The organism is Prochlorococcus sp. G4PB17 (genome assembly GCF_059772445.1).
Window position 1 is genome coordinate 1 of record NZ_CM186288.1, and the last position, 57,671, is coordinate 57,671.

Sequence of the window (57,671 nt, forward strand, 5' to 3'; positions counted from 1 at the left end):
ATGCCGGTGCCAACTCGGAATGAGCTATGGATGAAGGTTCAGCAAATACTGCAAAAGAACTTAAGTAAGCCTTCATATGAAACTTGGATACGACCAGCTGAATTCTTTGATTTCAAAGATGGCTGCTTGACCTTGTTAGCTCCAAATAGTTTTTCAAGTGATTGGTTAAGAAAAAATTATTCTCAAACTATTGAAGAGATTGCAACAGAGATATTTGGCCATAAAGTTAAAGTTCAAATAAAAGTTAAAGAGGAATTTTCATTTAATAAAAGCAATAAGAAAAAAAATTTTTCAAATGTGGATAAAAATAATTTAATTATTAATAGAGATAATTCAGAAGGCAAATCTAAACAAGCTCCAATAAAAAAATTTCTACCAAGTTTGAATCTTAGATATAATTTTAATAGATTTGTTGTTGGTCCAAATAGTCGAATGGCTCATGCTGCTGCAATGGCAGTAGCCGAGGCACCTGGTAGAGAGTTTAACCCATTATTTATTTGTGGTGGAGTTGGTCTAGGTAAAACTCATCTTATGCAATCTATTGGTCATTACAGATTGGAAATTGATCCAGAAGCAAAGGTCGCATATGTTTCTACAGAGACTTTTACCAATGATTTGATAGTTGCGATTAGAAAAGATGGAATGCAAGCTTTTAGAAATAGGTATAGAGAAGCTGATTTGATATTGGTTGACGATATTCAATTCATAGAGGGAAAAGAATATACACAGGAGGAATTCTTTCATACTTTCAATGCTTTGCATGAGGCTGGTAGGCAAATTGTTCTTACAAGTGATAGGCCTCCAAGTCAAATACCTCGTTTACAAGAACGATTGATTTCAAGATTTTCAATGGGACTAATCGCAGATATACAAGCGCCTGATTTAGAGACGAGAATGGCAATATTACAAAAAAAAGCTGAGCATGAAAGGATGCGTTTACCAAGAGATTTGATTCAATTCATAGCTGGAAGATTCACTTCTAATATAAGAGAGTTAGAGGGAGCGTTTACTCGGGCTGTTGCATTTGCCTCTATAACTGGTCTCCCCATGACTGTTGAATCAGTTGCACCTATGCTGGATCCGACTGGACAAGGAGTTGAAGTTAAACCGAAACAGGTGATGGAAAAAGTTGCAGAGGTTTTCGGTGTCACTGAGGAAGAAATGCGTAGTGCAAGTAGACGTAGGCCTGTAAGTCAGGCAAGACAAGTTGGGATGTATCTAATGCGACATGGTACAGATTTAAGCCTTCCTCGTATTGGTGAATCTTTTGGGGGGAAAGATCATACAACAGTTATGTATGCTATTGAACAAGTAGAAAAAAAATTATCAAGTGAGCCACAATTGGCAAGTCAAGTTCAAAAAGTAAAAGATCTTCTTCAGATCGATTCACGAAAACGTCGTTGAATTTAAGATTTGATGGTGAGAGGGATTTACATTTTTTAATTAAACTTTATAGGATTTTGATCTAGCCTATTTCTTGTAGGTATTTCAGGCCCTAGATCACTACCATCAATATTTGCAGTTCGCTCAAGAGCTTGCCTAAGCAATCTTCCAGATAATAAAGGCATATCTCTTGGTACTGAAATTCTATCTCGGAGGTAACGCAAAGCAGAGGCACTATCCTTTTCTGGACGGCAATCTTTTTTTGAAATCATAGAAGTTAAGGCTGCTCTCAATGGTTGATCAAATAATTTATTTTTCATTGGGCTTACAGCAATGATTCTTTCTTTATGTTTGATAACTCTTTCTAAAGCTAATGCCTCAAATTGTTGTTCTGATTTTTGATCAACTTTTAAATTTATTAGCTCTAATTCTCCTAATCCAGAGCCGATATCAATTTCTTGAGCAAATAATTGTTGGTTTGCATTTGAATAAGTAAAGCAACCTCCCATTTGAGGAGGTAAATCATGTGCATGAGTATGAAAATCTCCTTGAGTTCCTCTATATTCCTCAAGTTTTTCAAGATTTTTAAGCCATTTGTTTATAAAAGGGTGCTCTTCTCTTAGTGAATATCCTTTATAGTAAGCCAATGAGGCATTCATTCTCTCAACATATGGAATAAAAATAACATCTGCTGATCCAGGCTTTTCTCCATCTTCTGTTGAGATTGGTGTGAGCCATCCCGAAGCATTTTTTTGTAGTTCTTTTTCAAATTTTTTTGCAATATTTTTGAAATTCTCTTTCTTTTGTACTTCTTGGGCTTGGAAAAGAGAGTTGCGACACAACCAATTACACCAAGATGAGAATAATTCTCTTTCAAGTCTTCTATGTTCTAAGACTTTCTTCTCGTTAAGCGATTGACCTAGGGGCCCATAAATTTCTTCTAACACAAATAGGATCTCATCACTTTCTGTGATTACATGGTTTTCAATTTCTATTGCAGGGAGCATTCCTGAGGGCACTTTTTTTAAATACCATCTTTCCTTTTCTCCGTAGCAACGCATGGTTACTTTTTTAATCCGGTAAGGAATTTTTTTAAGCTCTAACCAAATCCAAACTTTTTGGCAATAAGGACACCAAGCATGATTGTCTCTGTAAAGAGTAACAATTGCCTCGGACTCATCTTTATTAAAAAGACGAAGTGAGGAATATGGGTTATTTAACCCATTGATTTGATCAATGGGATCAGCTGCATATATTGCTAATTCTTCCCAACTCATTGCATTTCTGGTTGGATTCATTTATTTCAACGAGAATAGAGAAATAATACTAGGTTGCAAAATTGAAAAGGTCTTTTGATTTAATTGTCATTGGGGCAGGATCCGGTGGATTAGCTGCTGCAAAGAAAGCAGCCAGTTATGGAGCATCTGTAGCGATCGTCGAGGGCGATCTTGTCGGAGGGACTTGTGTAATAAGAGGTTGTGTTCCTAAAAAATTATTAGTGTGTGGGTCTTCTCTCAGAGAGAGTTTTTTGTCTGCACCATCTTATGGTTTTGATTTTGATAATTTAAAGATCGAGTCAGAAACTTTATTAGCTAATGTTCGAAAGGAAGTAAAAAGGCTGAATGAATTACACGAGAATTTTCTAAATAAGGCTAATGTTGAACTTTTTAAAGGTTGGGGTGAGTTTGCAAATTCAAATTGTATCGCAATTAAAAATCGAATAAATGGAGAGACTTTAAATGAACTTGAGGGAGAAAGAATTTTGATTGCAGTGGGAGGCAGACCTCAAAGACCAAATATCGAGGGTGCTTCTTTAGGTTGGACAAGTGATGATATGTTTTTGCTTAAAAGCTTTCCAAAAAAAATTACAATTGTTGGTGCAGGCTATATTGCTTGCGAATTTGCATGCATATTGCATGGTTTAGGTGTTGAGGTTAATCAATTAGTTCGAGGTGATCGGATTTTAAGAGGGTTTGACTTTGAACTTTCTTCAGCATTAACCGAGGCAATGAAAAATAAAGGAATGAACATTAACTTTGGTGAGAATGTTTCATCAATAAAAGGAACTCCTGGATCTTTAATTATAAAAACAAATACAGGTAAAGAGTTTGACTCGAATGGATTGCTTTTCGCTACTGGTAGAAAGCCATTTTTAGAGGGGTTGAAGTTAGAACAAGTGGGTATAGAAACTCTTGAAAATAAAATTAAAGTTGATAGTGAAAGTAAAACAAATATTTCAAATATCTTTGCTATTGGAGATGTAACTGACAGGATCAACTTGACACCTGTGGCTATTGATGAGGGTAGAAAGTTTGCTGATAGAAATTATGGCGAATCAGCTCAAAAGGTTAACTATGATTTTGTTCCTTATGCTGTATTTAGTCAGCCTGAAATAGCTTCTGTGGGCATAACTGAAGAGAAGGCTATCCAGTCGTTTGGAAAAGATAAAATTGAAGTATATAGATCAATATTTAGACCCTTATCTAAATCATTGCCAAAGACTGGCCCTAAATGTATTTTAAAGCTAATAGTTGATAGAAATAGTAATAAAGTCTTGGGATGTCATATGATTGGCGACAATGCATCTGAGATTATTCAGATGGCATCAATCTCATTAGTTCTAGGAGCTAAAAAATCTGATTTTGATAATACAATGGCATTGCATCCTACAATAGCCGAGGAATTCGTGACAATGAGATAATTTATATGAAGGCATTATTTATTAGAACTTTTTCTTAGCCTTAACCAGTAAGCAATTGTCTTATAAATAATTATTATTATTGATAATGATATGGTTATAAAAACTAATTCTTTGAATGCTGAATGTAAAGATGGTCGAGTTAGAGGTATTATTTTGTCTGCAAGGTAAAGCATATATAAGCCTAATAAAACACCACCTTCTCCTCTACTTATTATTCCCTTTGTCCAAAAAATTGGTATGCACGCAAATGTAGTAATTACCATGATAGGAATATCCTTATTTATAAGTAAATTCTCAACCACTAAACCACTGCCTCCAGATAATACAGAACAGCTACCTAAAACTAGTAATTGATTTAATAAACAACTTCCAATCACGTTGCCTATTGCTAGATCAGTTTGACCACGAATAGCGGCCACTAATGACGTAATCAACTCAGGTAAAGAGGTGCCCAGCGAAACTATCGTTAACCCAATTATGGCTTCACTTACACCTAATAATCCTGCAATAGTAGATGCACCTTCTATTAACAGCCGTGATCCAAGAGTCAGCAAGAAAATACCACCTAATAATTTCACGCCTGCATTTAATAAACTTGTTGAGTCTTTTTCTATATTGATTACTGGCTCTGCTTCTTGGGTTTTTTGAGGCTCCTCTCTTGCTGTGCGAATTTCCCAAGTGGTATTTATTATCAGCGCAACTATCAAAGCTACTCCAAATTGCCAAGTTATCAGCTTTGAAGCGGCCATCCCCCAAACGGCAGTTGAGACTGCTAAAAGAAGAGGAATGTCTCTCCTTACAAGACGACTTTCAACTCTTAAAGGTCGTAAAAGTGCACTTCCTCCTAGAACTACCATCACATTGAAAATATTGCTGCCAACAATGTTGCTCAAAGCAAGACTATCTGATCCAGAGAGGGAGGAGTTAACACTCACAAATAGTTCAGGTGCACTTGTCCCGAGAGATACTATTGTTAAACCAATAACTAGTTGAGGGATCCCAAGGAGTAAGGCTAAAGCGACAGATCCTTGAATAAAGAACTCTCCACCGCTAAAAAGTAAAAGTATCCCAGTAATAAGCTCTAAAAATGACAAAAATATTGATGGCATAATTGAGTAATTTATGGAGAAACTAAATTAGTGAATTAATTTATATTATTTTCATTTGGTATTATCGTAATATCTTAGCCCTTTATTGATACTTGAAGACTTATAGATCAAGGTTGCATAAGATATACATTGAAAAAGCTTTAATCCTGTGATTGCTTCTGTTAATCAAATCTCATTATTAAAGCCAGATGATTGGCATCTGCATTTGAGAGATGGAAAGATTCTAAAAGGTGTTTTAAGTCATACAGCAGATGTGTTTTGTCGTGCAATCATCATGCCTAATCTTGATCCACCAATAACTACTATAAACCAAGCACAAGAGTATAAAAAAAGAATTATCCAGTCTATCCCTGAAGGTGTTTCTTTTACCCCATTAATGACAGCGTATCTTACAGATGATATGCCTGCGGATCTCTTAGAGAGAGGCTTTAGAGAAGGTGTCTTCCATGGAGCAAAGCTCTATCCAGCTAATGTGACAACTAATTCCTCGTATGGGGTTACAGATATAAGTAAAGTCGACAATTTATTTGAGACGATGGAAAAAATTGGTATGCCATTATTGATTCATGGAGAAGTGACCGATTTCAATGTTGATGTATTTGATAGAGAAGCTGTTTTTATTGAGCGTCACCTTGAACCCTTATTACGAAGATTTTCATCACTTAAAGTGGTTTTAGAACACATCACGACCATTGATGCAATTGACTTTGTAGAAAACAGTGAGTTTGATATAGCCGCTACAATCACACCTCATCATTTACATATCAATCGAAACGCAATGTTCAATGGTGGGTTAAGGAGTGATTTTTATTGCTTACCCACAGCTAAACGTGAAATTCATCGTATTGCTCTAAGACAAGCCGCTACCAGTGGTAAACCTTGCTTTTTCCTTGGAACTGATTCAGCACCTCATACCCGTAGCTTTAAGGAAAGCTCATGTGGATGTGCGGGAATCTTTAATGCCCCTTTCGCTTTGGAAAGCTATTTAAAAGTTTTCGAAGAAGAAAATGCCCTGGATAGGTTTGAAGCTTTTTCAAGTATCAATGGAGCAACTTTTTATGGATTACCTTTAAACACAGAGAGAATAACATTAGTTAAAAAAAATATTTCCGTACCTCAAATGATTGACGTTGGACTAGATGGTGATCCCAATGATTTTGTAAAACCATTTCATTCAGGAGAAACTCTTCGCTGGGCAATTGGGCATTTTTAGTGAGATTGGTGAATGAGTCTTCCCATAATTATTTAACTTAGATATTTTTAAGAGTACTGATTTAAGCACATACGTTTACGCTAATATGTTAATGGCTTAGAGTTAAGTCTCTAGCATTATGATAACCCTTGCTATCACTGGGGAGTGTGGCGGAATTGGTAGACGCACCAGACTTAAAATCTGTTGGCCGCTTTTTGGCCGTGGGGGTTCAAGTCCCCCCACTCCCATGATCTTTTCTATCTTGATTGTGTGTTTAGTCCCTTTTGGCTTAATGGGAGCTGTTAATCCGATATTTACATTATCTGCTTATGCGGTATTGGGAGTAGCGTATTTATTGGTAGTTCCTTTATTTCTCTTTTATTGGATGAATAATCGTTGGAATGTTATGGGGAAGTTAGAACGCCTTTTTATATATGGACTTGTGTTTCTTTTCTTTCCTGGAATGGTTTTGTTCGCACCGTTTCTTAATTTAAGAATGAATGGAAAAGAGGAGTCTTGAACTTTGACAAGAGCACAGGTTTTTCAAATAGGGATGCTTGTTTTTGTTTTAGGCGGCTTGGGATATGAAGTGTTTCAGTTACTTGGATTTGAATCAATAACAGCTGGTATTGCAGCACAGTCAATATTAATTTTAATTATTTTTGCATGGACCGCTTCTTACCTATCCAGGGTTTTTACTGGGAATATGACTTTTATGGAGCAACGTAAAAGATACAGAGAGGCTTATGAAAAATTGACTGATGAAAAAATTAGAGAAAAGTTTGAGGCCATGACAGAAGAAGAAAAAATTGAATTACTAAAAACCGTTGAGGAAGAAAGTCTTGAACAAACTTAAGTTTTAATTACTAAATCTCAATAATTTTTTACTCTTAGGGATACAAAAATGATAAAAAAGATAGATACCCAAGGCTTAGAACATTGAAAAGTACAAATATTAGTAGGTCTTTTTCCAAAATAAAAAAGGAGAAAAGAATTGCATTAATGCCTTTCCTTATGGCAGGTGACCCTGATTTGGAAACCACAGCAAAGATTTTGTTAGAACTTCAGGCAAATGGTGCTGACATGATTGAGCTAGGCATTCCATATAGTGATCCTTTAGCAGATGGACCGATTATTCAATTAGCAGCTTCTCGAGCTCTCTCTGCGGGAACTTCTCCTGACAGGGTTTTTAAAATGTTGTCTGAATTGAGAGATCAATTGACAATACCAATAATTTTATTCACTTACTCAAATCCACTTATTAATAAAGGTCTGGAAGAATTTTGCTTACAAGCTTCAAAAGTAGGTGTTTCAGGACTTGTCGTTCCTGATCTTCCTTTAGAGGAAGCAGAAAAGCTCTCTAAAATAGCTGAATCCAAAGAAATTGATTTGGTTTTACTTGTTGCTCCTACAACACCCAAGGAACGTATGAAAAAAATTGCAACGACTTCTAATGGATTTACTTATCTTGTTAGTGTTACTGGGGTAACCGGAGAAAGGTCGTCACTAGAAGATAATGTGGAGACTCTTGTTAAACAACTAAAACACTCTTCATCTAGTCCAATTGCTGTGGGTTTTGGAATCTCGGAGGTAAAACATATCCAACAAGTTAGAGAATGGGGAGCTGATGGCGCAATTGTTGGTAGTGCTTTAGTTAAAAGAATTGCTAATGCCTCTATCGGAATGAAAGTCGAAGAAGCCGGTTCTTTTTGTAAGGAACTAAGAGCAGCAACTAACTAATATTTTTTTAAATAGCAACAGATAAAGCTTAACATTGAATTATTTTCTATGTTTTTAACTTGAGTAATATTATATTTATTTAACTTGAAAATCATGGATCAATTTGTGCTTTGGGGGTCTTACTGTGAAGATGCTCTATTAAAGAGAACACCTTTTAGAGAAGAGCATCTACATAGACTCTCATTACTGAAGGAAGAAGGTGTCTTAATAACATTAGGACCGACAAAATGTAATAGATATGTTTTTGGAATATTTAAATCTGAAGATATTGAGCATATAAGAAGTCTTATAAAAGATGATGTCTACTGGAGAGAGGGAATATGGACTGATTTCGAAATTTACTCCTGGGTCCAAGCTTTCTGAGCTTGTTCCCATACCCAATTAGCGACAATTTGATCACCATTATCTCCTAATTTATCTTCATAACCACTCATTATCCCTATCCCTTGTCTAGCTATCTTCGCTATAGCTTCTGGATTGTTAATTCCATTACGCGTTAATGATGAAATCTTCAAATTCTTTGATCTTCTAATTATGTTCCCGCCATTAATGTGACATCCAGCACAGTTGTGTTTGAAAAGATTTTCCCCTAAATTTGCCTCAATAGCATTGAGATCTTCAGGCAAACTTAAGTAAAAAAATATGCAACAAAAACTGATTATTAAAAAATCTCTTAAATTCATGAAAAAAAATTTGAATTTTTTTCTTAGCTGTGTAAATCTTATTTATTGAAATTAATTTTTGAAAGATCTTCACAAATTTCGTCAAGAAGATCAAGTTGTCCAGAAGAATTTAATTCAAAGCTCTTTTCTGTTTTCCCTCCTTCATCGTTTGTCCATAACTCTTCAACTTCACAAAGTCGATTAGCAATTTTGGGAATGCCACCAGAGTTAAAATCTTTTTTTAAAGATTCAAGTAAAGTAGGCATTCTTGCCGAAGGGAGATTAAGAGTTTGACAAAGTTCTGATTGTGTTCTACCAGTCTGCTTCAACCAATCTTTGATAAGCAGAATAAGATCTTCTTCCATATCTTTTGACCAGCGCTCTTTGCTCATAGAGGAAACCATTTATTTAACTTAGACTTTGCTCTGAACTTTATCTCTGGAGTGAGGTGATGCTGCCAAAGGCTTATTACAGCGGTTAGAGCTACAAGATCATCGGTAAAACCTGAGGCAGGAATAAAGTCCGGAATTAAATCAACAGGAACAATTAAATAAGTTAGTGCTCCCATTATAGATATTCTCACTTGGGGGGGGGTTGAGTTATCAATGATGAGTTCAAATGCTTCTAAAGCAGGCTGTGCAATCACTCTGCCTGCCCTTAATAAGATCTTTTTAAGTACACCCTCATCGATAACAGAACTTTCAAGTACTTCTGCTTCAAATACCTCTTCATTTGAGTTTCTTGAGCTAACCACAATTAAATACTTGTCTCTAAAAGGCCACTTTGAATCCCTGTCTTTCTCAATTTCCTTAACGCGCGTTGTACAACTTGTCTGCAATATTCTCTGCTGCAATTCATTTGTCTTGCTACTTCAGCTAACGTCCTCCACTCATTAGATCCATCTAGACCAAATCGAAGGCTTAATATTGTTCGTTCTTTGGGTGTGAGATTTGATTTATCTAATAACGACCAAGCTGAGGCACTTCTTTCTGCTAGCTCAGCTCGTTCCATAGGAGGAACTTCCTCACTTGGGAGAATATCTACAAGCTCTGAAGGATCTGCTTTTGATTTAACAGCACCTTGCAAGCTAACTGTGATACTTCTCAACTCGCATGCAAGCAATTCTTCTACTTCTTCCAATGGAATTTTCATTTTTATTGCTATTTGGCTGGTTGAGGGATGAACCCCAAGTTCTTGCATTAACCGAGACTTGGTCGCTCGAAGCTTCGTTAGCTTTTCATTTATGTTTACAGGGATTCTTATAGTTCTACTTTGCGTAGATAGCGCTCTATTTAATCCTTGTCTAATCCACCAGTAAGCGTAAGTTGAAAAACGATGCCCTCTTCTGGGATCGTATTTTTCAACTGCTCTTGTTAACCCTAAGGTACCTTCTTGAATTAAATCGAGAAGGTCAAGACCTTTACCTTGGTAACGCTTGGCTAAATTCACAACAAGCCTTAAATTTGCTGTGATCATTTGATTCTTGGCCCGCTCGCCTGATTTAAGTGTTTTCTTCTCAGCGCTTGAATATTCGCACTCTGGCCCATTACCTCCAGCTTGCTGGCAGCGTTCATTAAGTGCAACCATGGCTTGCACTTCTCTACCCATTGTGAGTTCTTGCTCTGGTGTGAGCAATTCGTGTCTTCCTATTTCTCCAAGAAAGTCGCTTAAAGAACTCACGATTTATTCCTCCTTATCTTATTAACCTAGAGAAAAAATGTTTACTTTCAATAGGCGTAATAAAGTGTTCGGAATTTATTATTTATCTTTTATCTATTGTTAACGCCTCTTTAAGCTCAATTTAGCTTCAAAAAGTTTCATATGTTTTTTACCTGGCTTCTTTGAAAGGAGATTATTTAAATTATTTTTTACTAAAAATATCTTGAAACCCTTGATATAAAAAGAGATTTTTTTAAGTATTGTTTTGATCTATGAAACTTTTGAAAGATTTTTTAGTTTCTAATAATTACTATCAGGCGTTGTTACAAATTTTAGGGAATCGAGGAATCCTAAAGATTTAAGAAAATCGATTGTTTTGTTTTTTTTCTCTTTCAAGACTTTTGTGAATCTGATCCTTTTCCTCTCTACTAGAGATCCTCATTCATTTGTATCAAACAATAATATAAGATTTTATTGATTTCTTCTTGGAGCGCCTCTTCTTTTAACTAAAACTTTCAGAACGTCTTCCCAGGAAACGTTTTGATGGGCTAAAGAAACTTGCATATGGAAAAGTAGATCTGCAGCCTCATTAGCAACTGAAATAGGATCTTTATCTTTACAAGCCATAATAAATTCGGCTGTTTCTTCTCCTATCTTTTTTAGGATTTTATTATCGCCTTCATTCAGAAGACTATTTGTATAGCTTCCCTCTTCAGGATTACTCTTACGTCTATCTATGACTTTGAATAATTCACTACATGCATCAGATGGAGGGTAAAGAACGTCTTCATTTGTCTCTAAATCCTTAAAGAAACAACTTCTTTTTCCTGTATGGCACGCGATTGAACCAATTTGCTCAATTGATAAAAGTATTGTATCTGAATCGCAATCAGTCCTAATCCCTTTCAATTTTTGAAAATGACCGCTCGTTTTTCCTTTGTGCCAAAGTTCTTTCCTTGAACGACTCCAATAGTGAACTTCACCAGATTCTAATGTTTTTCTAATGGATTCTTTGTTCATCCATGCCATCATTAAAATTGAGCCATCGATCCAATCTTGCGCTATGGCTGGAATTAAGCCGTTTTGATCAAAATGTAGATTATCTATAAAAAGCATTTTTCATCTAAGCTAATTAGGCTTTTTAACTCTAATTATTCAAATTTAAACATCTATTGGTTTTTTATTCATCTTTTTATGACGATTAAAGATATTCCATTTAATTGCTCAAAGCATTTTAAAGACTATCCATGCTCTCACCGTCAATGGAAACATGAAGGACATTGTCGTTTTGTTCATGGATACAGTCGAAGCTTTACCTTTTGTTTCGCTTCAAAGAAACTTGATGAAAATGGCTTTGTTGTTGATTTTTCAAGTCTGAGGCCTTTGGAAGAGAAGTTGAGAGAACATTTTGATCATACTTTTCTAGTCAATTTTGATGATCCTCTTCTTGAAACATGGAAAAAACTTCACTCTGAAGAAGTCCTGGATCTTAGAGTCATGAATAATGTTGGAATGGAAGCAACTGCTGAATTAGTTTGGGGATGGGCTAATGATTTATTATTTTCAAGAGAGAAAGGTAGATCTTGTTGTTGGAAAGCAATAGCGCATGAAAATGATTTTAATTCTGCTAGTTATAGCTTTTTCCCTGAGTGGTTTAAACCTTTATAGTCTATAGTTTTTTTATATTGATTACTCAGTTTTTATATTTTCTAGTTGAAAATTAATTTTGAATCTTTTTCCTCTATTCTTATGATGCTTCCTTCTTTATATTTGCCTTTTAGAATATATTTTGCTATTTCACTTTCTAATTCTTTTTGAATGACTCTTTTTAAGGGCCTCGCACCATAGCTCGGATTATATCCAATTTCAGTAATTAAAGATAGAGCATTATTATTTATCTCAAGCTCGATTCCTTTAGCTTCTAATCTTTCTCGTAAACGGTTTAATTGTAAATCAACTACTTTAAGTAGAGATTCTTTGTTTAGTGGTTCGAAACTGATTATTTCATCAAGTCTATTTAAAAACTCAGGTCTGAAAAATGATTTTAGTTCTTGATTAATAAGTGCATCTAAATTCGTCGACAGATTATTCGATAGATCCATATCAGCGATTAATTCGCTTCCTAAATTACTGGTGAGAATAATAATAGTATTTTTGAAGTTTGTTGTTCTTCCTTGCCCATCAGTTACTCGGCCCTCATCAAGTATCTGTAGCAATACATTAAAAACATCTTTATGTGCTTTTTCAATTTCATCGAATAGCAAAACGCAATAAGGTTTTCTTCTGATTGCTTCTGTTAATTGTCCACCTGCTTCGTAGCCAACGTAACCAGGAGGAGCGCCAATCAAGCGACTTATAGAGTGCTTTTCCATATATTCAGACATGTCTATTTTGATTAGGGCATTTTCAGTATCAAAAAGTTGAGAAGCCAATGCCTTAGACAATTCTGTTTTGCCCACGCCTGTCGGTCCTAAAAATAAAAAACTTGCGATTGGTCTGCCTGGATCACTAAGTCCTGTCCTGGATCTTTGTATCGCAGAAGATATAGATTGAACGGCTTTATTTTGACCAATAACTTTTTTTTGAAGGTCAGACTCAAGATTGAGTAATTTTTCAATTTCAGTTTGAGCAAGTCTTTTAACTGGAATAGATGTCCACTTTGCAATTATTTCAGCTACATCATCGGCTATAACTTCTTCTCTCAAAAGTGATTTTTCTGAATTTTGAGAGGAATTTTTTAGATTAAGTTCTTTAGATTTTAAATTTTGTTGATAATTTACAAGGGTACCGTATTCAAGTTCAGCAGCCCTGTTGAGGTCATAATTCCTTTTTGCTTTTTCTATTTCTAGTTGGACTTTCTCAATTTCTTCTTTAAGTGTTGAAATTTCTTCGATTGACTCTTTTTCTTGTTTCCATTTCTTATTTACTTCAATTTGACTTTTTTTTAATGATGCCAGTTCTTTAGTAATTAATTCGAGTCTCTCTTTACTTGAAGTCTCTGACTCACCTTCCAAAGATAATTTCTCCATCTCAAGTTGGATGATTTTTCTATCAATCTCATCAATTTCTTCTGGTTTTGATGTTATTTCCATCTTTAAACGGGAGGCTGATTCATCTATTAGATCAATAGCTTTATCAGGTAAATACCTCTCAGGTATATACCTATCACTCAATATTGCTGCAGCCATGAGAGCATTATCAGAGATACGAACACCATGATGGACTTCATATCTTTCTTTTAGTCCACGTAAGATTGAAATCGTATCTTGGACTGTGGGTTGTTTTACAAGTATTTGCTGAAATCTTCTCTCGAGCGCAGGGTCTTTCTCAAAATTTTCTCTATGTTCATTGATTGTTGTTGCTCCAATACATCTAAGTTCACCTCTGGCAAGCATTGGTTTTAGGAGATTACTAGCGTCCATCGCACCTCCACTCGCTCCTGCGCCCACGACAGTATGTATTTCATCGATGAACAAAATTATTTTTCCTTCTGAATCTGTGACATTTTTAAGAACTGACTTAAGTCTCTCTTCAAATTCACCACGTAATTTTGCACCTGCGATAAGTGCCCCCATGTCTAAGGAAATTAGTTGACGGTTCTCAAGGGCTGTAGGAACATCTCCGTTGATAATTCTTTGTGCTAAACCTTCAATAATTGCTGTTTTTCCCACGCCAGCTTCCCCAATTAATACGGGATTATTTTTAGTTCTACGGCTAAGTATTTGAATCGTTCTTCGTATTTCCTCGTCTCTTCCGATTACAGGATCTAATTTTCCATCTCTGGCGGCAGAAGTGAGGTCTAGGCCATACTTCTGGAGGGCTTCGTAGCTATTTTCGGCATTTTTTTGGGTCACTTTTTTGTCCCCTCTAATAGCATTTATAGCCTCAAGTAGGCTGTTTTTGTTGATTTGATTTTGTTTAAATAACCTATGACAAACCCTCTCGTCATCAAATAGGGAAATCACTAAATGTTCGCTTGAAATAAAATCATCTTTTAATGATTGTTTAATATTTTTTGCTCTTGAAATTGATAAAGATATATTTTTGCCAAAGAAAATGGATTCTTGTGCCTTTAGCATTTTTGGTTGATTCTTTATAAACTCTTCTATATCTTTGAGTATTTTTTTTATTGTACCGCCCGATCTTTCTATTGATTTTATTGCGATTTCATTTTTCTTTAAAAGAGACCATAAAAGGTGTTCAGTTTCTAAAGTCTGATGTTTTTCAGTTAATGCTAAATCTTTTGCATCAATGATCCCTTGCCAAGCACTGTTAGTAAAATCATCAGGATTTACCTTCATCCTTAAAATTAATTATCATTTTTATTTTATTCAATTCTATTGATTGTAAAAATATAAGAAAACCGACCTTTTTTTCTAAACAAAATAAAATTTTGAGATCACTTTAAGCTTTTGGAACTAATTGGTTGAATTTTTTAATATCTTAATTTTATCTACTCTAGACCTATTATTCATATTTACTAGAAGTTTTATTGAAATTAAAATGCTCCTATCTAAATGATACTAAAGCTTTCTCTTAACTAAAGATTAATCCTTTGATCTTTTAACTTGGAATATTTGCTCTTCTAAAAAAATCATGCTCCGTGCTTTTGATTCAATTTCTAAATATATTTTTTCAAAAAAAAAGATGGGGTTTCCCCCATCCTCAATAAATTCTTTTGGATATTTAGTTAACTACGATTTTTCCAACCATGCCTGCACCTCTGTGAGGCTCGCAGTAAAAATCGTATGTTCCAGCTGTGCTAAAAGTTCTCTCCCAAGACTCTCCTGGAGCAAAAGCTAAATCTGGATGACTTAGATCATCATTTCCGTCAAAAACTGCGTTATGAGGAGCAAGTTTGTTGTTTACAAACTTTACGGTGTCACCAGCGCTAATGTTTAGTGTACTTGGTTCGAAAGCAAGCATTCCTGCATCGGTGCCAAGCTTAACTTCAACAGTTGAAGCATTCACATTGGATACGCCAATTACTAGGAATGCAAAGAAAGCAAATAAGGCTGTTGAAATAGAACGAATCATGAAATTAATTCTTCTCTTTTTTGAATTTTACTACTTTAGCCTCTGTTTGACATTTTGGTGTTTAGTTAAACCAGAATTATGTAAAACTTGACTTAGAGTTTTGGCATAGCTGATACCTCCAAAGGTTTCAGGAGAGGTTACCGGTTCATGTATAAAGTGTTTTTGTCTAAGACTAAATTTATCCCAGTTTGTAATTTGTATAGGGAGTAAAACCGTTAAAAGTTCAATAAGCCAGGTCCAAAGAGGGATTTGAGGGACTTTACTCATCCCTTTCCATCTTAAAAGCGTCTGAATTACTACATCAATACTTATATAGGGTTGCCCTAAAACTAATTTTTTTATATTAGTGCCAGTAACAGGTTGTGCCGGTTTGAAATCAGAGGTGGCTAGATGCCCACAAATGAAAGCAATATCTGCTGCGTGAATAAAATGAAACCTTGAGAATAATTTTATCCATCTTGCTAGCCAGATCCATTTCAATGCATCTCTAAGGCCTTCCGTCAGATAACTAGTTGGAAATTTACTTTTTCCGTCTAAACGACCACCAAAAACTAGTGTTGGGAATACAGCTATTATCTTATTTGCAAGCTTATGAGATTCGAGGTCTCTGAGACATTGTGCTTTCGTTTGTATGTACTCTGTTCCATAGGTAAAAGCCTCTGGTAATAATTTTAAGTTTCTATCAAGAACACTTGCAGTTGAGAAATAAATAATTTGTTTGATATTGGAAGGGTTTAGTAAATTGAGCAAATTTTTTACTGCATCAATATTTACTTCTTTAGCTCTTTTAGGATCTCCCCAAGCAGTTGCAGTATGAATAACCCTGTTGACTTCTGAAATTTCTTTCTTGAACTTATTTGATTGTCTCAAATCTCCAACTAAAATTTTTATCCTTGGATTTTCTAAATTTATTGAAGTTATTTTTTTTGGATCTCTAACCCATAAAAATAATTCTGAACTTGAGTTTTCGATTAGCCAATTTGCTATGTATTGTCCAACACATCCACTTGCACCAGTGATCAGAATTATTTCGTTTTTCAAGATGAGACTTTTATAAGTTCATTGACGTTTTTACCAGCCTCGAAAAACACTCTTGCATTTTCTTCTGGTGTCCCAGGAAGTATTCCATGACCAAGATTAAGAATATGTTTTCTGTCTTTGGCTTTTTTGACGACATCAACAATTCTTGCTCTAATCGCATCAGGAGTACCAAACAAAAGGCCTGGATCAACATTCCCTTGGACTCCTACTGTTTGAGGTAGCCTTTTTAGTCCATCCGCCATGTCAACAGTCCAATCTAAAGAGACAATATCTACTCCGGTTTGTCCCATCCTTTCAAGAACTCCAGCACTGCCAGAGATATATAAAATCATAGGTGTATCTGGATGTTTCTCTTTTACTAAATTGACTACTTTTTGTTGATAAGGTGCAGCGAACTCGTCATAATCTTGTGGGCTTAGTTGCCCTGCCCATGAATCAAACATTTGAACTACTTGAGCCCCTGATTCAATTTGATAGGACAAATAGTTCGCAATTGATTCTGCAAAGTGATTTAAAAGTTGATGCAGTAGTTCTGGCTCTTGGAATGCCATCGCTTTTATAACTGCATAATTTTTGCTGCTTTTCCCTTCTACAACATATGCAGCAAGAGTCCATGGAGCACCTACAAAACCAAGAACTGCAGCCTTGTTCCCAACGCTTTCCCTTAGCCTTCCAAGGACGTCACCAACAAAAGACATGCTTTCTTCCGGTTGAAGGGGCTTTAGGTCTTTAACCTGTTTGAGGCTTCTTATTGGGTCATTTATTAAGGGCCCTTTACTTTCAACAATGTCAAAGTTGATGCCCATTCCAGGAAGAGGCGTCAATATATCTGAAAAAAGTATTACTCCATCTGGTTGAAAAGCTTTAAAAGGCTGCATTGAAATTTCATAAGAAAGATCGGGGTTCTCGGATCTTTCCCTAAAACTTGGATGGTTATCACGCAGGTCGCGATATACCTTCATGTATCTCCCCGCTTGGCGCATCATCCAAACCGGGGGTCTCTCAACATTTTCTCCGCGAGCAGCACGAAGTAGTAAAGGAGTAGTTTCGTTCATTATTTTGTCCTTTTAATCGAAAAACTTACATGAAGCAGTAACTTTAAAAATCATGAAATAGGTTCTCTGCAAAAGTTCGTCATACCTTTTGAATTTTTACATCCAGACGACAGTAGAAATTAGGTTAAGAGGCAAGGTTGAAACATTTCTATTCGAGGAGGCTTAATTCTTCTTGGATTTATGCTTAAGAACCAAAACGCTAAGAGGAGGAAGGCAAAGATCTATAGAATTTTCATAGCCATGTATGTTGTATGAATCTGTTGATTTCCCTCCCATATTACCTAGATTTGAACCTCCATATTGAGTCGCATCTGTGTTGAAAATTTCTTCATAGAACCCGTCAACAGGAACACCTATTCTGTAACTAGAGTGGTTTTGGGGTGTAAAGTTTGCCACTATTACCAACCATTCTCCATCAGTTTTTTCTCTTCTCATAAAACTGATTACTGAATTTTTATTATCATCGCAATCAATCCACTGGAATCCGTATTCGTCAAAATCATTTCTCCATAAAGCAGGCTCTTTTTTGTATAAGGTATTTAAATCATCTACTAATTTCTGTATTCCTTTGTGAGGTTCATAATTTAGAAGATCCCATTGCAAATCATCCCAAACATTCCATTCTTGGCGCTGGCCAAATTCCATTCCCATAAATATTGTTTTTTTACCTGGATGTGTCCACATATATGCAAGCAATGCTCGTGTATTAGCATACTTCTGCCAGTCATCACCTGGCATTTTGTGTAAGAGATGACTTTTTCCGTGAACAACTTCATCGTGGCTTAAAGCGAGCATAAAGTTTTCGGTAAAGTTATAACAAATGGAGAATGTAATGTTATTTTGATTGAATTGTCTAAACCATGGGTCAATTTCAAAATAATCGAGCATATCGTGCATCCAACCCATGTTCCATTTTAGATTGAAACCGAGTCCATCCATATCAGTTGGTTTGGTTACACCAGTCCATGTGGTTGATTCTTCGGCAATAGAAAGTGCACCTGGATAATGTTGAAAAAGAACGTGATTAGCCTGTTGTAGAAATCTGACTGCTTCAAAATTTTCATTCCCTCCATCTTCATTAGGTATCCATTCACCCTCTGGACGAAGATAGTCTTTGTAAAGCATTGAGGCAACTGCATCAACACGTATTCCATCTATATGAAATTGATCAAACCAGAAAATTAGATTTGCAACTAGAAAATTTCGAACTTCATTTCGACTGTAATTGAAAATTAGTGTTCCCCATTCTTTGTGTTCTCCAATTCTGGGATCTGAATGCTCATATAGATGGCTGCCATCAAAATAAGCAAGTCCATGCTGATCTTTAGGGAAGTGGCCTGGAACCCAATCGAGAATGATTCCTATTCCCTCTTTATGGCATGAATCAACGAACGCACGAAACTCATCTGGTGATCCATATCTACTCGTAGGTGCATACCAACCAGTAACTTGATACCCCCATGAGCCATCAAAAGGGTGCTCGGAAATGGGCATAAGCTCGATATGAGTGAAGCCTCTTTCTTTGACATAGGGAATAAGTTTATTTGCCAGCTCTTTGTATGTAAGCAATCTTGAGCCAGGTTTCATATCTGCTGCTGGAACAGGGTCTCTTTGCTCTCCGTTTTGGTTGATAAATGGATCGTCTGAAGATGCATGCATCCAGCTCCCTAAATGCATTTCATAAACCGATATCGGTTGGTTTAAAGGGTCTCTATTGTCACGGTTGGATATCCAAGACTGATCATTCCATTTAAATGAATCGATTTTTGATATGACTGAGCTTTTCGCAGGTCTTACTTCATGTTGAAAACCATAAGGGTCGGCTTTCTCGTAGCAATGTCCTTTTTCAGTCCTGACTTCATATTTGTATAAATCTCCCTCATTTAGACCAGGTATGAATAGTTCCCAAATTCCTCCCAGACGTTTTTGCATAGGGTGATGCCGGCCATCCCATGAATTGAGATCACCAATAACGGAAACGCTTTTTGCATGAGGTGCCCATAAGCAAAACATAACTCCTTGCTTTTTATCTATTTCAGTGAGGTGAGCCCCCATTTTTCGCCATATGTGATGGTGATTTCCTTCCGCGAAAAGATGTCTATCAATTTCACCCATCCACTCTTTTCTGAAACTCCAAGGATCATGTTGAACATGTTCAATGCCTCCTCTATTTACTTTTATTTGATAGTTAGTACCAGGATCTTTTTCTAAAACCCCCTCAAATATCCATTCATGGTTGGGATTTTCTAGCTGAATTGTCGTTTCTTCTGTTATTAGTTCAACTGCACTTGCCTCAGGCATCCATATTCGTATTATCCATTTATCTTTAAACGGTTGAGGACCAAGAATAGAAAAAGGACTTTCATGTCTGCATTCAGAAAGTCTTTGTCCATCATCTCTCAAAGAATCTAGAATAATAGATACGGACATGACTTATTTCTGAAATAGCTAGTTAGCTTAATCCTATGCAAGTAAATATTGAACCCCTAAGAGGAAATCAGTGACTCAAATTTAAGTTTTGAATTTGAAAGTAAGAGTGAAATTGTAGTCACTAAGCAGTGAGGGCTGGGCCCCTCGCATAAATATTGACTCTTTCCAGGATTTATTCCAATTGCTGGCCATCCAGATCCTGAGATTGAAACTCTTAAACGATCTCCTTCTTTAAATGTTGCGAGAACTGGTTGAAGTTTGATTTGTCTGGTGCTTTTTGTATCTTGATCACAATCGGCAATTCTGAGTACACCAGTCGAAAGTTGAGTGACAGTATTCTCAACTCCACTGGGAATTATTGATATTGCAACGAACAAATCAAAACTTTCCCTGTCGCACTTTGTCTCTAAAAAAAGAGTGGGAATACCCTCAAGCCTGAGATTCTTCAAAATAGGGTCTGATGTAAATACTGCGATATCAGGTCTAAGATCAAGCTTAAATCTGTTCGCTTCACCAGCTGTATCACTGAGATGTCCTCCGATTGCTGGTATTGGTCTCCATGGGTCGTGAACCAAATTCACTTCACTTTTTGCCTCTAAATTAGAATTAGGGACTAGGCATCCTTCAAGATGACTTATTGAGGCTAAACCTTCGCTACGAAGACTCCAAGTAGGAGTTTTATTTTGAACGGAAAGCTCCCAACTCTTAGTGGTTAGATTCCAAAGATTGATTTGAGGGAAATGAATCTCTTTGTTTTTTTCTTTTAAATGAGAATCAAAAAAATCCAACTGGGTACGTTGTGCACCCTCCCACCATTGAAGATGAGTAGCAGGACCAATTAGTAATTTAGGATTGCCTCCTGCCTTTTTGGATTTCTCAAAAATATCCAAAATCCCTTTCAAATGAGGATCCCACCAGCCCCCGATTAGAAGCAAAGGCTTTTTTAACCAGCTATCTAATGGCTCATGGGCTTTCCATTGCGAAGTTTTGCTAGACGAAAGATTTAGCCATTTATAAGCCATCCCCTCTGGGTCATACTTTTGAAGTAAATCATGACCGTTATATAAATATTTTTTCGATTCAAGATTTTCACGTATTTCATGCCAAGCTCGCCAATTTTTCTCTCTTTGTGCTTTTTGGGCGGCTAATTGCAAACCCCATCCAATCCCCAAGTGCCACCAAAACGCTCCCCCTTCACAACTCCAATGTTCATACTCTGCAAGACCTGTCATTGCAGGAATAATGCAATCAGGAGGAGTTGTACCTTCCTCCGCAATGAGTTGTGTTAATCCTTGATATGAAAAACCGTATGTGCCTAGTAGTCCATTGCATTCAGGCAAGGACCTTACCCAATTATGAGTTTGACTAGTGTCTGAAGCTTCTTGACTGAAACCCAAAAATTCCCCTTCAGACCCACCTTGGCCTCGTACATCTTGTATGACAACTAGATAGCCTTTGCTAGCCCACCAAGATGGATGGACATATGTAATTGTCGAAGCGATTTCTCTTCCATATGGCTGGCGCATAAGTAAGACAGGCCATGGCCCTTCCCCCAGCGGCGACCAGATTCGTGATTTTAGTAATGTTCCGTCTTTAAGTCGTAAGTCTTCGTCTCTGTATCTTATTGAATTCATTATTAGTTTTAAAAAGTTTCTGAGCAATAAAGACCTCTTACGTACATAGAAAGGACCTCAGCATCACCTTCGCTTATATTCTTTTGAATTGAGATTTTCTGAATAGATTTTCGTGAACTAGCTGAAATGTTTTCTTTATTTAGTTTTCTGAAACTTTCACACATAGAAGTTGCTTCATCAGGATTCCTTTTTACACCCTCAAGAAGTCTTGATTGAGCCATTGCAACTTGACTGATTCCAAATGATGTAAATATTAAAGTGATTAGTAAACCATTCATTTGCGTTAGTTTACCCAGTTTCTTTTGGATTATTAATATTCTATTACCTAATGGTTCTTGGGTAAATTAAATAATGTTTTTTTTCGCTTTCTCTATTAAAAAGTGAGCTTTTTGTAGATCTATTATTGGAATTCTTCCTGTTCGAAGAATTCGTTCAAAGCGTCCAGTCTTTTGAACTAGCTCTTGAGGAGTAAGTCTTGAAATGGCCTTGTTAGAACTTAATCCCGAGTGCATCAACAAAGCAGCTTCGTTAAGTTGAATATCTAAAGTACATATAAAATACGCTATGCATTTCAGTCTTTTTAGATTTCGAACACTACCCAGACTTCCATAGATTAGATCATTTATTTCTTCATCACTAATAGATAATAAAGAATCCCATGTATTTATATTATTTGATAAGAGTATTTTTTCTTCTTGATAAAAGTTTTTAGGAAGATCTTTCAATAATGACTTATTATTCATAAGTCTCTAATGAGGTGATTTCTTCAATATCAGCTTTATCCAATAAATATTCTCTTTCAGGATAATTCCTGTCTGGTAATTCTATTATCTTTGATTCTTTTAAATCATTTATTAATTCACCTAGAATAATTGGTTTACTTATTCCATCACCAGCTGATTCTATCTTTCTGAGCCTGACTTTCACCTGAGCGCCATTTCTTCCGCCCCCTTTCAAATTACCAGCTATTTGTAACAATGTTGGTTTTATAGCTTCTTCAGGGAAATCATTTGATGCTTGAGCAACAACTAAATCGAATCCATTGTCATAAACGATAGGAGCATATTTGTAACCTTCGACATTAAACGGAGGAGTATAACTTTGCTCAAAGGCCCAGCAACTAGCAGATAGTAAAAGTGTGAAAATTGTTGTCCCAGTGAGTCGAAATTTAATGCTCCAGTTAAATAAATAAGCCAAAACAGTCAAGACGCCAAGTCCTGAGCCTCCCCAGGCTAGCCATTTCGTAACATCTTGGATAACTTCAATCATCGACATAGGCTGGTTTCTCCTGAATTGATTCTTTATAGTTTGTTAGCTCCCCCAAGTTTGAGAATAATGTTTCATGGGAGATGAGTGGAGTTCTAAAAGATTAAAACGGTGGGGACTTGCTGGAACCTTTGCGGCGTTGGGTGGTGCTTTGATTTGGAGTGGCGCAGATCTACTTGTAGATAGAACTATAAGCCGCTTTTCTCCACAAATAGAAAAAACATTATCTAATTCATTAGGCCACCCTTTAAAAATAGGTTCATACAGGGGGCTTAGACCATGGGGGATTGAGTTAGGGCCAACAAGGCTACTTCCAGGTATTAAAGATTCTTCTTCAGTTAATATTTCAAATTTAACAATTAAATTTGCTCCTTTTGCGAGTTTATTTAATTGGCAACCAGTTGCAATATTTAATCCAAAAGGAACAGAAATTATATTAAACAAAAATAATTCTGGTTCGTTTTGGGTCGTTCCCCAGAATGATAATCCTAAAAAAATCAACCTTCAACTAAAATTTAATTTAAAAGAACCAACCAAAATTGTCTTTAATACTGGGGATACGACATTATTAGCTAAAGGTAATCTATCTTTAAACCTTGGTGAGAAAAAGATTTATGGTGCGATTAATCTAGACTCTAAAAAACAAGGAAGCCTCTCTCTTTCTGGAAAGGGTTATTGGGATGGAATTGAATTTCAAACAAAAGTAAAAATTAATAAACTTAGTCTTGGTATCTTTGAGGGGATTTTAGGAAATAATTCTAATATTATTACTAGAGGAAATATAAATGGAAGTTTAAAATTTGGAGTTAAGAAAGGTTTGCTAAGATGTAAGGGTGATTTATTGTTTAATAATTTAATTCTGCGAGCAGGGCCTCTAAGTGATACCTTATCTACAAATAATTCAAAAATAAAATGTGATAATAATAAACTTAGGTTGATTGATTCTAAATGGAATTATGGATATTGGGATATATCTAATTCATTTGAAATGCCATTTTATAAAAAAGACAAAACTTATATAGATTCAGTAACTACTATAAAAATTAAAGATTTTGATCACAAACCACTTTCTTTAAAATTAAAATTACCAATTTCAGTAGTTGGTAGAAAATTTATTCCTGGAGAACTTAATGCTGATTTTAATTTAGAATCTTTTCCTTTGGGTGCTTTAAATCCAATACTAAATGCATCATTATCGGGAAAATTAAATACAAAAGGTGATTTTCAGGGTCCTTTATCTTCTCTGAACTCTACTATTAAACTCTCCCTCGAAAATCCACAAGTTAACGGTATCCGATTAAGGGAAAACTGGAGTGGTTCTTATACTCGAATTCCAAGTGAAAAGAAATGGGGTACTTTGAAAATGGAATCAGAAGGTGCTGCTATCCCTGGGGATCTTATTGTTAACTTTGATAAGGATGGTAATTTTAATGATTTAAATCTAAATAGGTCAGGAGGTAAAATAAGTCTAAATCCAAAATCAAATACTTTTGAATGGGATGCAAATAAATTCAGATTAGATCGAGTAGAAGTGGCTTTCCCGCCAGAGAAAAGTTTTAAACGAATCTTTGGGGAAGTTTCAGGTAGCGGAATATTTTCTCTTGATCCATTATTTCTTAATGGTGATTTGAATTTAGATTATTTTAGATTGTTAGGTTTTAAATTAAAAAAGGCAAGCATTAAAGGTCAAATTAAAAATTCAGAAACTAATTTAAAAGGTGAAATATTACCATCTGAAAATGGAAGGATTAAATTTGAAATTAATAATGGGTCCGAATTTTCTTTGTTAGCTCAACTGAAGGATGTAAGTTCAAGTTGGATTGCCGCTACCGCTTTAGAGTTTCCTAAATTAGGATTGAAGTATTCAGATGCAATTGGTAAGGCTGAGGATTTAGAAAAATTTATAATTGGTTATCCAAATAGTTCTATAGATAGTCAGTTAGAAGCTTTAACTAGGTCTCAGGATTCATATAGAGAAGAGATTTCTAAGATTAATAATGAGACCATTATTAATCCTTATGATCTTAATGGGAATATTAATGCTGATATTAAATTAAGTGGGCCAAACCTAACTGATTTAAATTTAGAAGCTAAAGCCTTTGGAAAGGCTTGGACAAATAAGATGAAGATTATAAACTCCAATGATATAAGACCCTTTGAAGCAAGTTTTAATGGGAATTTGGCTTCAGGTATGGGAGATTTTTCTTTACTTAATTTTAATTTTTCATTATTATCTTTAGTTGCACCAATACCTTCATCAGTTGATGGTTATTTTGGTTTAAAGGGTAAATATAGTTTAGCTAATGCAACTCCACAAGTTACAGCAGATTTAATTATTAAGGATACAGTAATTTATAACAGAAATATTATTTTAGATAATGGAAATATATTATTTAAAGAGAATAATCTTGAGTTTGATATCAGTCTAAGGGATAAATTTTCGACAAATCCTGTTAAGTTAGCTGGAAGTTATCCATTAATTAGTACCATCCCTATTGATCTAAAGGTCGAAAGCCATGGAGATGGGTTGGCTTTTTTGACTGGGCTAACTAAAGGGAATGTCTCTTGGAACTCTGGGACAGCTGATCTAAGCTTATTGATTAGAGGAACCCCTGCAAAACCGGTTGCTAATGGGTTTTTGGTTTTAAAAAATAATGAGCTGCTTTTTCAAGATAAAAAAATTAAAAATTTAAATAGCACAATAGTTTTTGATTTTAATCGACTTGAAATCCGTAATCTCAATGCAAATATTGGAGCTAACGGTATCATTAACAGTAAAGGCGGAATTTCGTTATTTGATTCTCAATTAAGTGAAACTGAGCCATTGGCTCTTTCTATAGAAAAAACACGTATTAAAACGGCATATACTGACATAAGCGCTTCATCTGAAATTGTTGTTAAGGGATCTATTTTGAAACCTCAATTAGCAGGTGAAGTCTTTATTTCAGAAGGTTCAATTTTTGCTAAAAGAGCTAATAATCCAGGTAAGACTACTTCTAAAAAATCGGATCGTTTGAGAGATTCTAAGGTGAAAATAAGTCGTATTTTACCAGAACAAAACTGGAACCAGAGAGAACCCCTGGTTTTATTTATTCAAGATGAAGATGCACCAGCAAGTCGAATAGTTAGTGCTGGTTTGCCTAATGGATTTGAATCACTAACCTTTGACAATTTAAAGCTCGTACTTGGCCCTTCATTGCGATTGGTTTCTCAACCTTTGGCAAGCTTCGAAACAAATGGATTCCTTCTCTTGAATGGCCCTTTTGATGAGACTCTTGATGTTAGTGGAGTTATTAAACTTGTAAGTGGCTACGTTAATCTCTTTACGACTACTTTTAATTTAGATCAAAGTGAACCTAATGTAGCCGTATTTGTACCATCTATGGGCTTGGTTCCATATGTTGACGTAACTTTGAGAAGCCGTGTTCCAGATAATGTTAGAGATGTAAGTAATTTTTCCTCTAATGGCATGGCATCATTTGGTATTGGAGGATCTCGTTTCGTAAATGTCGAAGTGACGGCTTCTGGACCTGCAGATCGCATTAGTGAAAATTTTCAATTGAGAAGTACTCCATCTTTAGGAAGAAGTGAGTTGATAGGACTTCTAGGAGGTAATTCTCTTGCAAATCTAATAAGTAGCGGGGGAAATGGTGATGTGCTTGCGAGCTTTTTGAATAGATCTTTTGCTTCGTACCTTCAAGGCAATATCAATGGTTTTTTAAGTGATAGGCTTCAAGTATCATTGTATCCTGCATATATAAATGGATCAGATTCAGAGGATGATACTAGTGATAGTAGTTCTTCAAGTACTGATCAGGAAGATACTAATCTGCCAAGTCAACAGGCATGGGTGACAGAAATAGGAGTTGACCTTAGCGATAAAATTAATTTCTCAGTTCAGGCTGCTCCTAACAGACAAGATATTCCACCAAAGGGAAATATTACTTTTCAAATGAATGCCAATGTAGGCCTACTAGGCTCGTTTGATAAGAATGGGAATTGGCAAAGTCAGCTCCAACTCTATTTTAGATATTAAATAAATGAATATTTGAATAAAAATAATTTAATTAAAAAATGCTCAGTTAGATAGATTTTTATCATCTTTTATTGCTTGATTAGCCATTAAAGGAATATTTTAAAGATAGTGAAAAATTATTTTGATTAAATAGTTTATCTAAATCAAATGAGTACAACCTTTTCAGTTCCTGATCCTACGCCCCAGCTAATAAAAGTAGCAGAGAGTGCAAAAGAAGCTTCTATTTTGCTTGGTCAATCCACTAATGAACAAAGGTGTGAGTCTTTGACTGAAATGGCAAATGCATTGAATGATAATGCCGATGAGATATTGAAAGCAAATATTCAAGATCTTGAAAGATCAGAAAAAGAAGGGTTGAATAAATCACTTTTATCAAGACTTCAGTTAACAAAAACTAAACTCAAAGGATGCATTGACGGGGTTCTAAAAGTTTCAAATCTTGCAGATCCAATAGGTAAAAGACAACTTCATAGGAAATTAGATGAAAACCTTATTCTTGAGAGAGTGACAGTTCCATTAGGAGTCTTAGGAGTGATATTTGAATCGAGACCAGATGCGTTGATACAAATTGCATCTCTTGCTGTTCGTTCTGGTAATGGAGCTTTATTAAAAGGAGGAAGTGAAGCAAAAGCCACAAATCAAGTAATAATGGATTCTCTTGATAAGGGGTTAAGCAAATCAAATGTGGGTTTGGGAGCGTTGTCTTTGCTCACTACACGTCAAGAAAGCTTAGGTTTACTTCGTTTAGATCGGTTTGTGAATTTGATAATACCTAGAGGTAGTAATGAGTTAGTCCAATTTATTCAGGAAAATACACGTATCCCTGTCTTAGGACATGCTGATGGAATTTGTCATTTATATGTAGATAATTCTGTTGATCTTGATAAAGCTATAAGCATCGCTTTAGACAGTAAGATTCAATATCCTGCTGCATGTAATGCAATTGAGACATTATTAATTCATGAAGATGTTGCCGAGATGTTTTTGAAAAAAGGCTTGCCAATTTTTTCTGCTTCAGGAGTTACTATTAAGGGAGATGCAAAGAGTCAATCGTTAGGGGTGAAAAACAAGGCTAATGAAGAAGACTGGTCTACAGAATATCTTGATTTAATTCTTTCAATAAAAATTGTTCGTAACGTAGACGAAGCTATTGAACATATTCGTAAATATAGCTCTCGTCATACTGAGGCGATAGTCACTGATGACAAGGAGGTTGCTGAAAGATTTTTAAGTTCGGTTGATAGTTCAGGTGTTTACCACAATTGCTCTACGCGGTTTGCTGATGGTTTCCGATACGGTTTTGGAGCTGAAGTTGGGATAAGTACTCAGACTCTTCCACCAAGGGGACCAGTTGGATTGGAAGGCTTAGTTACCTATCGCTACTATCTTAGAGGTGATGGTGATCTCGTTAAGGACTTCGCTTCTGGAGATAGAAGTTTTTCTCATATTGATCTACCATTATGAGCCAGTTTAATAATTTGAGTGCAATTCATATAAAAGACTTAAATCTATGGGCCCATGTAGGTGTTTTAGAAAGTGAGCGAATTCATGGTCAAAGCTTTCTTCTTGACATCAGTTTTTGGTTGGATTTGGATGAGTCCTCCAAGCTTGATCAATTAGATAAATCAATAGATTATAGCGAAGTAATTAAAGCAGTTAAAAAACTTTCATTTGAAATCAAATGCTTAACGATTGAATATTTTAGTGATCAAATTTTGAATCTTCTAGAGTCTCTATATGGTCCAGTTCCAATTCATATTCTGTTGACAAAATGTTCGCCACCAATACATGGATTTACTGGAAGTGTTCTAATCGAAAAAAAAAGGAATTTCTCATTTCCCATTAATTAATTGGATAAAAATAAAAGACCAATTTTTCTTGTTCATGGTTTGTGGAACAATCCTAAATTATTCGAACAATTAATAAAAAAAATAAAAGAAGATGATTATGAATTGTACAGACCACATTTGCCACATCAATATGGGAAAACATCTCTTAGGCATTTAGCTCGAGATCTTGGTTCTAAGATTGAGGCATTAGTGGGTCCCGAAATCGAAATAGATATTGTTGGTTTTTCAATGGGTGGATTAATTAGTAGATTTTGGTTGCAAAATCATGATGGTTTTTTAAGAACTAAACGTTTTTTTAGTATTGGTTCCCCTCATTTTGGTACTTATACCGCTCAAATGATCCCTTCCTTTTTGATGCCAGGTATTGCAGAGATGAAAAGAGGAAGTAGTTTATTATCTCAATTAAATAATGACTTGACTTCCTTAGAAAAGGTTGAGTGTACAAGTTTTTTTACAAAATGGGACTTGATGTCATTCCCAGGCTGGCAAGCAAAACTTTCTTGTGGGAATTCTTATCACTTACCTGTATTGACACATAAACAATTGATAACAAATTCTAGATCTCTAGATATTTTAGCCAAAAAGATTTTTAGTAATAGCTAATTAAGACCACTATGTCTTATTAGAGCTTCAGTAGAGGGAAGTCTTCCTCTAAATTGTTTGAAAACCTTATTGGGTGAACGACTACCACCAAGACTAAGAATTGAATCGCGATATTTTTTACCAATCTTTCGGACTTTATCCTGATTAGCAAGGCCAGCCTCTTCAAATGCGGCAAAAGCATCAGAACTAAGTACTTCAGCCCATTTATAAGAGTAATATCCAGCAGCATAGCCACCAGCAAAAATATGACTGAAGGCACAGAGAAATTGATCTTCTGGAATAGGATTCATCACCGTTGTATTTTTTGCGATTTCTCGTCGTAACTCATCTGGGGAAATTTCTAAATCTGCATTCCATTGACTATGGAGTTTTAGATCAGTAAGAGCAAAATGTATTTGTCTTAAAGTCGCAAGCCCAGAATTAAATGTTCTGCTTAGCCTCAATTTATTGATTTCCGATTCTGGTAATGGCTCTTTTGTCTTCCAATGTATTGCTATTTCGGCAATTGTTTGATCCTCTAAGCACCAGTTTTCCATGAATTGGCTTGCTAATTCAACAGCATCCCATTCAACGTTATTAATACCAGCTGCTTGAGGGTAATTTACAGTTGTCAGCATATGTTGTAGCCCATGACCAAATTCATGAAAGAGAGTTTCTACTTCTTCGAAACTCATCAGACTGGGTTTGTCAGCAATAGGAGGTGTTTGATTGCAAACTAAATAGGCTACCGGGAGAACGATATCATCTTTCGTTTTTTGATTTCGGCACAAACATTCATCCATCCAGGCACCTCCTCTTTTTGTCGCAGGACGACTGAAGGGATCTAGATAGAAAGATGCAATTTTCTGGCCATCTATATTTTTAACATTGAAGAAACGAACATCTTCATGCCATAAAGGCGCTGTGTTACTCGCTTCTTCAATGTCAATTTCAAAAAGTCTTTTGCACAAATTGAATAGACCACTAAGAACTTGATTTAAAGGAAACCATGGCCTGAGTTTCTCTTGGTCAAGATCGTATTTCTCTTTGCGTAGAACTTCAGCCCAAAAACTTACATCCCATGGAGATAGCTCAAAATCTTCGTTTTCTCCATTTCTTTTGGCACACTCACGAAGATGTATAATTTCTTTTTCAGCATGTGGCATTGCAGCCAATCGTAATTCTTCGAGTAACATCTCAACAGCTTTTTCATTATCAGCCATCTTTGTAGCGAAACTAATTTCACACCAGTTTTTATACCCCAACAGTTTTGCCTGTTTGTTTCTGAGATCAAGAATTTCTTCAATTATTTTTTTGTTATTAGTCTTTCCATCGCTAGCTCTACTTACAAAGGCTCTGTAAACTTTCTCTCTGATAACTCTATCTTTTGCATAAGTTAAAAAAGGAATGTACCGAGGCAAATCTAAGCCAACTCTCCATGGCCCATTTAATGCTGATGGATCATTGCCTTTTTCATCTTTGTCACCAGCTTCCTTTGCCGCAAGAGCCAACGTTTCAAGTGCTCTTTCAGGTAGTCCCTCGACTTCTACCTCGTTTGTTAATAAAAGACTCCAATTCTTAGTCGCATCTAAAACATTATTGCTAAATGTAGTTGATAATTCAGCTAATCGCTCACTGCGAGAATTAAATAGTCCTTTTTCAATAGCTTCTAGACCAATTCCTTTGTTTTTCATAGTTATTAGTTCTGTCTCAATTATTCTTATTTGTGTTTCATCCTTTATGTTTCCATGCTCTTTTAAATTTGAGAGCGCCTTGAAAATGACTTCGTTTTGAGCAAGCTGGTTACTAAATCGAACGATTACAGGTTGCTGATTTGAATGAACCTCTCGTAGCTCAGTGGAATTACATACAGCATTCAGATGACTTACAACCCCCCAACTCCATCTAAGCTTTTCACCTATTTCATAAAGTTGAGGCATTACATCCTCCCAACTTAAAGAGCTTTTGGTTCGTAATTGTTTTTCGAGTTGTTCTTCTAGTTTATTTAATTTTTCATTTAGTTCATTTATCAGTTTTGGTATATTTTCAGTAATCTCTTTGGGGGTGATTTGATTGTAATCAGGAAGACCTTCACCTTTCAATAGTGCTGTTGGGTTAATTGAAGTCATTTTTTTGATTCAAAACTAACTGATTGGTATAAGGTTATTGGTTATTAATGATTGTGCGAGAGCATTTGTTGATGCCTCATATAAATCGATAGCTATCCTTGGCCAAAAACCAATTACTAATGTAGGAACCAAGAGGCTTAAACCTATTGAAAGCTCTCTTGCATCCATTTCTTTTACTATTGATAAGGCAGGTATCCTAGGGCCAAAGAATACTCTTCTACACATTGAAAGAAGATAGATAGGGGTTAAAACTAGTCCAATAGCTGCTAAAAGGATTGTTATTGCTCTAAATAACGAAGTGAATCCTTCTTGACTAGTTATTCCTAGAAAAACGGTGATTTCACTGATAAATCCACTCATACCTGGTAAGGCAAGTGACGCTAAAGAACTGGCCAAGAAGAATGCAAAAGTAATTGGTAAAGCCTTTGCTAGACCGCCCATGTTGGGGATTGAAAGAGTATTGGTTCTTTCATAAAAACTTCCAGTAACAAAAAACATTGCGGCAGCAATTAGTCCATGGCTAATCATTTGGAGCATTGCTCCACTGATTCCAAGTGCATTAATTGCTCCAATCCCAACAAGAACAAAACCCATATGACTTACAGAACTGCAGGCTATGCGCCTTTTTACATTGTCTTGAGCAAATGCATTTAGAGCACCATAAATAATATTTACTATCCCAATGATGATTAGAGCTGGAGCAAGTATTAAATGAGTATCGGGTAAAATTTGGACGTTAAATCTTATTAGAGCGTAACCTCCCATTTTTAATAAAACACCAGCTAATAGCATTGAAACAGGTGCATTTGCCTCCCCATGAGCATCTGGCAGCCAAGTATGAAGTGGAAAGATAGGAAGCTTTACTCCAAAACCAATTAAAAAACCTAAATAACAAAATATTCCAAAATTCCCAGTCAAAGATTTGGCTGCTATTTCACTTAAATTAAAGGTAAATTGATCTCCTGAAAGGGCTAAAGCAAGACCACTAATTAATATCAAAAGTGAAGCCAAAGCTGTGTAAAGGATGAATTTTGTTGCTGCATATAGTTTTCTTTTCCCTCCCCAAATAGCAATCAAAAGATAAACAGGAACCAGCTCAAGCTCCCAAGCTAAAAAGAATAGTAAGAAATCTTGTGATAGGAAAACTAAAGCCTGAGCTGAAGCTTGAATCAGTAACAAAGCAAAGTAAAGCCTTGTTTTTTGTTTTACTTTCCAACTTGCAGCTGCGGACAAAAAAGTGATTAGCCCGCTCAGAACTACTAATGGTGCAGATATTCCATCAACTCCTAATGACCATTCGAGACCTATTGAAGGAAGCCACTTAAGTCTTTCAACTAACTGCAGACTTTCGCTACTTGGATCAAACAAATTGGCAAAAGCCAATAAAATAATTAGAAAATCAGCTAATAAAATTACTAGGGCTATATTTCTTGGCAGATTAGTATTTTTACTTTCTTGGGTTGGGAGGAAAGGCATTATCAATGCTCCAACTATGGGTAAGAGCACAATGAGTGAAAGCCATGGAAATACTGTCTGAGAATCGATACTCATAGCCAGATTGGCATCCAAGATTTGGGGCACGTTAGCCATAAAGCTATCAGTTTTTGTTCGTTTTCATGAGTAGAACTATCCAAAAGTGTTTGAAATGCATTCACTACCTCTTAGTTGGAGGCTCATCAAAGGAGCACGACTTGCTACACCAGAAGCTTCCCAGGCTTTTACCATGGCGACACTTACATCTCGCCCTTTAGTGGCTTTACACAATGCAAGGATGCTTGGACCTGCCCCGCTAATTGCACATCCTAAAGCTCCGGCTGCCTTCGCTGCCTCTCTTACCTCCAAACCACCCTTAATCAATCCCCATCTATAAGGCTCGTGAAGCTTGTCATGCATTCCATCAGCTATAAGATCCTCATTCCCAGTCCTTAACCCCTGAAGTAAAAGCGTAAGTGCTCCTAAATTGATAACTGCATCATTTACTGGAATGTGCTCAGGCATGACTCGTCTCGCTTCGCTTGTACTAAGGCGAATAGAGGGAATAGCTACTACTGCTTTTATGGATTGATCCCATTCGCAGCGAACCACACGCCATCTATCAGTTGAAGTTTTAGCTGTTACGCAAAGACCGCCTATTAATGATGGAACAACATTATCTGGATGCCCTTCAATGTCTATGGCTAGTTCTAATAACTTTTCTTTAGGCAATGGATATCCGGCAAGTGCATTAGCTCCGACAAGACCTGCCACAATTGCAGTGGCGCTGCTCCCAAGCCCTCTTGCCGGTGGAACGGCTAACTTTACTCTTGCCTCAAGTGCAACAGGTTCTATACCTGCTGTCCTCCAGACTCTTTGCGCAGCTCGGTAAAAAAGGTTTTCAGGGCCACCTCTTAAATGATTCCCTTCAGTGCTCTCCATTATCAATTCAAATCTTTCTCCATTGCCCTCAATTCTTCTAATTGTGAAATGATTGGAAAGATCTAATGCGGCTCCAAGGCAATCAAACCCTGGACCAATGTTGGCGGTAGTAGAAGGAACCTCCACTACAACAGTTTGTCCTATTTTTGGCGGCCCCATGTTTTTATCCTTTAGCTAAGTCTCCCATTTGATTCGGCACTTAAGCGTGCTCTGCAAGCTGAACTGAATAATGTCGCTTCTGGATCTTTAAGAACAATCAATGGGATTTCCTTTAAATAAGTTTGAAAGCGACCCTTATTACTAAATGCATTTAGGAAGTTAGAAGAGTTTATTCCATCGAGGTTTTTTGTGGCTGTTCCACCTGAAATCCATAAGCCTGAAGAGCAAAGCTCTTGTAAAGCAAGGTCTCCAGCTGCAGATCCATAAGCATTTAGCCATAGTCGCAAAGCTTCGGACATTAATTTGTCACCGTTATTTGCTTTTTCCCATACAAGTGCAGGTAAATCTACAAAAGCTGATTTGTCACTATCCATTTTTTTTAAGATTTCCTGAAGTGGATGGTTTTCATTTGTTGGATCATCCAATTTCCATCTAGCAATCATTCCAAGGCCAGTCCCACTCACTATTCTTTCAATGGATACTCTTTGAATACTTAACTTCTTTTTTAGCCATTTGACTAATTCCCATTCGTTTTCTGTTCTTGGGGAAAATTCCCGATGCCCCCCTTCACTTGGAAATATAAAAATGCTTTTAGGTGTAATTAATCCTCTGGACATTCCTAAGCCAGTACCAGCTCCGATAATTGCAACTAATTCTTGGTTGGTTTTGGTCTCAGGATTTAATGTTCCTTGGATTACTTCATATTGGTCATTTTTGAAAAATGGAATCCCATATATTAAAACTGAAAAATCATTTATTAATTCAATATTATTTATTTTAGAAAGCTGAGATAATTCTTCTGTTTCTATATACCAGCCTAGATTTGTAATCTTAACTTTATGATTATTTATTTGTCCTGCTACACCAATACAACCATATTCAGGGAGTGATATATAACCTGGTAAATGTTTAATAAAGTCTTCAAATATTGAGTAGAAAGATTTCCATTCTGACGAAATATAGTACTTCTCAAATAGTTTTTCTGGATAGTTCTCGTTTGAATAAATAGCTAATATTGTTTTAGTCCCTCCAAGGTCTCCAGCAAGTAAATTCATTAGGTATTAAAATCGTTTTTAGTTTAGGATTGATTAACTTGTATACCTTTTTTGCTAATTGATTCGTCAATTATTAATTTAAACTTGTCAATACTCATATTCCCAAGATCTTTACCTTCTCTTGTCCTTACTGAAATTTTATTATTCTCTTCTTCCTTGTCACCAATAATTATCAAGAAAGGTATTCTTTGCATAGTATGTTCTCGTATTTTAAAACCAACTTTTTCATTTCTGATATCAATTTCAGCTCTGAACCCAAAGTCAACTAATTTATCTTTAGCACTAAAACATGCTTCATTATTTCTATCAGTTATGCCCATAATCATTATTTGAACAGGTGATAACCATGTAGGAAAATTTCCTGAATAATTCTCAATTAAAATCCCAATAAATCTTTCGAAAGAACCTAAAATAGCTCTGTGAAGCATTACAGGTGTTTGTTTCCTACCTGTAATATCTATATAACTTGCATTGAGCCTTTGAGGCATGGAGAAATCTACTTGAATTGTTCCGCACTGCCATACTCTGTTGAGGCAATCTTTTAAGGAGAATTCTATTTTTGGACCATAGAAGGCACCTTCTCCAGGAAGTAGAGACCAATCTAATCCTTTTGAATCAAGTGCCTCAGATAAGGCTTTTTCTGATTTGTCCCAGATATCATCACTCCCAACCCTTTTCTCTGGTCTTGTTGAGAGCTTAATAAGAATTGAATCAAAGCCAAAGGTTTTATAAACCTCAAATACCAAATCAATAAAATTTTGGACTTCTTCTTGGATTTGTTCATCGGTACAAAATATGTGTGCATCATCTTGAACAAAATTTCTTACTCTCATTAATCCATGGAGAGCACCAGAAGGCTCATTGCGATGACAAGAACCAAATTCAGAAAGTCTAATAGGTAGATCTCGATAGCTTTTCAAACCTTGATTGAATATTTGTATGTGGCATGGACAATTCATAGGTTTTATTGCATATTCTCTGTTCTCTGAAGTTGTAGTAAACATATCTTCTTTAAATTTATCCCAATGGCCTGATTTCTCCCAAAGACTCCTATCAACTACTTGCGGAGATTTAACTTCTTGATAATCATATTTTGTGATGGTTTCTCTAATAAAATCTTCTAAAATTCTATAAATAGTCCAACCTTTAGGGTGCCAAAAAACCATGCCTGGTGCTTCTTCTTGTGAGTGAAAAAGTGAATACTTTTTCCCTAACTTTCTATGATCTCGTTTCTCAGCTTCTTCAATTCTAGCAATATATTCTTTTAATTCTTTAGAGCTATTCCATGCTGTCCCATATATTCGTTGTAGCATTTCATTGTTAGAGTCGCCGCGCCAATATGCTCCGGATACTTTCATTAGCTTAAATGCTCTTAGGTGCCTTGTATTTGGTACATGAGGACCTCTGCACATATCAACATATTCTTGATGTTTATATAACTTTATGATTTCATTCTCAGGGATATTTTTAACTATTTCTAGCTTGAAAATTTCACCTCTATCAGTAAACACTTCCGCTGCTTTCTCTGGACTAACTATTTCAACACCTACATCATAATCTCTATTAACTAACTCTTTCATTCTTTTCTCAATTCTGAGAAGATCATCAGGAGTGAAGTTATCTTTATAAGAAATATCATAATAAAAACCATCTTCAATCACTGGCCCTATTGCCATTTTTGCTTCGGGGTATAGTTGTTTTACAGCATGTCCAAGAAGATGAGCAAATGAATGTCTAATAATATCTAGTCCTTCATCATCTTTAGATGTAATAATCTGTATATGAGAATTTTCAGTTATAGGAATACAAGTATCGATTAATTCCCCATTCACTCTCCCCGCTAGCGCTGCTTTTGCTAAACCAGGACCAATCTCTGATGCTATTTGAGCTATTGTTACAGTGGAATCATATTTTTTTTCAGTTCCATCAGGTAATGTAATTATTGGCATAATTTTCTACAAACTTGAATAAAAACCCAGAGCTTCTTTAACTCTATTTAATGTTAACTTAGAAACCTCCTCAGCAGTTAACTTACCTTTATTTAGTATTCTTTTTAACTCTTCTGGATCATTCATTAATTCTTTATATTTTTCTTGAATTGGTCTGAGAACGTTAATCATTGCCTCTGTAAATTCTGGCTTGAATTTACCCCAGCCCATTTCTGCACAATACTCAGCGGCTTTTTCTCTACCTAGGCCAGAAATTATTGAATAAATTGTTAAAAGATTATCAGCTTCAGGTCTTGAAGGATTTCCTAATTCTAATCCTAATTCTGAGTCGGTTTTTGCACGTTTTATTTTTTTAGTGATTGCATCTGGACTGTCTAATAAAGTAATCCTACTATTTTCATTTGGGTCGCTTTTGCTCATTTTCTTTGTTCCGTCTGTCAGGCTCATGACTTTGGAACACTCTTTCAAAATTAAGGGATTTGGAACTTTAAGTATGGGATTCTCTTTTGTTCCGAATTTTGAATTAACTCGTTGAGAAGCAATATCTCTCGCAAGCTCTAGATGTTGCTTTTGATCTTCTCCAACAGGAACCAAATCAGCGTCATATAGAAGAATATCCGCTGCCATAAGGACTGGATAATCTAATAATCCAATAGATACATTGTCGCCTTGTTTAATTGACTTTTCCTTGAACTGAATCATTCTCTCCATCCAGTTTAAAGGAGTTAAGCAATTTAATATCCAGCAAAGCTCGCTATGGGCGCTTATCTGACTTTGAATGAATATTGAGCATTTATCAGGATTCATCCCACAAGCGATATACAAAGCCGCTGTAGATAAAGAATTTTGATAAAGAGATTTTGGGTCATGCGGAGTCGTTATCGCATGAAGATCAACAACGCAGACAAATGTTTCATAATTTTCTTGTAATTCAACCCAATTTCTTATTGCTCCAAGCCAATTGCCAATATGAACATCTCCTGTGGGTTGAACACCAGATAAGACTCGCTTCTGATTCACTTATCCTTGCTCGCTTGTATTTGTGGAATCATCTTCATTTGAACTTGCTTCTGTTGCTTCATCATTATCTTTTTCTGCAGGATCTTGAGCAACATTGTTTGCCTGATCAGTATCAGCTACCTCTTGTTCTTTAACTGGCTTTTCTGGTCTTGCAAAAGGGTTGGGCTTTTTGTTGGCTGAGTTGTTATTTTCACCGTTATAGTTTCCCCTGTTACTCCTGCCTCTTCTTTGGTCATTGGCGGGTGCCTGAGACCTATATTCGTTGACTAAATTTTCAAGACTTCCATCTTCAAGCATTTGGGCAAGAGTCCTTACTGAGAAACCTAGAACAGCTACAGTAGACCGAAGATTAAAGGCTTCTTGCAATGATCTAGCTGCTCGCATTTCATTATCACTTAAGCGAATGCGAAAGCCTCCCTCTCTATTGTTGGGACCTCGGCCACCTCTGAAGTTATTACGACCATTTTGTCTTTGGTTTTGGAAATCACCACCACCTGACTGATTATTGGTGTAAGAGTCACCCATGAACATATTTGCCAATAGGGGCAAGTGTGACGCATAGCAGGTACTTTTGCGACATATTTGAATATCTTGATTAGCACTTTCACATCTAATGATGTTGATCTCAGCGGAATGATTTGATTTCTTTAGGCATAAATTTTTCTTCTTAAAAACGTAAAACCTTCTTTCTTTGCTGTTATTAAGGGAAAATTTGCTTTAAAATGAAAGTTAGCTAAGAAGAAACTGTATTTATTGAAATCGTGGAAAATCATTCATTAACAAAATCTCCTCTTTCGTTGCCTTCTTTTTCGATTCCAAAAATTAGCCTTTTTATTGGGCTAACTATCACAGGTCAATGGGTTTTGAGTGATGTAGCCCATATCCCTGGGGGTGGACTTGGATTGCTATTAGGACTTGGTTTTATTTTTTATTTTTTAAAACCAGGAAAGGTTGCATTTGATGCTCCCTCAACTGTTCAAGGATGGGTAAGAAGATGTCATGACGTTTTAGAGAATTTTGAGTACTTACTTGAGGATGGAGAGCAAAGTGAAAGAAAAAAAGAAAGAATTAATTCCTTGCAAAAAATTATTGATAGAAGCGAAGATCAAAACATTGGTTTCTTGAAAACAAAAGGCGTAAAATTACCCGATAAAGAGCAATTGGAAAAAGCTTTAGTAATAAATAATCAAATAAAAGTTTCTTTTCCACCAGCTCTTCCAGTAAGAGATAGAAATTGGATTTTGCCAGATTCAATCCAAGAGCAAGATTTTATTGTTTATTCTTTGGCACTACCAATGAGCGCGGCTGATCTTTTGTGGATTAAAAATATCCCTACAGATCAACCAGCTTGGCTAATGGTTGCTAGTAAAGAATCTACTGATTGGTCTGATGAGCGAAATGCATTAGAGGCTCAATTACCAGATAGATGGACTAACAAAGTATTGAAATGGGATGGATCTCAAGCAGAAATGGCAAAAGTTCTTTCTCCAATTAAGAAACTTCTTGAAAGTCCAAAGAAGAATACAGACATTACTAAGCAAAGACTTTTGTCTCGATTGCATACTTCTTGGCAAAAAGATTTAGAGAAATTAAGAAGGGAAAAGTTCAAGGTTATTCAAACAAGATCTCAATGGATAGTTGCTGGTATCGTTTTCGCCTCACCTGTTGCCTCAACTGATTTGCTTGCAATAGCAGTTGTTAATGGCTTAATGATCAAAGAAATGTCCAAAATATGGGCATCAAAAATGAAGCCAGAATTACTTGAGGCCGTTTCACGACAGCTAGCAATGGCTGCAATTGGTCAAGGAGTTGTCGAGTGGAGTGGACAGTCCTTGCTGAGCTTGGCAAAACTTGATGGTTCTTCTTGGGTGGCAGCTGGAACAATTCAGGCTTTGAGTGCTGCTTACTTAACAAGAGTAGTAGGAAGGTCGATGGCCGATTGGATGGCTATCAATAATGGAGTCACTCAGCCTGATTTAGAACTTATTAAGCAACAAGCTCCTCAACTGGTGTCAAAAGCTGCTGAGCTTGAAAGAGTAGATTGGGTCGCTTTTTTAAAGCAGTCAAAAGAGTGGATTCAGTCTCAATCTAATAATTACAAAGTTAAATCAGTTTGATTTGATGACTATCCTTTTAGTATCCATTTAAATTATAGTTAGAAAAAATATAAATATTTTCTAAATCTCAATATATGATTGAAAAAAAAATAAAAGTTTTTTCTGATTTAATTTATAAGAAAAACAAGTTTTTTACCCTATCTATTTTCCTCGCTTTCAATATTTTATGCTTGACTGCATGTTCAAATAAAAAGGTGTATAAACCAGCCTATGAAAAGCCTTATGTCTTAACCACTTTTACGATTTTGGCAGACCTAGCCAGAAATGTCGCTGGAGAAAGATTAGAAGTTAAATCAATTACAAAACCAGGTGCTGAAATCCATAGTTATAAATTCACACCTAGTGATATTGTAAAAACTAAAGGAGCAAAACTGATTCTTGAAAATGGTTTAGGTCTTGAGGCTTGGATCTCGAAATTTATGATGAGTACGGCAGATATTCCCAAGGTGAAGTTAACTGAAGGGATAACGCCACTATTGATAGAAGGCGATGTTTACGCAGGGAAGCCCAATCCTCATGCTTGGATGTCTCCTAAAAGAGCTATGAATTATGTTGATAAAATAGTCGATGCTTTTATAAAGATTGATCCTGATGGAGTACTTGAATACAGAGCTAACGCTTCTACCTATAAAGCCAAGCTTGAATCGCTTGATAAAGAGTTAAGGGATTCTTTATCATCTATTTCTAAAGAAAGAAGATTTTTAGTGACATGTGAAGGAGCCTTTTCTTATCTTGCAAATGATTATGGTATGAAGGAGGGATATTTGTGGCCTGTTAATGCTGAAAGCCAAGTAACTCCAAAGAGAATGGTTGATCTCATAAAGCTGATCAAAGAGAATGACATTCCAACGATTTTTTGTGAAAGTACTGTTAGTTCAAAAGCACAAATGGAAGTTGCAAAATCTAGTGGGGCTGTTTTTGGGGGTACTTTTTATGTAGATTCACTTTCAGGACCAGATGGCCCAGCTCCAACCTACATAAAGTTGCTCAGGCATAATGTTCGATTAATTATCGAAGGCTTAATTTCAAAAACATAAAAAAGAATGAATCCAATTTTTAAGAGTCATGAAAAAGATTTTATGCGAATTGAGGCGGATCAAGTTTGTGTTGATTACAACGGTACCGTTGCCCTTTATGACGCAAGTCTGAATTTAAAAGCTGGATCAATATGTGGTTTGGTCGGAATGAATGGCGCGGGGAAATCAACTTTTTTTAAAGCTTTAATGGGTTTTGTTAGACCATCTAGGGGGAAAATAAGGTTAAATGGACTTAGAGTTAATCAAGCCCAGAAGGATCAGACAGTAGCTTATGTCCCGCAAAATGAAGGCATTGATTATGCCTTCCCAGTAAGTGTTTGGGATGTTGTGATGATGGGTAGATATGGCGCTATGAATATCTTTCGCATACCAAGAGAGTCAGATAGAAGAGCCGTTTTTCATGCCTTGGAGAGAGTTGATCTTTTAGATCTACGAAATAGACCAATTGGTTCGTTATCAGGTGGTCAGAGAAAAAGAGCTTTTCTTGCAAGAGCTATAGCTCAAAGGGCATCAGTGCTTCTTTTAGATGAACCTTTTTCTGGAGTTGATGTACCCACTGAAAAGTTAATGGCAGAGCTTTTTCTTCAGTTTCGACAAGAAGGACATACTATTTTGATCTCTACTCATGACTTGAATCATGTGAGAGATTTTTGTGATTTTGTAGTTCTCATCAATAAGACAGTTCTTGCCTATGGAGAGACCTCGGAAGTCTTTACATCGGAAAACCTCAATAAAACATTTGGAGGAATTCCACCAAATCCTTTATCAGGTCCAGAATCGAGTAAAGATTTTGTAAATGAGTGAACTTTTGATTTCCATTACGCCACTTGATTGGCTTTTGGATCCATTAACTCATGACTTCATGAGGAGAGCTTTGATGGTTAGTGCCTTAGTAGGAGGTGTGTGCGGCCTTCTATCTTGTTATATGACATTAAAAGGATGGGCCTTAATGGGAGATGCGGTTTCTCATGCTGTCATGCCAGGAGTAGTAGTTGCTTATGCATTAGGGCTCCCTTTCTCTTTAGGTGCTTTTGTTTTTGGAGTTGGTTCAGTTGCTTTGATTGGATTTATTAAACAGAAATCTAGAATTAAAGAAGACACTGTAATAGGTCTTGTTTTTACGGGATTTTTTGCATTAGGAATTGTATTGGTTTCAAAAATCAAAAGTAATATTGACCTTATGCAGATTCTCTTTGGAAGCCCTCTAGGTATTTCTCAGGCTGATGTTAAACAAACCTTGATAATCTCTTTTGTAGTTATATTTATTTTGCTTCTATTTAGAAAAGATTTAATGCTTTATTGTTTCGATGCTAAACACGCTCGATCTATAGGGATAAATACAGGAATGCTTCATTATTTGCTATTAACTTTATTATCTTTATCCGCAGTAGTAGGGTTGCAAACTGTTGGTATTATCCTTGTGGTGGCAATGCTTATTACTCCTGGCGCAACAGCATACTTGCTAACTGATCGTTTTGATAAAATGACTTTATTAGCAGTTATTAGCAGCTCATTCTCAAGTATTCTAGGTGTTTATATTAGTTATTGGTCAGACATTGAAACAGGAGGATCTATTGTTTTAGTGCAAACTTTAATCTTTTTAATTGCGTTCTTATTTGCCCCAAAATATGGAATATTTAAAAACCAATCTCTAATAAATAATGATTGATTTAGTGCAACTATGACTAACCTAGCTTCTGAACAAAAATGGAGTTGGTGGCCACTTCTACCTCTCTATCCTTATGGTAGAAAAAGAACAATATTCCGTGAATTAGTTCCTAATCAGATTTGGAGTTTTGAACAACTTCAGGGTATCTATTATGTTGCTGTGCCAGTGAGGTTATTAGTTGTAAGAGTAAAGAATGAATTGATGATAATTAATCCTCTCCCTCCGACGGAAGAATTGTTGAATGACATAGATGTACTTGTGAAAAAATTCGGTCCTGTAAAAACTATTGTTTTACCAACGGCTTCTGGATTGGAACATAAAATTGCCCTTCCTGCTCTGGCTAGAGCCTTTCCTGATTCAAAAATATGGGTTTGCCCCGGGCAATGGAGTTTCCCTTTTCAATTGCCTTTTGATTGGTTGGGAATTCCCTCTAAAAGAACAAATATTTTATTGGCTGATGGATTCCCTTATAGTGATTATTGTGACTGGATTTCATTAGGACCTATTGATATTGGACTAGGACGTTTTCAAGAAATATCTTGTTTTCATAAACCATCAAAATCTTTGTTGGTTACTGATGCTCTTGTGGGTATTGAAGAGACCCCACCAGAGCTCTTCGATTTAGACCCTACACCTTTATTGTTTCATTCAAGAGAAAAGGGGTCTGAAGAGTTGATTGATACGCCTATTGCGAGGAGAAAAGGATGGCTTCGTTTGGTTCTTTTCGCTTCCTACTTAAGACCTGAAAAGTTGGAGATACCAAAAATAAAAGAAATTTTTGTAAACGCTTTTAAACCAAATTTAAGAAATAAAAGAGCACATTTTGGTATATATCCTTTTTCTTGGCAGAAAGGCTGGGAGTTGTCTGCTAAAAAACTTGTTGGAAAAAATACACCCTTAGTACAAATTGCTCCTGTAATAGAAAGGCTGGTTTTCCCTAGAGGACAAAAAGCCCTAATAACTTGGTTAAATAAAGTTGAATCTTTGCAGGGTCTTTCTTGGTTAATATCTGCTCATTACAGCGGAAAAGTTAGATTTTCAAAAAATCAAGTAACGGAGTTAAAAAATAAGACTAACAACTCAGATTGGGCTACCAATAAAGGTGATTTTGGATTCTTAAGTTGGCTAGATCAAAAATTATTAAAAATCGGCGTGGTACCTAGAGACCCTCTGAAAAAATTTAGTGATTAAATATTATCTGGGTCGACTGCCATTTCCTCGTCGGACATAAGTGTTTCCTCTAATTGTTTCCTTTGCTCCATTTGTCTAAGGAAGTACCCTGTCATCATCGCAGAGGCTAATAAACTAGCCAAATTATCTCTGCTAGAAGTTACTTTTACTTCAAATTGCTCTCCAGGAAGCATTCCAAGTAAACCTTGAACATTATGTCGGATTATTTCTTGAATTTCGGGGCTGGCCGATTTTGCGACTCTTTGCAAAACGTCAGCAGGTTGATCTTGTAAGTATTGAATTAGAGCATTTGCCTCATGGCCCTCATTATTGTCTGTAGCTAAAAATTCAGGATTAAACATCCAGTTTTTTTCATTTAATTACACAATATCGCAAAACGTACTCCAATAAAATTTAATTTAGGTTATGGGAACCGAATAGGTCCTATCTTTTTCAATGGCCAGTACCTTGCAAGCGCTGTACCTATAAGATTTTTTTCTGGGAGAGCCCCCCAAATATGGGAGTCTAAACTGTTATTTCTGTTGTCTCCTAAGACCCAAAGTGAATAGTCGGGTACATTTATTGAGTCCATTTCATATTCGATAGGTTCTTTAATCCAAGGTTCATTTATTTCTTTTTCATTTCTATAGAGTTTTCCATTAGTAACTTTTATTTTGTCTCCAGGTAATCCAACGACTCTTTTTATTAGCGCTGAACCATCACTATAGCCCGCTTCTGTAAGAACTTTTGGGGGTTTGAAAATAACAATCGTATTTAAATTTAAATGTTTATTTAGTTTATTATTAAGTCTTGGGGTTATTTTTTCTATCAATATTCTGTCTTGAATTTGTAAAGTTGGAATCATTGATCCAGATGGAATCCATCTAGGTTCAACTGCTTGCCATCTTAATAAAAGCGCAATTATTATCCAAACCAGCAATCCTTTCCAGCTATTTTGGTTTTGATTCTTTTTTGATCCAGTAGATGTCATGAATTTTCTTTGTTTTAGTTACTTGTTGGAAAGTTTTTTACAAAAATCGAAATAGTTGTTCTTTTGGCAATTTCACTAGCTCGTTACAATTTTTTTATCAGCTTAGAGCTCCTTAAAACTCTAGTAGACAAGGGAGTGAAATATTTTGTTCTTTGCCCCGGTAGCAGATCAGGACCTCTTGCTTTAGCAGTAGCAAGTCTCTCTAAAAGAAAAGAATTAACTCTCATAACATCAATTGACGAAAGGTCGGCTGCATTCCTTGCCTTGGGAATAAGTGCAGCTAGTGGTCAAGTAAGTTGTGTCATTACAACTTCTGGAAGTGCTGTCGCAAATCTTTTGCCGGCTGCTGTTGAAGCAGATAGGTCATGCCATCCTCTCTTGTTTTTAACTGCAGATAGACCTTTGCGATTAAAAGAATGTGGAGCTAATCAAGCAGTTAATCAACAGGATTTTCTTAAGCCTGTATGTAGACATTTTGATGAAACTCCAAAAGAAGGAATTCATTTTATTTCTAAAGAGAGACTGACAACTTTAGTTGGAAAATCATTCGAAATGGTTTCGAACATTCCTGGACCAGTTCATATTAACCTTGCTTATGAAGAGCCCTTGCATCCTTGCAATATTGACCAGAATAAAGTTCTTGATGGATGGGGTATTGAAGGATTTTTAAAGGAAAAAATCACCTCAAATAAAGTTGAGATCGTTAAAAAACTTCCATTTTTACAACCACCAAAATTAGATCCATTTTCTTTAGGAATAATTATTGTTGGGCCATGGAGAGGAAAATCAAAACAACTTGTTTCTTTTAGGGGCGCATTAAAGAAATGGCAAAAATTAACTGGATGGCCAATTCTTGCTGATCCACTTTCTGGGGTTGAAAATGATCAAGAGGGTTTAATAAATCACTGGGATCTTTTTTTCTCAATAGGTTTATTTGAAAAAATCAAAGAGATTCAAGTTTTACGATTGGGTCCAATACCTCCGAGTAGAGAATTACAAACTTGGCTTAAAAAACCTGGAAAAGTTCAATTACTTGTTACTGAGGGAGATTGTCGAAATCTTGATCCCATAGGTGGCTCGACACAATTTAGTGAAGGGTTTTCTTGTTGGGTTGATAAACTGCTTGAGGGTATTCCTCTAAAGCCAGCAATAGATAAAAAAATTGTTAGTCAAAAGTTGACTGAAGAGCTTATAAAATATGATTTATTTATCCATGATTGGCTTGATAAAAGGTTATTCAGAAATGGGTTAATTACTGAACCTGCTTTAGCTAGATTGCTTCCTCGTTTGTTACCAGATTCTATCCCTGTGATGCTTGCTTCAAGTAGTCCTATAAGAGATTGGTTGAGTTATTCGGGAGAGGGAGCTTTTCTAAGAAGATGTTTTGGCTTTAGGGGGGCATCAGGAATTGATGGGACACTCTCAATGGGTATGGGATTATCAATAATTATGGGGAGAATGGTATTAGTTACTGGTGATTTAGCACTTCTTCATGATACAAATGGTTGGCTATTTTCAAAGGATAAAAATATTAGTCTTATCGTAATTATGATTGATAATGGTGGAGGAGGTATATTTAATCAATTAAATATAGATAGAATTGAGGAAGGCGATTTTGAAGAAATTTTTCTTATGCCTCAGAAAGTTTGTCATCTTACGCTTGCTAAAGCCTATGGCTTGAAATATAAGCAAGTTGCTTGCTTGAATGATTTAGAACAAGCAATTGAATGGAGTTTTTCTTTGTCAACAAATGTATTAATAAGAGTTTGTACTAACTCTCTTGAAGATCATAGATTGAGAGTAAGTTTGCGTGATGACCTAAAAAAAACATTATCTGAGAATTTATCAATTTTAGACTAAATCTAATTTGAAAAATGACTTTAAATCCCATTACTCCTAACAATATGTCTAGAAGAGTTCTCCCCGGGGAAATTATTACCTCATGGGTTTCTGTTGGTGAATACAAAGATATCTTGCTTGATACAAGTCCTGAAGGAATTGCTCGAGTAGCGATAAATCGTCCGGAGAAAAGAAATGCTTTTCGTCCTCAAACAATTTTAGAACTTTGTGATGCATTTATTAGAATAAGAGAAGATCCAAAAATTGGAGTCGTTTTATTTACAGGGGTAGGACCTTCCAAAGATGGAAAGTTCGCTTTTTGTTCTGGCGGAGATCAGGCTATACGTGGAAGTGGAGGATACCTTGGCGATGATGGAATCCCGCGTTTAAATGTTCTTGATTTGCAACGTATAATTAGGAGCCTTCCTAAAGTAGTTATTGCTCTTGTCCCTGGTTTTGCTATAGGAGGAGGACATGTTTTACATTTAATTTGTGATCTGAGCTTGGCTGCAGATAATGCAATTTTCGGTCAAACAGGACCTAAAGTTGGGAGCTTTGATGCAGGGTTTGGTTCAAGTTATTTAGCAAGGGTCGTAGGTCAAAAAAAGGCGCGAGAAATTTGGTTCCTGTGCAGGAAATATGGAGCGAAAGAAGCATTGGATATGGGGCTAATAAATGCCATCACACCAATTAATTTGCTCGAGTCAGAAGGTGTTAAATGGGCTAGAGAAATACTTCAAAACAGTCCAACCGCTATAAAGTGTTTGAAATTTTCTTTTAATGCTGATACAGATGGATTGGCAGGTATCCAAGAGCTTGCTGGCCAGGCAACACATCTTTTTTATACGACTGATGAGTCAAAGGAGGGAAGAAATGCTTTCATGGAGAAAAGGGATCCTGATTTCTCTGAATCAAAATGGCTTCCATGATTTATTTGGTTTATCCAAAAAATAAATCTTTCTTTTTCATGAATTAAATGCGAATACTTTTTGCTGCTGCTGAATGCGCCCCAATGATAAAGGTTGGAGGTATGGGTGATGTTGTTGGTTCATTACCTCCTGCGCTTAAAAAACTTGGAAATGACGTTCGATTAATAATTCCAGGGTATGGAAAATTGTGGACGTTAATGGATATTGCTCCTGAACCAATCTTTCGAGCCAACACAATGGGTGTTGACTTCGCTGTTTTTGAAACAAGGCACCCCTCTAATGGGTTGCCAATTTATTTAGTTGGGCATCCATGTTTTGATTCTGAGCGTATTTACGGAGGAGAAGATGAGGATTGGAGATTTACTTTTTTTGCTAGTGCAGTCTCTGAATTTGCATGGAACTCATGGAAACCACAAGTCCTCCATTGTCATGATTGGCATACTGGAATGATCCCAGTTTGGATGCATCAAGACCCCGAAATCAGTACGGTATTTACTATTCATAATCTCAAGTATCAAGGCCCATGGAGATGGAAGCTTGATCAAATAACTTGGTGCCCCTGGTATATGCATGGTGATCACACCATGGCATCGGCCATGTTGTATGCCGATAGAGTTAATGCAGTATCGCCAACTTATTCAAGGGAAATTCGAACATCTGAATATGGAGAAAAATTAGAGGGACTTTTGAATTATATTTCTGGGAAATTACGAGGAATATTAAATGGAGTTGATCTAGATGAGTGGAATCCAGCAACGGATAATTCATTGCCAGCTAAATTTAGTGTAGATAATATTTCTGGTAGAAAAATTAATAAAAGAGTCCTTCAAGAAAGAATGGGACTTGAAGTGAATCCAGATAAATATCTAATGGGAATGGTGGGTAGGCTTGTTGATCAAAAAGGTATTGACCTTTTACTACAAGTAGCTAACAGGCTTCTTTCTTATACTGACTCTCAGGTCGTTGTGCTTGGGACGGGTGATCGCTATTTAGAGTCATCTTTATGGCAACTTGCGATTGAGCATCCTGGTCGTTTTTCTGTTTTTCTTACTTACGATGATGCATTATCTAGGCTCATTTATGGAGGTGCTGATGCATTCTTAATGCCTAGTCGCTTTGAGCCATGTGGTATCAGTCAATTATTAGCTATGCGTTATGGTGCTATTCCGATCGTTAGAAAAGTAGGCGGTTTAGTGGATACAGTAGAACCTTATAACCCCATGAATGAAACAGGTTCCGGATTTTGCTTTGATCGGTATGAACCGATTGACTTTTATACAGCATTAGTTCGTTCTTGGGAAGCATATAGACATCAAAAAAGTTGGAAGGAGTTACAATTAAGAGCAATGTCAAATAAATATAGTTGGGATAGATCCGCGAAGGAATATGAATTAATGTATAGAGACGTTTGTGGAATTAAGGAGCCTTCTCCTGATGCGGCAGAGGTTGAAAAATTTTCTTACGGCCAAGAAGCAGATCCTTCAAGGAAAGGCAAAAAAATAAAATTATAGGATTTTTGAGTATTCAGATTACTTTGCTTCTATTTGAAAATTTTTATGGATATTACTTTTAAGGACTTAATTGAACTATGGGGGAAGCCAGTTAATCAAAAGGAAATAGATCTTAATCTACCTATTGGTCGTATATCTACTGATTCGAGGACAATTAAAAAGGGTGATTTCTTTGTCCCTTTGATAGGCACTAAATTTGATGGTCATGACTTCTTAGATATGGCTTTTGATCTTGGTATACAGGCAGCAGTAGTTTCTGAAAAATATACTGATTTGCCACCAACTGACCTCCCTCACTGGGTGGTTCCAAATACTCTTTACGCCTATCAACAAATAGCATTACTTCATCGAAGAAATTTAAGTCTTCCTGTAGTTGCTGTTACTGGCTCTGTTGGTAAAACAACTACAAGAGAATTGATTCGAGCATTATTGTCTCCTCTTGGTGAAATTGTCTCTAGCAGAGGGAATGAAAATAATGATGTCGGTGTTCCAAAAACTCTGCTTAGGGGGTCGGAAACAGATGCTGCATTTGTTCTCGAAATGGGTATGCGTGGTTTCGGTCAAATTGCACGTCTCTCTCGAGTCGCTGAACCCGATATAGCTGTAATTACAAATGTGGGACAAGCTCATATTGGCATTCTTGGTAGTAGAGAAAACATTGCAAAGGCCAAGTCTGAAATCACCTTAAATCTAAGACCTGATGGTGTTGTTATTATTCCTTTTGGTGACTATCTCTTAGAAAAAGCTTTATTGGAAAAATGGTCAGGACGTATTGTTCGAGTAGAGATAGAGGGCTTTTCTCTGAATTGGTTGGATTGTAATAATGAGCATTTTGCTTTTCAAGATATTGAGCCAGATTATATTTCTCAAATTGACATGCAAAATAATTTCATTCTTTTTGAGGGAAGTAAATTCAAATTGCCCCTTGAAGGAAGACATAATGCCATGAACTTTCTTCTGGCATTGACTGTTGCAACAGAATTAGGGCTATCAATAAAGAATCTTGATCAATTAAAAATAAATATGCCTATGGGAAGAAATAGATTGGTTGATTGTGGACAATATTTAGTTTTAGATGAAACTTACAATGCATCTCCTGAATCTGTTATTGCATCTTTAGAGTTATTGGTAAGCAAGCCGGGCAGACATTTTGCAGTTTTAGGTACGATGCTTGAGTTGGGCTCTGAGAGCATTTCACTTCATCAGAAAGTTCTTAAAAAGGCCGTTGAATTAGATCTTACTGGAATTGTTTTCGTCTCTTGTGGGGAGGAATCTAATATTATAAAAAAGATAATCAAAGAATTACCAAATTTTGATGTAGTAAGCACCCCAAAAGATGCTGCTATGTCACTATTATCATGGCTTTTGCCGGGAGATAATATTTTAATTAAAGGTAGTCGTAAGTTGGAATTAGAAAAAGTATTACCTTATTTACAGCAATAAACTTCGTCGTTGTAGTTAATCAGTCTTAGTTCTAATAATTGTTTTTGATCGTTCAACTACTAAACTTTTATCAGGAATATCTTTACTTATTGTTGACCCTGCACCAATTGTTACATGTGCCCCAATCTTGATGGGCGCAACAAGTACTGAATTCGCACCGGTTTTTGAATAATCATCAATAATTGTTCTATGTTTATTTTTACCATCAAAATTAGCTGTGATAGTACCTGCACCAATATTTATATTTTTCCCTAGAGCTGAATCACCTACATAGCTTAAATGATTGATTTTGGTTCCTTCACCAATATAACTTTTTTTTATTTCTACAAAGTTCCCGATTTTAGAATTTTGTCTTATGTTTGATTCAGGTCTTATGTGGGCGAATGGACCAATTGATGTATTATTTCCAATCGTTGCCTCATTGATGATTGAATGAATGACTAACACATTTTCCTCAAGAGTTGAATCTGTTATGACACTACCTGGTCCCAAATGACATCCATCGCCAATAATGCATTTACCACGAAGATGAGTTTGTGGCTCAATAGTTATATCTGTACCAAAGTTTGAATCCTCACTTATTGAGCAACTAATAGGATCAACAAAAGAAACTCCCTTGCTCATCCATAAGGATTTAAGCTCTTGTTGGATGTGATGTTCGCATTCAAATAGCTGAACTCTATCATTAATGCCTTTAATCTCAAAAGGATTGTCTACCTCAAAATACAATGCTTTTTTGAGTAAACTTATAGTATCTGTTAGGTAAATCTCATTTTGACTATTTTGGTTAGATAATAAATTTAAAACATCTGATAGTTGTTGCCAATCAAAACAATATATACCTGCATTTATTAATTTATTTTCTCGCTGTTCATTAGTGCAATCTCTCTCTTCGATGATTTTTGTTACTAATCCCGACTCATCTGTAAATACTCGCCCATATCCTGTTGGAGAGTCTAATGTTGCAGATAAAAAAGTTACACTCGCGTTGGATTTTTTGTGAAATTTTAAAAGTGAACTTAGAGTTTCCTCTTTTAGCAGTGGTACATCTCCATTTAATACTAAAAGTTCTCCATTAAATCCTTTTAATCTAGGACTTAATTGCTGAATGGCATGTCCTGTTCCATTTTGAGGTTGTTGAAGAACAAAATCCAAGTCTTGATGATGTTTTAGGGAGTCTTCTACTAATTCAGCTTGGTGCCCTACAATTATTAATCTCCGGTTTGGCTTGAGCCCATTAGTACAAGACAAAACCCTATCAATAAGTGATTTCCCTGCCAAAGGGTGAAGAACCTTAGGCAGCTTACTTTTCATTCGCGTACCTTTTCCAGCCGCTAAAATTGCGATGGCAAGCATTAGAGTACTTTTTTGAAGAAATCTAATTGCTTTATTGCTTTTGCGCAGTATTCCATCGTTTTCTCCATGTTGAAGTGTTTATTAATTGACTTTTAGATTGCTCTAATTCTCTTGTTAAAATAATCTCTTTAGAGTGTCCTTTCCCTGTTGGATCCCTGTAAGGAATAGATGAACGCGTGGCAAGGTGTTCTACTTCCTTAATACTTAAGTCTTTAAACTGACAATTTTTTGAAATAAACTGACGCTTTATTTCCTTTTTCATAGCGACTGTCCCTGCACTCCATTTGTTTTGGTCGTCGAATGAGGGAACTATTGAAAAGATCTTTAAACCAGCTCTTATGAAACTCGATCTGATTGAGGCAGCAGTCGAGTATGTAATTAAACGCCCTTTGGAAGACAGCCTTTTTGTTAATAACGAGATAAATTCTTCGCTCCATAGCTCGGGACACTTTTGTGGAGAAAAAGGATCAAGAAGAATTAAATCAAAGTTTAGAGAATCTTGGATTTCGTATATTTTTTGTCTTGCATCTCCCCAGTGAATAGTTCCTTTGTTAAAGCCTTCAGACCATTTCCCTGATTTGTTTAAGCAATTAAAAAATTGTAATACTTTTGGAGACCAAATTTTTTGAAATTTTTTTTCATTAAGAGCAAGCTTAAGAGGCCTTGGATCAATCTCAAGCCCATGCCATTCAATTTTTATTTTGCTTTGAATTAACTTCTCGAGAATACATCCTGTGTTGTAGCCCAATCCCATGCAAACATCTAAAATAACTATTTTTTCAGTGTTAGAAAATTGTTCTAATTCAGCAGGTAGGAGATATTTAGAAATTGATTCTCTGAGTGCTCCGTCCTTGTCATGGAATCCTTCTTCATAGCACAAGCTATAGAGACTTAAACTCCCATCTTTTGTCGTATGTTTTTTTAAATCATCCAAGCCTAAGAAAAGCTAATTTTTTTGTTGAAGTCTCATAAGATCACTCCAGAAATCAGGATATGAGATTGCTGCAGCTTCGCTACGTCGTAATGTCGAGTTAGAATTAGCCATTATTGAAGCAATAGCTAAACTCATGGCTATACGGTGATCATCTTCGCTATCAAGCTCGCATCCTTTTAAATTATTTCCTCCATAAATAGTGAGACCATCTTGATGTTCCTCTACTTTTGCTCCCATTCTTTTTAATTGCCTGGCCATTACAGCTAATCGATCAGTTTCTTTTATTCTCAATTCACCTGCTCCTTTTATTTGACTGATACCATTACAAAAACAGGCTGCTACTGATAATATAGGTATTTCGTCTACCAGCCGAGGCATTATTTCACCATCAATTTTAAATGGTTTCAACCTTTCATTGTAGAAAACTTCAATGTCACCTACAGGTTCACCGGCCACATCTCTTTTGTTTATTAAGTTGATATTTGCCTCCATTGCTTCCAATACGTCAAGTATTCCAGTTCTTGTTGGATTTAAACCGACATTTTCTACAACCAATTCTGACCCGGGTATAATGCTACCTGCAACGAGCCAAAATGCAGCGGAACTAATATCACCCGGAACAATAATTGATTGACCATTTAGCTCTTTGCCCGGGGAAACAGTTATATGTCTACCCATTTCGCCACCAACTTCTAGATTAGCTCCGAAGGCTTTTAACATTCTCTCGCTATGATCTCTTGATCTGGCCGGCTCGATAACAGTAGTTGGGCCCTCTGCATTAAGAGCAGCTAGTAGGATTGCAGACTTTATCTGAGCACTTGCTACTGGGGTACCAATTACGGCACCTCTTAATTTATTCCCAATAATTGATAGAGGAGCTAAGTCTCCCCCGCATCTTCCAGAAACTTTAGCCCCCATCATTTTTAGCGGCTGTCCTACTCTTTTCATTGGCCTGTTTCGAAGTGAACTATCTCCTGTAAGTATGAAATGATGATCTTTTTGACCAGCTAATAATCCCATTATTAATCTCATTGTTGTTCCTGAATTTCCACAATTCAAAATATCCTTAGGCTCTTGTAGACCATCTAATCCAACCCCATCAACTTCAATAATGTCCCCTTTTTTAATTGGACTGATCTTTACTCCCATTGATCTAAGGCATTCAGCAGTGCTTATTGGATCTTCAGCAGGTAAAAGACCCTCAATTATTGTCTTCCCTTTCGCTATTGCCCCAAACAAAAGTGCTCGGTGGGATATCGATTTATCTCCAGGGACTTTTACTTTCCCACAAAGCTCTCCTCCTTTCTTAAGGTTTCTTAAAGACTGATCTTCAGCGGGAACTTTCAATGAACAAAGAATTTATTTTAATTTATTTTATAAATTGATCAGCTTTATTCTTATGTTATGGATTGTTTATTTTTTTTTTGACGCATTAACTCATCAATTACATAACCAAATAATTCTGGACTGGGATGATTGTTTTCTAGCTCGGATAAGCCTAGTTCAGCCCATCTCTCATCAACTTTGTCTTCAAGTTCTTTAGACCTTGTTAAAGGCTTTCCCCAATCATGATTTTTTTCTGGACCGATTTTGGTTGTTGCATCAATAGCTAATCTTCCTCCTAGGCCAATATGTTCACTTGCGAAGTCAAGGGTATCAAAGGGAGTATTTTCTAGTACGAATAAATCTCTTTGAGGATCAACTTGACTGGATAAGACCCAAACCACCTGTCTAGGGTCTCTTACGTTTATTGTTGAGTCGACTACGACGACAAATTTCGTATAGGTAAACTGGGGTAAAGCACTCCAAAAAGCCATTGCAGCTCTTTTAGCTTGGCCTGGATATGCTTTATCTATAGATATAATCGCTAGCTTGTAACTTAATGCTTCCATTGGAAGGAAAAAATCAACAATTTCAGGAATTTGTTGTTTAAGAATTGGTGTATAAATTCTATTTAACGCTATGGCAAGCATGGCCTCCTCTTTTGGGGGCCTACCACTGAAAGTCGTTAAAAATATTGGATTTTTTCTATGAGTCATGCAGTGGAATTTAATCAAAGGTGAAGACTCAGCACCTCCATAGAACCCCATATGATCCCCAAAAGGACCATCCATCATTTCTTCTCCTGGGGTTATGGATCCTTCCAGAACTATTTCACTGTGACTTGGGACCTTAAGATCAATAGTTTTGCATTTAGTTAATCGAACACCCTCTCCTGCATATAAACCTGCAAACAGCCACTCACTAAGCTGTACGGGAATAGGAGTTGCTGCAGCCATAACAAGAAGAGGATGAACTCCAATAGCTACAGCGACTTCTAACTTCTTATTCATAGCAGCCGCTTTGCGAAGATGCCTGGCCCCTCCTCTGACACTTAACCAATGGACCGTCATGCTTCTAGCTGATTGTTTTTGAAGTCTGTAAACACCAACATTCGGAACACCTGTTTCAGGGTCTTTTGTTATTACCAGCCCCAAAGTAATAGCTCCTCCTGCATCCTCTGGCCATGGACGTAAAAGAGGTAAATGATTTAAATCTAAATCTTTTTCAACTATTACTTTTTGCTGGCAGGGTGGTAAGAGATCAATGTCAGGGCGTGCTTTGAGTAGATCCCATGCTACCGAAGCGAAAGCTTTGGTCTCTTTTAATCCTTTCGGTGGCCTTGGTTGTTGAAGAAGAGCTAGTTTTTCTCCTAAATCTTCCAACTCTTCTTGTTTCTCTAAACCCATACTCCAAACCACACGTTCCATTGTCCCAAGTAAATTAACTACAACAGGAATTGAAGACCCTTTTACATTTTCAAAAAGTAGGGCAGGTCCTCCCATCCCTAGAACTCGGTCACTTATTGCCGCAATTTCTAAGTCGCTATCAACTAGATTGCTTATTCTTTTTAATTGACCTTTCTTTTCTAGAAGAGTAAGAAAATCTCTAATGTCCCTTGTAAGAGGTTCTTGACGAAATAATTTCATGAAGGCCTGCACGATTAACCTAGTTATCTAGTTACTGTGACGCAAGTTATCAGCCTTTGTGGAAATGAAACTTTCTTATTTTTATGTTGCGGCAGATGTGCCTAGTGGAATTATTCCTGAATCATCAGTAGTGATTGATGTTCTTAGAGCTACTACAACAATTGCATGGGCACTAGAAAACGGTGCTGATTCAGTGCAAGTGTTTGCAGATGTTGATGAACTAAAAAATCAAGCTAAGACTTTTGACGATAAAGATAAAATTCTTGTTGGTGAGAGAGGGGGAGAAAAGTTAGATGGATTTGACTTGGGAAATTCACCATTAGGTGTTTCATCTGAAAGAGTAAAAGGTAAAAGAGTTTTTATGAGCACTACTAATGGAACAAGATCACTTCATCGTGTTAGAGAATCCAAAAGTTTGTACACGATGGCACTCCCAAATAGAAGAGCTATTGCTGAAAGATTAAAAAGTGACAATCCGAGAGAAGTTTGGATTGTTGGCAGTGGTTGGGAAGGTTCTTACTCCTTAGAGGATTCTTTGGCAGCTGGGGCTTTGGCTTCTCTTTTATTGGATCAATTAGAGTCGGTTCAAATATTAAATGATGAATTGATGGCCTCTATAGCACTATGGAAAAATTGGGAAAATGATGTTGAAGGATGTTTACGTATTGCAAGTCATGGACAAAGACTTGCAGGAATAGGTAATCATGATGATGATTTCGCTTGTTGTGCTTCTTTGGATAACCTTTCTGTGATTCCAAAACAGATTGAAATGGGCGTAATTCGCTCCAACTAACTTTTTAATTTATTTCCTTTTTAACTCAGTGTCAGATTTTTTGGCTGCGGCCTTACAACTAACAAGTACCTCAGATATCGATGCAAATCTCAATGTTGCAGAAGAACAAATTGAGTTGGCCTCAAGGAGAGGAGCAGATCTTGTTGGACTTCCTGAAAACTTTGCTTTTTTGGGTGATGATCAAAAAAAATTAAAAATTGCATCTTCAATATATGAAAAATGTAATAGCTTTTTAGTGACTATGGCGCGAAGATATCAAGTTGTTTTGCTTGGAGGTGGGTTTCCTGTGCCTGCTGGCGATGGAGAAAGAACTTTAAACAGAGCTGAGTTGTTTGGTAAGGATGGTCAATCTCTAGCAAGATATGACAAGATTCACCTTTTTGATGTTGATCTTCCTGAAGGTAATACTTATAGAGAGTCTGAAACAATTGTTTCTGGAAGTGAATCACCACCTGTTGTTGATGTGCCAGGTCTTTGCAAAATAGGGTTATCTATTTGTTATGACGTGAGATTCCCTGAACTATATAGGGATTTGGTCAATAAAGGTGCAGATTTATTAATGATTCCAGCAGCTTTTACTGCTTTTACTGGGAAGGATCATTGGCAAGTCTTGCTCCAAGCAAGAGCCATTGAAAACACCGCTTATGTAGTTGCCCCAGCCCAAACTGGACGACACTATGGAAGAAGACAAAGTCATGGACATGCGATGGTTATTGATCCATGGGGGACAGTTCTTGCAGATGCAGGAGTTGTAGAAGGGGCAGCAATAGCTCCTGCTGATAAAGAAAGAGTTGAAAGAATTAGAGGGC

At 36.3% G+C, this 57,671-nt stretch carries 52 protein-coding genes and 1 tRNA gene (1 of these 53 running past the window's edge); 24 read left to right on the forward strand and 29 right to left on the reverse strand.

The annotated features are described in order from the left end of the window. The gene (dnaA, locus tag AC6EJB_RS00005; protein ID WP_498491566.1) at positions 1-1,404 is read left to right on the forward strand and encodes a chromosomal replication initiator protein DnaA; all 1,404 of its coding nucleotides are present in this window, start codon (positions 1-3) and stop codon (positions 1,402-1,404) included. Positions 1,405-1,439: 35 nt separating this feature from the next. On the opposite strand, the gene AC6EJB_RS00010 is transcribed toward dnaA, so the two are convergent. Continuing rightward, complete coding sequence (locus tag AC6EJB_RS00010) at positions 1,440-2,681, reverse strand: glutathione S-transferase family protein (protein ID WP_498491567.1); 1,242 nt, start codon at positions 2,679-2,681, stop codon at positions 1,440-1,442. 41 nt (positions 2,682-2,722) lie between these two features. On the opposite strand from AC6EJB_RS00010, the gene gorA reads away from it, so the two are divergent. Further along, positions 2,723-4,084, forward strand: coding sequence for a glutathione-disulfide reductase (gene gorA, locus AC6EJB_RS00015; RefSeq protein ID WP_498491568.1), 1,362 nt, complete (start codon positions 2,723-2,725; stop codon positions 4,082-4,084). A gap of 14 nt (positions 4,085-4,098) precedes the next feature. Here the strand turns inward: gorA and AC6EJB_RS00020 are convergent, their stop codons facing one another. After that, positions 4,099-5,193 (reverse strand): calcium/sodium antiporter, encoded by a 1,095-nt coding sequence (locus tag AC6EJB_RS00020; protein WP_498491569.1) that lies wholly within the window; start codon positions 5,191-5,193, stop codon positions 4,099-4,101. A 148-nt stretch (positions 5,194-5,341) separates the two neighbouring features. Here AC6EJB_RS00020 and pyrC point away from each other — a divergent pair, with 148 nt between their 5' ends. From pyrC to AC6EJB_RS00050, 6 genes are all read left to right on the forward strand, one after another. After that, positions 5,342-6,406, forward strand: a complete 1,065-nt coding sequence (gene pyrC, locus AC6EJB_RS00025; RefSeq protein WP_498491571.1) for a dihydroorotase — start codon at positions 5,342-5,344, stop codon at positions 6,404-6,406. Between the two features lie 140 nt (positions 6,407-6,546). Beyond that, positions 6,547-6,633: transfer RNA gene (locus AC6EJB_RS00030), tRNA-Leu, on the forward strand. Beyond that, a complete protein-coding gene (locus AC6EJB_RS00035; RefSeq protein ID WP_498491572.1) occupies positions 6,633-6,905 on the forward strand; it encodes an NAD(P)H-quinone oxidoreductase subunit L in 273 nt (90 codons plus the stop codon). Before AC6EJB_RS00030 ends, AC6EJB_RS00035 begins: the two co-directional genes overlap by 1 nt. Before the next feature lie 3 nt (positions 6,906-6,908). Beyond that, the gene (locus AC6EJB_RS00040; protein ID WP_498491573.1) at positions 6,909-7,241 is read left to right on the forward strand and encodes a DUF3007 family protein; all 333 of its coding nucleotides are present in this window, start codon (positions 6,909-6,911) and stop codon (positions 7,239-7,241) included. Between the two features lie 83 nt (positions 7,242-7,324). Then, entirely contained in the window at positions 7,325-8,125 is an 801-nt protein-coding gene (trpA, locus tag AC6EJB_RS00045; protein ID WP_498491574.1) for a tryptophan synthase subunit alpha, read from the forward strand. Between the two features lie 93 nt (positions 8,126-8,218). Further along, complete coding sequence (locus AC6EJB_RS00050; protein ID WP_498491575.1) at positions 8,219-8,488, forward strand: YciI family protein; 270 nt, start codon at positions 8,219-8,221, stop codon at positions 8,486-8,488. Here the strand turns inward: AC6EJB_RS00050 and AC6EJB_RS00055 are convergent. The 5 genes from AC6EJB_RS00055 to hisIE form a co-directional block, all read right to left on the reverse strand. Then, positions 8,464-8,808 (reverse strand): c-type cytochrome, encoded by a 345-nt coding sequence (locus tag AC6EJB_RS00055; protein ID WP_498491576.1) that lies wholly within the window; start codon positions 8,806-8,808, stop codon positions 8,464-8,466. The two genes, AC6EJB_RS00050 and AC6EJB_RS00055, sit on opposite strands and share 25 nt — an antisense overlap. 38 nt (positions 8,809-8,846) lie before the next feature. Further along, complete coding sequence (locus AC6EJB_RS00060) at positions 8,847-9,179, reverse strand: hypothetical protein (RefSeq protein ID WP_498491578.1); 333 nt, start codon at positions 9,177-9,179, stop codon at positions 8,847-8,849. After that, on the reverse strand, positions 9,176-9,541 hold the full coding sequence (locus AC6EJB_RS00065) for a YkvA family protein (protein WP_498491579.1): 366 nt from the start codon (positions 9,539-9,541) through the stop codon (positions 9,176-9,178). Before AC6EJB_RS00065 ends, AC6EJB_RS00060 begins: the two co-directional genes overlap by 4 nt. Positions 9,542-9,543: 2 nt before the next feature. Then, positions 9,544-10,467: a sigma-70 family RNA polymerase sigma factor gene (locus AC6EJB_RS00070; protein ID WP_498491581.1), complete on the reverse strand. Its 924-nt coding sequence runs from the start codon at positions 10,465-10,467 to the stop codon at positions 9,544-9,546. A 450-nt stretch (positions 10,468-10,917) separates the two neighbouring features. Continuing rightward, a complete protein-coding gene (gene hisIE, locus AC6EJB_RS00075; RefSeq protein ID WP_498491582.1) occupies positions 10,918-11,562 on the reverse strand; it encodes a bifunctional phosphoribosyl-AMP cyclohydrolase/phosphoribosyl-ATP diphosphatase HisIE in 645 nt (214 codons plus the stop codon). A gap of 78 nt (positions 11,563-11,640) precedes the next feature. On the opposite strand from hisIE, the gene AC6EJB_RS00080 reads away from it, so the two are divergent. Continuing rightward, complete coding sequence (locus AC6EJB_RS00080) at positions 11,641-12,114, forward strand: 6-carboxytetrahydropterin synthase (RefSeq protein WP_498491583.1); 474 nt, start codon at positions 11,641-11,643, stop codon at positions 12,112-12,114. Positions 12,115-12,155: 41 nt separating this feature from the next. On the opposite strand, the gene clpB is transcribed toward AC6EJB_RS00080, so the two are convergent. The 9 genes from clpB to AC6EJB_RS00125 form a co-directional block, all read right to left on the reverse strand. Continuing rightward, positions 12,156-14,747 carry an ATP-dependent chaperone ClpB gene (clpB, locus tag AC6EJB_RS00085; RefSeq protein ID WP_498491584.1) on the reverse strand — a complete coding sequence of 864 codons (2,592 nt, stop codon included), beginning with the start codon at positions 14,745-14,747 and terminating at the stop codon, positions 12,156-12,158. Positions 14,748-15,132: 385 nt separating this feature from the next. Continuing rightward, positions 15,133-15,483, reverse strand: coding sequence for a plastocyanin (gene petE, locus AC6EJB_RS00090; protein WP_269605036.1), 351 nt, complete (start codon positions 15,481-15,483; stop codon positions 15,133-15,135). A gap of 30 nt (positions 15,484-15,513) precedes the next feature. After that, a complete protein-coding gene (locus AC6EJB_RS00095) occupies positions 15,514-16,524 on the reverse strand; it encodes an NAD-dependent epimerase/dehydratase family protein (RefSeq protein ID WP_498491585.1) in 1,011 nt (336 codons plus the stop codon). Continuing rightward, entirely contained in the window at positions 16,521-17,579 is a 1,059-nt protein-coding gene (hemE, locus tag AC6EJB_RS00100; protein ID WP_498491587.1) for a uroporphyrinogen decarboxylase, read from the reverse strand. Before hemE ends, AC6EJB_RS00095 begins: the two co-directional genes overlap by 4 nt. 162 nt (positions 17,580-17,741) lie before the next feature. Beyond that, positions 17,742-20,009 carry a 1,4-alpha-glucan branching protein GlgB gene (gene glgB, locus AC6EJB_RS00105; protein ID WP_498491588.1) on the reverse strand — a complete coding sequence of 756 codons (2,268 nt, stop codon included), beginning with the start codon at positions 20,007-20,009 and terminating at the stop codon, positions 17,742-17,744. A gap of 56 nt (positions 20,010-20,065) precedes the next feature. Further along, entirely contained in the window at positions 20,066-21,643 is a 1,578-nt protein-coding gene (locus AC6EJB_RS00110; RefSeq protein WP_498491590.1) for a CocE/NonD family hydrolase, read from the reverse strand. Between the two features lie 8 nt (positions 21,644-21,651). Then, on the reverse strand, positions 21,652-21,921 hold the full coding sequence (locus tag AC6EJB_RS00115; RefSeq protein ID WP_498491591.1) for a DUF8664 family protein: 270 nt from the start codon (positions 21,919-21,921) through the stop codon (positions 21,652-21,654). A gap of 66 nt (positions 21,922-21,987) precedes the next feature. After that, on the reverse strand, positions 21,988-22,386 hold the full coding sequence (locus AC6EJB_RS00120) for a DUF4332 domain-containing protein (RefSeq protein ID WP_498491592.1): 399 nt from the start codon (positions 22,384-22,386) through the stop codon (positions 21,988-21,990). Continuing rightward, on the reverse strand, positions 22,379-22,912 hold the full coding sequence (locus tag AC6EJB_RS00125; RefSeq protein ID WP_498491593.1) for a Ycf51 family protein: 534 nt from the start codon (positions 22,910-22,912) through the stop codon (positions 22,379-22,381). Before AC6EJB_RS00125 ends, AC6EJB_RS00120 begins: the two co-directional genes overlap by 8 nt. A gap of 73 nt (positions 22,913-22,985) precedes the next feature. On the opposite strand from AC6EJB_RS00125, the gene AC6EJB_RS00130 reads away from it, so the two are divergent. The 4 genes from AC6EJB_RS00130 to AC6EJB_RS00145 all read left to right on the forward strand — a co-directional run bounded on the left by AC6EJB_RS00130 (position 22,986) and on the right by AC6EJB_RS00145 (position 29,398). Next, positions 22,986-26,945, forward strand: a complete 3,960-nt coding sequence (locus AC6EJB_RS00130; protein ID WP_498491594.1) for a translocation/assembly module TamB — start codon at positions 22,986-22,988, stop codon at positions 26,943-26,945. A gap of 147 nt (positions 26,946-27,092) precedes the next feature. Beyond that, positions 27,093-28,409, forward strand: a complete 1,317-nt coding sequence (locus AC6EJB_RS00135) for a glutamate-5-semialdehyde dehydrogenase (RefSeq protein ID WP_498491595.1) — start codon at positions 27,093-27,095, stop codon at positions 28,407-28,409. Then, positions 28,406-28,795: a dihydroneopterin aldolase gene (locus AC6EJB_RS00140; protein ID WP_498491596.1), complete on the forward strand. Its 390-nt coding sequence runs from the start codon at positions 28,406-28,408 to the stop codon at positions 28,793-28,795. The genes AC6EJB_RS00135 and AC6EJB_RS00140 overlap by 4 nt, the downstream gene beginning before the upstream one ends. Then, positions 28,796-29,398, forward strand: coding sequence for an esterase/lipase family protein (locus AC6EJB_RS00145; RefSeq protein ID WP_498491598.1), 603 nt, complete (start codon positions 28,796-28,798; stop codon positions 29,396-29,398). Here the strand turns inward: AC6EJB_RS00145 and AC6EJB_RS00150 are convergent. The 7 genes from AC6EJB_RS00150 to AC6EJB_RS00180 form a co-directional block, all read right to left on the reverse strand. Then, entirely contained in the window at positions 29,395-31,506 is a 2,112-nt protein-coding gene (locus AC6EJB_RS00150; RefSeq protein WP_498491599.1) for a M3 family metallopeptidase, read from the reverse strand. The two genes, AC6EJB_RS00145 and AC6EJB_RS00150, sit on opposite strands and share 4 nt — an antisense overlap. A 15-nt stretch (positions 31,507-31,521) precedes the next feature. After that, positions 31,522-33,057, reverse strand: a complete 1,536-nt coding sequence (locus tag AC6EJB_RS00155; protein WP_498493050.1) for an NAD(P)H-quinone oxidoreductase subunit 4 — start codon at positions 33,055-33,057, stop codon at positions 31,522-31,524. Positions 33,058-33,132: 75 nt separating this feature from the next. After that, on the reverse strand, positions 33,133-34,080 hold the full coding sequence (thrB, locus tag AC6EJB_RS00160; protein ID WP_498491601.1) for a homoserine kinase: 948 nt from the start codon (positions 34,078-34,080) through the stop codon (positions 33,133-33,135). A gap of 11 nt (positions 34,081-34,091) precedes the next feature. Continuing rightward, positions 34,092-35,135, reverse strand: coding sequence for a glucokinase (locus AC6EJB_RS00165; protein WP_498491604.1), 1,044 nt, complete (start codon positions 35,133-35,135; stop codon positions 34,092-34,094). Between the two features lie 23 nt (positions 35,136-35,158). Next, positions 35,159-37,084 carry a threonine--tRNA ligase gene (gene thrS / locus AC6EJB_RS00170; protein ID WP_498491606.1) on the reverse strand — a complete coding sequence of 642 codons (1,926 nt, stop codon included), beginning with the start codon at positions 37,082-37,084 and terminating at the stop codon, positions 35,159-35,161. 6 nt (positions 37,085-37,090) lie between these two features. Then, a complete protein-coding gene (gene trpS / locus AC6EJB_RS00175) occupies positions 37,091-38,104 on the reverse strand; it encodes a tryptophan--tRNA ligase (protein ID WP_498491608.1) in 1,014 nt (337 codons plus the stop codon). Beyond that, complete coding sequence (locus AC6EJB_RS00180; protein WP_498493052.1) at positions 38,105-38,635, reverse strand: DUF8668 family protein; 531 nt, start codon at positions 38,633-38,635, stop codon at positions 38,105-38,107. A gap of 230 nt (positions 38,636-38,865) precedes the next feature. Here AC6EJB_RS00180 and AC6EJB_RS00185 point away from each other — a divergent pair, with 230 nt between their 5' ends. The 5 genes from AC6EJB_RS00185 (at position 38,866) to AC6EJB_RS00205 (ending at position 44,118) form a co-directional block, all read left to right on the forward strand. Beyond that, a complete protein-coding gene (locus tag AC6EJB_RS00185; RefSeq protein WP_498491609.1) occupies positions 38,866-40,221 on the forward strand; it encodes a YcjF family protein in 1,356 nt (451 codons plus the stop codon). Positions 40,222-40,295: 74 nt separating this feature from the next. After that, complete coding sequence (locus AC6EJB_RS00190) at positions 40,296-41,258, forward strand: metal ABC transporter substrate-binding protein (protein ID WP_498491611.1); 963 nt, start codon at positions 40,296-40,298, stop codon at positions 41,256-41,258. Between the two features lie 6 nt (positions 41,259-41,264). Then, positions 41,265-42,062 (forward strand): metal ABC transporter ATP-binding protein, encoded by a 798-nt coding sequence (locus tag AC6EJB_RS00195; protein ID WP_498491612.1) that lies wholly within the window; start codon positions 41,265-41,267, stop codon positions 42,060-42,062. Next, complete coding sequence (locus tag AC6EJB_RS00200; protein ID WP_498491614.1) at positions 42,055-42,927, forward strand: metal ABC transporter permease; 873 nt, start codon at positions 42,055-42,057, stop codon at positions 42,925-42,927. The genes AC6EJB_RS00195 and AC6EJB_RS00200 overlap by 8 nt, the downstream gene beginning before the upstream one ends. Positions 42,928-42,939: 12 nt before the next feature. Beyond that, positions 42,940-44,118 (forward strand): DUF4336 domain-containing protein, encoded by a 1,179-nt coding sequence (locus AC6EJB_RS00205; RefSeq protein ID WP_498491616.1) that lies wholly within the window; start codon positions 42,940-42,942, stop codon positions 44,116-44,118. Here the strand turns inward: AC6EJB_RS00205 and AC6EJB_RS00210 are convergent. Beyond that, the gene (locus AC6EJB_RS00210) at positions 44,115-44,459 is read right to left on the reverse strand and encodes a DUF760 domain-containing protein (protein WP_498491617.1); all 345 of its coding nucleotides are present in this window, start codon (positions 44,457-44,459) and stop codon (positions 44,115-44,117) included. The two genes, AC6EJB_RS00205 and AC6EJB_RS00210, sit on opposite strands and share 4 nt — an antisense overlap. A gap of 62 nt (positions 44,460-44,521) precedes the next feature. Then, a complete protein-coding gene (gene lepB, locus AC6EJB_RS00215; RefSeq protein WP_498491619.1) occupies positions 44,522-45,088 on the reverse strand; it encodes a signal peptidase I in 567 nt (188 codons plus the stop codon). A 63-nt stretch (positions 45,089-45,151) separates the two neighbouring features. Here lepB and menD point away from each other — a divergent pair, with 63 nt between their 5' ends. Genes menD through AC6EJB_RS00235 form a run of 4 tightly spaced genes read left to right on the forward strand, consistent with a single transcriptional unit; the run spans position 45,152 to position 50,810 of the window. After that, complete coding sequence (gene menD / locus AC6EJB_RS00220; protein WP_498491621.1) at positions 45,152-46,948, forward strand: 2-succinyl-5-enolpyruvyl-6-hydroxy-3-cyclohexene-1-carboxylic-acid synthase; 1,797 nt, start codon at positions 45,152-45,154, stop codon at positions 46,946-46,948. A gap of 14 nt (positions 46,949-46,962) precedes the next feature. After that, a complete protein-coding gene (menB, locus tag AC6EJB_RS00225) occupies positions 46,963-47,856 on the forward strand; it encodes a 1,4-dihydroxy-2-naphthoyl-CoA synthase (protein WP_498491622.1) in 894 nt (297 codons plus the stop codon). Between the two features lie 47 nt (positions 47,857-47,903). Continuing rightward, positions 47,904-49,367, forward strand: a complete 1,464-nt coding sequence (gene glgA / locus AC6EJB_RS00230) for a glycogen synthase GlgA (RefSeq protein WP_498491624.1) — start codon at positions 47,904-47,906, stop codon at positions 49,365-49,367. A 45-nt stretch (positions 49,368-49,412) separates the two neighbouring features. Then, complete coding sequence (locus tag AC6EJB_RS00235) at positions 49,413-50,810, forward strand: UDP-N-acetylmuramoyl-tripeptide--D-alanyl-D-alanine ligase (protein WP_498491626.1); 1,398 nt, start codon at positions 49,413-49,415, stop codon at positions 50,808-50,810. 15 nt (positions 50,811-50,825) lie between these two features. Here AC6EJB_RS00235 and glmU read toward each other — a convergent pair whose 3' ends face one another. From glmU to AC6EJB_RS00255, 4 genes are read right to left on the reverse strand one after another with little or no spacing between them, the layout of a single operon-like run. Beyond that, positions 50,826-52,166 carry a bifunctional UDP-N-acetylglucosamine diphosphorylase/glucosamine-1-phosphate N-acetyltransferase GlmU gene (gene glmU, locus AC6EJB_RS00240; protein WP_498491627.1) on the reverse strand — a complete coding sequence of 447 codons (1,341 nt, stop codon included), beginning with the start codon at positions 52,164-52,166 and terminating at the stop codon, positions 50,826-50,828. Between the two features lie 31 nt (positions 52,167-52,197). Continuing rightward, positions 52,198-53,100 carry an MnmC family methyltransferase gene (locus AC6EJB_RS00245; RefSeq protein ID WP_498491629.1) on the reverse strand — a complete coding sequence of 301 codons (903 nt, stop codon included), beginning with the start codon at positions 53,098-53,100 and terminating at the stop codon, positions 52,198-52,200. A 12-nt stretch (positions 53,101-53,112) separates the two neighbouring features. Next, the gene (gene aroA / locus AC6EJB_RS00250; protein ID WP_498491630.1) at positions 53,113-54,447 is read right to left on the reverse strand and encodes a 3-phosphoshikimate 1-carboxyvinyltransferase; all 1,335 of its coding nucleotides are present in this window, start codon (positions 54,445-54,447) and stop codon (positions 53,113-53,115) included. A 50-nt stretch (positions 54,448-54,497) separates the two neighbouring features. Continuing rightward, positions 54,498-56,069, reverse strand: a complete 1,572-nt coding sequence (locus AC6EJB_RS00255; RefSeq protein WP_498491632.1) for a UbiD family decarboxylase — start codon at positions 56,067-56,069, stop codon at positions 54,498-54,500. A gap of 64 nt (positions 56,070-56,133) precedes the next feature. On the opposite strand from AC6EJB_RS00255, the gene AC6EJB_RS00260 reads away from it, so the two are divergent. Together AC6EJB_RS00260 and AC6EJB_RS00265 are read left to right on the forward strand one after the other, a co-directional pair. Then, a complete protein-coding gene (locus AC6EJB_RS00260; protein WP_498491634.1) occupies positions 56,134-56,862 on the forward strand; it encodes a 2-phosphosulfolactate phosphatase family protein in 729 nt (242 codons plus the stop codon). A gap of 28 nt (positions 56,863-56,890) precedes the next feature. Next, positions 56,891-57,671 carry the 5' portion of a carbon-nitrogen hydrolase family protein gene (locus tag AC6EJB_RS00265; protein WP_498491636.1) on the forward strand. The gene runs 44 nt beyond the window's last position, so the window shows 781 of its 825 coding nt (coding positions 1-781); it begins with the start codon at positions 56,891-56,893; the stop codon falls past the right edge of the window.

Excerpts from the sequence above, each read along its gene's own strand:
- AC6EJB_RS00155 (WP_498493050.1), bottom strand. The coding sequence starts at position 33,057 with ATGAGTATCGATTCTCAGACAGTATTTCCATGGCTTTCACTCATTGTG.
- AC6EJB_RS00150 (WP_498491599.1), bottom strand. The coding sequence starts at position 31,506 with ATGACTTCAATTAACCCAACAGCACTATTGAAAGGTGAAGGTCTTCCT.
- glgB (WP_498491588.1), bottom strand. The coding sequence starts at position 20,009 with ATGTCCGTATCTATTATTCTAGATTCTTTGAGAGATGATGGACAAAGA.
- AC6EJB_RS00235 (WP_498491626.1), top strand. The coding sequence starts at position 49,413 with ATGGATATTACTTTTAAGGACTTAATTGAACTATGGGGGAAGCCAGTT.
- AC6EJB_RS00195 (WP_498491612.1), top strand. The coding sequence starts at position 41,265 with ATGAATCCAATTTTTAAGAGTCATGAAAAAGATTTTATGCGAATTGAG.
- AC6EJB_RS00050 (WP_498491575.1), top strand. The coding sequence starts at position 8,219 with ATGGATCAATTTGTGCTTTGGGGGTCTTACTGTGAAGATGCTCTATTA.
- AC6EJB_RS00135 (WP_498491595.1), top strand. The coding sequence starts at position 27,093 with ATGAGTACAACCTTTTCAGTTCCTGATCCTACGCCCCAGCTAATAAAA.
- AC6EJB_RS00140 (WP_498491596.1), top strand. The coding sequence starts at position 28,406 with ATGAGCCAGTTTAATAATTTGAGTGCAATTCATATAAAAGACTTAAAT.
- clpB (WP_498491584.1), bottom strand. The coding sequence starts at position 14,747 with ATGAAGGTAAATCCTGATGATTTTACTAACAGTGCTTGGCAAGGGATC.
- AC6EJB_RS00035 (WP_498491572.1), top strand. The coding sequence starts at position 6,633 with ATGATCTTTTCTATCTTGATTGTGTGTTTAGTCCCTTTTGGCTTAATG.
- AC6EJB_RS00130 (WP_498491594.1), top strand. The coding sequence starts at position 22,986 with ATGGGAGATGAGTGGAGTTCTAAAAGATTAAAACGGTGGGGACTTGCT.
- petE (WP_269605036.1), bottom strand. The coding sequence starts at position 15,483 with ATGATTCGTTCTATTTCAACAGCCTTATTTGCTTTCTTTGCATTCCTA.
- AC6EJB_RS00255 (WP_498491632.1), bottom strand. The coding sequence starts at position 56,069 with ATGAAATTATTTCGTCAAGAACCTCTTACAAGGGACATTAGAGATTTT.
- AC6EJB_RS00260 (WP_498491634.1), top strand. The coding sequence starts at position 56,134 with ATGAAACTTTCTTATTTTTATGTTGCGGCAGATGTGCCTAGTGGAATT.
- AC6EJB_RS00020 (WP_498491569.1), bottom strand. The coding sequence starts at position 5,193 with ATGCCATCAATATTTTTGTCATTTTTAGAGCTTATTACTGGGATACTT.
- AC6EJB_RS00200 (WP_498491614.1), top strand. The coding sequence starts at position 42,055 with ATGAGTGAACTTTTGATTTCCATTACGCCACTTGATTGGCTTTTGGAT.
- AC6EJB_RS00115 (WP_498491591.1), bottom strand. The coding sequence starts at position 21,921 with ATGAATGGTTTACTAATCACTTTAATATTTACATCATTTGGAATCAGT.
- glgA (WP_498491624.1), top strand. The coding sequence starts at position 47,904 with ATGCGAATACTTTTTGCTGCTGCTGAATGCGCCCCAATGATAAAGGTT.
- AC6EJB_RS00110 (WP_498491590.1), bottom strand. The coding sequence starts at position 21,643 with ATGAATTCAATAAGATACAGAGACGAAGACTTACGACTTAAAGACGGA.
- AC6EJB_RS00010 (WP_498491567.1), bottom strand. The coding sequence starts at position 2,681 with ATGAATCCAACCAGAAATGCAATGAGTTGGGAAGAATTAGCAATATAT.
- AC6EJB_RS00210 (WP_498491617.1), bottom strand. The coding sequence starts at position 44,459 with ATGTTTAATCCTGAATTTTTAGCTACAGACAATAATGAGGGCCATGAG.
- thrS (WP_498491606.1), bottom strand. The coding sequence starts at position 37,084 with ATGCCAATAATTACATTACCTGATGGAACTGAAAAAAAATATGATTCC.
- hisIE (WP_498491582.1), bottom strand. The coding sequence starts at position 11,562 with ATGCTTTTTATAGATAATCTACATTTTGATCAAAACGGCTTAATTCCA.
- AC6EJB_RS00120 (WP_498491592.1), bottom strand. The coding sequence starts at position 22,386 with ATGAATAATAAGTCATTATTGAAAGATCTTCCTAAAAACTTTTATCAA.
- AC6EJB_RS00055 (WP_498491576.1), bottom strand. The coding sequence starts at position 8,808 with ATGAATTTAAGAGATTTTTTAATAATCAGTTTTTGTTGCATATTTTTT.
- AC6EJB_RS00125 (WP_498491593.1), bottom strand. The coding sequence starts at position 22,912 with ATGATTGAAGTTATCCAAGATGTTACGAAATGGCTAGCCTGGGGAGGC.
- dnaA (WP_498491566.1), top strand. The coding sequence starts at position 1 with ATGCCGGTGCCAACTCGGAATGAGCTATGGATGAAGGTTCAGCAAATA.
- thrB (WP_498491601.1), bottom strand. The coding sequence starts at position 34,080 with ATGGGGCCGCCAAAAATAGGACAAACTGTTGTAGTGGAGGTTCCTTCT.
- hemE (WP_498491587.1), bottom strand. The coding sequence starts at position 17,579 with ATGAACGAAACTACTCCTTTACTACTTCGTGCTGCTCGCGGAGAAAAT.
- AC6EJB_RS00165 (WP_498491604.1), bottom strand. The coding sequence starts at position 35,135 with ATGAATTTACTTGCTGGAGACCTTGGAGGGACTAAAACAATATTAGCT.
- AC6EJB_RS00190 (WP_498491611.1), top strand. The coding sequence starts at position 40,296 with ATGATTGAAAAAAAAATAAAAGTTTTTTCTGATTTAATTTATAAGAAA.
- glmU (WP_498491627.1), bottom strand. The coding sequence starts at position 52,166 with ATGCTTGCCATCGCAATTTTAGCGGCTGGAAAAGGTACGCGAATGAAA.
- AC6EJB_RS00205 (WP_498491616.1), top strand. The coding sequence starts at position 42,940 with ATGACTAACCTAGCTTCTGAACAAAAATGGAGTTGGTGGCCACTTCTA.
- AC6EJB_RS00080 (WP_498491583.1), top strand. The coding sequence starts at position 11,641 with ATGACGATTAAAGATATTCCATTTAATTGCTCAAAGCATTTTAAAGAC.
- menB (WP_498491622.1), top strand. The coding sequence starts at position 46,963 with ATGACTTTAAATCCCATTACTCCTAACAATATGTCTAGAAGAGTTCTC.
- AC6EJB_RS00180 (WP_498493052.1), bottom strand. The coding sequence starts at position 38,635 with ATGTTCATGGGTGACTCTTACACCAATAATCAGTCAGGTGGTGGTGAT.
- AC6EJB_RS00060 (WP_498491578.1), bottom strand. The coding sequence starts at position 9,179 with ATGAGCAAAGAGCGCTGGTCAAAAGATATGGAAGAAGATCTTATTCTG.
- lepB (WP_498491619.1), bottom strand. The coding sequence starts at position 45,088 with ATGACATCTACTGGATCAAAAAAGAATCAAAACCAAAATAGCTGGAAA.